Origin of the sequence: Ideonella oryzae, assembly GCF_024055665.1 — a bacterium.
In the GTDB taxonomy this organism is placed as follows: Bacteria; Pseudomonadota; Gammaproteobacteria; order Burkholderiales; family Burkholderiaceae_C; genus Ideonella; species Ideonella oryzae.
In genome coordinates this window covers 221,428-276,990 of record NZ_JAMXMC010000009.1, presented here as the reverse complement: position 1 = coordinate 276,990, position 55,563 = coordinate 221,428, and the positions used below count along the sequence as shown (strand labels likewise).

At 70.2% G+C, this 55,563-nt stretch carries 47 protein-coding genes (2 of these 47 cut by a window edge); 19 read left to right on the top strand and 28 right to left on the bottom strand.

Going from position 1 to position 55,563, the window contains the following annotated elements:
- Positions 1-1,510, bottom strand: the 5' portion of a protein-coding gene (locus tag M0L44_RS16875; protein ID WP_252770967.1) for an FAD-binding oxidoreductase. Its footprint begins 92 nt before the window's first position; 1,510 of the gene's 1,602 nt are visible here — the first part of the coding sequence; it begins with the start codon at positions 1,508-1,510; its stop codon lies off the left edge, out of view.
- Positions 1,511-1,711: 201 nt separating this feature from the next.
- Between M0L44_RS16875 and M0L44_RS16870 the strand changes: the two genes are divergently transcribed.
- Together M0L44_RS16870 and M0L44_RS16865 are read left to right on the top strand one after the other, a co-directional pair.
- Positions 1,712-2,824, top strand: coding sequence for an AraC family transcriptional regulator (locus M0L44_RS16870; protein ID WP_252770966.1), 1,113 nt, complete (start codon positions 1,712-1,714; stop codon positions 2,822-2,824).
- An 87-nt stretch (positions 2,825-2,911) separates the two neighbouring features.
- A complete protein-coding gene (locus M0L44_RS16865) occupies positions 2,912-3,826 on the top strand; it encodes a hypothetical protein (RefSeq protein WP_252770965.1) in 915 nt (304 codons plus the stop codon).
- A 16-nt stretch (positions 3,827-3,842) separates the two neighbouring features.
- On the opposite strand, the gene M0L44_RS16860 is transcribed toward M0L44_RS16865, so the two are convergent.
- Positions 3,843-4,700 (bottom strand): LysR substrate-binding domain-containing protein, encoded by an 858-nt coding sequence (locus tag M0L44_RS16860; RefSeq protein WP_252770964.1) that lies wholly within the window; start codon positions 4,698-4,700, stop codon positions 3,843-3,845.
- Between the two features lie 105 nt (positions 4,701-4,805).
- On the opposite strand from M0L44_RS16860, the gene M0L44_RS16855 reads away from it, so the two are divergent.
- Positions 4,806-6,140, top strand: a complete 1,335-nt coding sequence (locus tag M0L44_RS16855) for an aspartate aminotransferase family protein (protein ID WP_252770963.1) — start codon at positions 4,806-4,808, stop codon at positions 6,138-6,140.
- Here the strand turns inward: M0L44_RS16855 and M0L44_RS16850 are convergent.
- Positions 6,103-7,722 carry a fatty acid--CoA ligase gene (locus M0L44_RS16850; protein WP_252770962.1) on the bottom strand — a complete coding sequence of 540 codons (1,620 nt, stop codon included), beginning with the start codon at positions 7,720-7,722 and terminating at the stop codon, positions 6,103-6,105. The two genes, M0L44_RS16855 and M0L44_RS16850, sit on opposite strands and share 38 nt — an antisense overlap.
- A 209-nt stretch (positions 7,723-7,931) precedes the next feature.
- On the opposite strand from M0L44_RS16850, the gene M0L44_RS16845 reads away from it, so the two are divergent.
- From M0L44_RS16845 to M0L44_RS16830, 4 genes are all read left to right on the top strand, one after another.
- Entirely contained in the window at positions 7,932-9,404 is a 1,473-nt protein-coding gene (locus M0L44_RS16845; RefSeq protein WP_252770961.1) for a methyl-accepting chemotaxis protein, read from the top strand.
- 62 nt (positions 9,405-9,466) lie between these two features.
- Positions 9,467-10,105 (top strand): MBL fold metallo-hydrolase, encoded by a 639-nt coding sequence (locus M0L44_RS16840; RefSeq protein WP_252770986.1) that lies wholly within the window; start codon positions 9,467-9,469, stop codon positions 10,103-10,105.
- Between the two features lie 153 nt (positions 10,106-10,258).
- The gene (locus M0L44_RS16835; RefSeq protein ID WP_252770960.1) at positions 10,259-11,032 is read left to right on the top strand and encodes a helix-turn-helix transcriptional regulator; all 774 of its coding nucleotides are present in this window, start codon (positions 10,259-10,261) and stop codon (positions 11,030-11,032) included.
- Between the two features lie 95 nt (positions 11,033-11,127).
- Positions 11,128-11,790 carry a Crp/Fnr family transcriptional regulator gene (locus tag M0L44_RS16830; protein ID WP_252770959.1) on the top strand — a complete coding sequence of 221 codons (663 nt, stop codon included), beginning with the start codon at positions 11,128-11,130 and terminating at the stop codon, positions 11,788-11,790.
- A gap of 14 nt (positions 11,791-11,804) precedes the next feature.
- Here the strand turns inward: M0L44_RS16830 and M0L44_RS16825 are convergent, their stop codons facing one another.
- The 7 genes from M0L44_RS16825 to M0L44_RS16795 all read right to left on the bottom strand — a co-directional run bounded on the left by M0L44_RS16825 (position 11,805) and on the right by M0L44_RS16795 (position 19,681).
- Positions 11,805-12,923: an adenylate/guanylate cyclase domain-containing protein gene (locus M0L44_RS16825; RefSeq protein WP_252770958.1), complete on the bottom strand. Its 1,119-nt coding sequence runs from the start codon at positions 12,921-12,923 to the stop codon at positions 11,805-11,807.
- Positions 12,920-13,342, bottom strand: a complete 423-nt coding sequence (locus M0L44_RS16820) for a response regulator (RefSeq protein WP_252770957.1) — start codon at positions 13,340-13,342, stop codon at positions 12,920-12,922. Before M0L44_RS16820 ends, M0L44_RS16825 begins: the two co-directional genes overlap by 4 nt.
- Positions 13,343-13,345: 3 nt before the next feature.
- Complete coding sequence (locus M0L44_RS16815; RefSeq protein WP_252770956.1) at positions 13,346-15,286, bottom strand: sensor histidine kinase; 1,941 nt, start codon at positions 15,284-15,286, stop codon at positions 13,346-13,348.
- A gap of 15 nt (positions 15,287-15,301) precedes the next feature.
- On the bottom strand, positions 15,302-16,246 hold the full coding sequence (locus M0L44_RS16810; protein ID WP_252770955.1) for a type 1 periplasmic-binding domain-containing protein: 945 nt from the start codon (positions 16,244-16,246) through the stop codon (positions 15,302-15,304).
- Positions 16,247-16,407: 161 nt separating this feature from the next.
- The gene (locus tag M0L44_RS16805) at positions 16,408-16,971 is read right to left on the bottom strand and encodes a hypothetical protein (RefSeq protein WP_252770954.1); all 564 of its coding nucleotides are present in this window, start codon (positions 16,969-16,971) and stop codon (positions 16,408-16,410) included.
- A gap of 163 nt (positions 16,972-17,134) precedes the next feature.
- Positions 17,135-18,064 (bottom strand): M48 family metallopeptidase, encoded by a 930-nt coding sequence (locus M0L44_RS16800; RefSeq protein WP_252770953.1) that lies wholly within the window; start codon positions 18,062-18,064, stop codon positions 17,135-17,137.
- An 18-nt stretch (positions 18,065-18,082) separates the two neighbouring features.
- The gene (locus tag M0L44_RS16795; RefSeq protein ID WP_252770952.1) at positions 18,083-19,681 is read right to left on the bottom strand and encodes an AmpG family muropeptide MFS transporter; all 1,599 of its coding nucleotides are present in this window, start codon (positions 19,679-19,681) and stop codon (positions 18,083-18,085) included.
- Between the two features lie 117 nt (positions 19,682-19,798).
- On the opposite strand from M0L44_RS16795, the gene M0L44_RS16790 reads away from it, so the two are divergent.
- Together M0L44_RS16790 and trxC are read left to right on the top strand one after the other, a co-directional pair.
- Complete coding sequence (locus M0L44_RS16790) at positions 19,799-20,377, top strand: hypothetical protein (RefSeq protein ID WP_252770951.1); 579 nt, start codon at positions 19,799-19,801, stop codon at positions 20,375-20,377.
- 67 nt (positions 20,378-20,444) lie between these two features.
- Positions 20,445-20,885 carry a thioredoxin TrxC gene (gene trxC, locus M0L44_RS16785; protein WP_252770950.1) on the top strand — a complete coding sequence of 147 codons (441 nt, stop codon included), beginning with the start codon at positions 20,445-20,447 and terminating at the stop codon, positions 20,883-20,885.
- Between the two features lie 7 nt (positions 20,886-20,892).
- Here trxC and M0L44_RS16780 read toward each other — a convergent pair whose 3' ends face one another.
- Genes M0L44_RS16780 through M0L44_RS16770 form a run of 3 tightly spaced genes read right to left on the bottom strand, consistent with a single transcriptional unit; the run spans position 20,893 to position 26,518 of the window.
- Positions 20,893-22,755 carry an ABC transporter substrate-binding protein gene (locus M0L44_RS16780; RefSeq protein WP_252770949.1) on the bottom strand — a complete coding sequence of 621 codons (1,863 nt, stop codon included), beginning with the start codon at positions 22,753-22,755 and terminating at the stop codon, positions 20,893-20,895.
- Between the two features lie 4 nt (positions 22,756-22,759).
- On the bottom strand, positions 22,760-24,646 hold the full coding sequence (locus tag M0L44_RS16775; protein WP_252770948.1) for an ABC transporter substrate-binding protein: 1,887 nt from the start codon (positions 24,644-24,646) through the stop codon (positions 22,760-22,762).
- Positions 24,647-24,691: 45 nt separating this feature from the next.
- Entirely contained in the window at positions 24,692-26,518 is a 1,827-nt protein-coding gene (locus tag M0L44_RS16770) for an ABC transporter substrate-binding protein (RefSeq protein WP_252770947.1), read from the bottom strand.
- A 174-nt stretch (positions 26,519-26,692) separates the two neighbouring features.
- Here M0L44_RS16770 and M0L44_RS16765 point away from each other — a divergent pair, with 174 nt between their 5' ends.
- The 3 genes from M0L44_RS16765 to M0L44_RS16755 are packed head-to-tail and all read left to right on the top strand — an operon-like array spanning position 26,693 to position 30,421.
- Positions 26,693-27,631, top strand: a complete 939-nt coding sequence (locus M0L44_RS16765; protein WP_252770946.1) for an ABC transporter permease — start codon at positions 26,693-26,695, stop codon at positions 27,629-27,631.
- Complete coding sequence (locus tag M0L44_RS16760) at positions 27,628-28,689, top strand: ABC transporter permease (RefSeq protein WP_252770945.1); 1,062 nt, start codon at positions 27,628-27,630, stop codon at positions 28,687-28,689. The genes M0L44_RS16765 and M0L44_RS16760 overlap by 4 nt, the downstream gene beginning before the upstream one ends.
- Before the next feature lie 4 nt (positions 28,690-28,693).
- Complete coding sequence (locus M0L44_RS16755) at positions 28,694-30,421, top strand: ABC transporter ATP-binding protein (RefSeq protein WP_252770944.1); 1,728 nt, start codon at positions 28,694-28,696, stop codon at positions 30,419-30,421.
- 25 nt (positions 30,422-30,446) lie between these two features.
- Here M0L44_RS16755 and M0L44_RS16750 read toward each other — a convergent pair whose 3' ends face one another.
- On the bottom strand, positions 30,447-31,328 hold the full coding sequence (locus M0L44_RS16750; RefSeq protein ID WP_252770943.1) for a LysR family transcriptional regulator: 882 nt from the start codon (positions 31,326-31,328) through the stop codon (positions 30,447-30,449).
- Positions 31,329-31,417: 89 nt separating this feature from the next.
- Between M0L44_RS16750 and M0L44_RS16745 the strand changes: the two genes are divergently transcribed.
- Together M0L44_RS16745 and M0L44_RS16740 are read left to right on the top strand one after the other, a co-directional pair.
- Positions 31,418-31,600 carry a hypothetical protein gene (locus tag M0L44_RS16745; protein ID WP_252770942.1) on the top strand — a complete coding sequence of 61 codons (183 nt, stop codon included), beginning with the start codon at positions 31,418-31,420 and terminating at the stop codon, positions 31,598-31,600.
- A 106-nt stretch (positions 31,601-31,706) separates the two neighbouring features.
- Complete coding sequence (locus M0L44_RS16740; RefSeq protein WP_252770941.1) at positions 31,707-32,990, top strand: solute carrier family 23 protein; 1,284 nt, start codon at positions 31,707-31,709, stop codon at positions 32,988-32,990.
- A gap of 58 nt (positions 32,991-33,048) precedes the next feature.
- Here the strand turns inward: M0L44_RS16740 and M0L44_RS16735 are convergent, their stop codons facing one another.
- Together M0L44_RS16735 and M0L44_RS16730 are read right to left on the bottom strand one after the other, a co-directional pair.
- Complete coding sequence (locus M0L44_RS16735; protein WP_252770940.1) at positions 33,049-33,459, bottom strand: hypothetical protein; 411 nt, start codon at positions 33,457-33,459, stop codon at positions 33,049-33,051.
- Positions 33,460-33,517: 58 nt separating this feature from the next.
- Positions 33,518-33,907: a TraR/DksA family transcriptional regulator gene (locus tag M0L44_RS16730; RefSeq protein ID WP_252770939.1), complete on the bottom strand. Its 390-nt coding sequence runs from the start codon at positions 33,905-33,907 to the stop codon at positions 33,518-33,520.
- A gap of 110 nt (positions 33,908-34,017) precedes the next feature.
- Between M0L44_RS16730 and M0L44_RS16725 the strand changes: the two genes are divergently transcribed.
- Complete coding sequence (locus tag M0L44_RS16725; RefSeq protein WP_252770938.1) at positions 34,018-35,235, top strand: NAD(P)/FAD-dependent oxidoreductase; 1,218 nt, start codon at positions 34,018-34,020, stop codon at positions 35,233-35,235.
- Positions 35,236-35,284: 49 nt separating this feature from the next.
- Here M0L44_RS16725 and M0L44_RS16720 read toward each other — a convergent pair whose 3' ends face one another.
- The gene (locus M0L44_RS16720) at positions 35,285-36,382 is read right to left on the bottom strand and encodes an acyltransferase family protein (protein ID WP_252770937.1); all 1,098 of its coding nucleotides are present in this window, start codon (positions 36,380-36,382) and stop codon (positions 35,285-35,287) included.
- Between the two features lie 145 nt (positions 36,383-36,527).
- Between M0L44_RS16720 and M0L44_RS16715 the strand changes: the two genes are divergently transcribed.
- The gene (locus M0L44_RS16715; protein WP_252770985.1) at positions 36,528-37,289 is read left to right on the top strand and encodes a class II glutamine amidotransferase; all 762 of its coding nucleotides are present in this window, start codon (positions 36,528-36,530) and stop codon (positions 37,287-37,289) included.
- A 12-nt stretch (positions 37,290-37,301) separates the two neighbouring features.
- Here the strand turns inward: M0L44_RS16715 and M0L44_RS16710 are convergent, their stop codons facing one another.
- From M0L44_RS16710 to purB, 3 genes are all read right to left on the bottom strand, one after another.
- Positions 37,302-39,905, bottom strand: coding sequence for a PAS domain-containing sensor histidine kinase (locus M0L44_RS16710; protein WP_252770936.1), 2,604 nt, complete (start codon positions 39,903-39,905; stop codon positions 37,302-37,304).
- 45 nt (positions 39,906-39,950) lie between these two features.
- Complete coding sequence (gene pyrF, locus M0L44_RS16705) at positions 39,951-40,769, bottom strand: orotidine-5'-phosphate decarboxylase (RefSeq protein WP_252770935.1); 819 nt, start codon at positions 40,767-40,769, stop codon at positions 39,951-39,953.
- Between the two features lie 121 nt (positions 40,770-40,890).
- Entirely contained in the window at positions 40,891-42,264 is a 1,374-nt protein-coding gene (purB, locus tag M0L44_RS16700; protein WP_252770934.1) for an adenylosuccinate lyase, read from the bottom strand.
- Between the two features lie 141 nt (positions 42,265-42,405).
- On the opposite strand from purB, the gene M0L44_RS16695 reads away from it, so the two are divergent.
- On the top strand, positions 42,406-43,029 hold the full coding sequence (locus tag M0L44_RS16695; RefSeq protein WP_252770933.1) for a glutathione S-transferase N-terminal domain-containing protein: 624 nt from the start codon (positions 42,406-42,408) through the stop codon (positions 43,027-43,029).
- Positions 43,030-43,044: 15 nt separating this feature from the next.
- Here M0L44_RS16695 and M0L44_RS16690 read toward each other — a convergent pair whose 3' ends face one another.
- From M0L44_RS16690 to M0L44_RS16680, 3 genes are all read right to left on the bottom strand, one after another.
- Positions 43,045-44,778, bottom strand: coding sequence for an ABC transporter ATP-binding protein/permease (locus tag M0L44_RS16690; protein ID WP_252770932.1), 1,734 nt, complete (start codon positions 44,776-44,778; stop codon positions 43,045-43,047).
- A 17-nt stretch (positions 44,779-44,795) separates the two neighbouring features.
- A complete protein-coding gene (locus M0L44_RS16685) occupies positions 44,796-46,448 on the bottom strand; it encodes an FMN-binding glutamate synthase family protein (RefSeq protein ID WP_252770931.1) in 1,653 nt (550 codons plus the stop codon).
- Positions 46,449-46,510: 62 nt separating this feature from the next.
- Complete coding sequence (locus M0L44_RS16680; RefSeq protein ID WP_435526436.1) at positions 46,511-47,404, bottom strand: amino acid ABC transporter substrate-binding protein; 894 nt, start codon at positions 47,402-47,404, stop codon at positions 46,511-46,513.
- A gap of 163 nt (positions 47,405-47,567) precedes the next feature.
- On the opposite strand from M0L44_RS16680, the gene M0L44_RS16675 reads away from it, so the two are divergent.
- Together M0L44_RS16675 and M0L44_RS16670 are read left to right on the top strand one after the other, a co-directional pair.
- Entirely contained in the window at positions 47,568-49,919 is a 2,352-nt protein-coding gene (locus tag M0L44_RS16675; protein WP_252770930.1) for a penicillin-binding protein 1A, read from the top strand.
- Between the two features lie 30 nt (positions 49,920-49,949).
- Positions 49,950-50,477 (top strand): gamma carbonic anhydrase family protein, encoded by a 528-nt coding sequence (locus M0L44_RS16670; RefSeq protein WP_252770929.1) that lies wholly within the window; start codon positions 49,950-49,952, stop codon positions 50,475-50,477.
- Between the two features lie 12 nt (positions 50,478-50,489).
- On the opposite strand, the gene M0L44_RS16665 is transcribed toward M0L44_RS16670, so the two are convergent.
- The 5 genes from M0L44_RS16665 to M0L44_RS16645 all read right to left on the bottom strand — a co-directional run.
- The gene (locus M0L44_RS16665) at positions 50,490-51,326 is read right to left on the bottom strand and encodes a class I SAM-dependent methyltransferase (protein WP_252770928.1); all 837 of its coding nucleotides are present in this window, start codon (positions 51,324-51,326) and stop codon (positions 50,490-50,492) included.
- Positions 51,323-51,979 (bottom strand): nucleotidyltransferase domain-containing protein, encoded by a 657-nt coding sequence (locus M0L44_RS16660; RefSeq protein ID WP_252770927.1) that lies wholly within the window; start codon positions 51,977-51,979, stop codon positions 51,323-51,325. The genes M0L44_RS16665 and M0L44_RS16660 overlap by 4 nt, the downstream gene beginning before the upstream one ends.
- Before the next feature lie 4 nt (positions 51,980-51,983).
- Complete coding sequence (locus M0L44_RS16655) at positions 51,984-52,409, bottom strand: nuclear transport factor 2 family protein (protein WP_252770926.1); 426 nt, start codon at positions 52,407-52,409, stop codon at positions 51,984-51,986.
- 48 nt (positions 52,410-52,457) lie between these two features.
- Entirely contained in the window at positions 52,458-54,440 is a 1,983-nt protein-coding gene (locus M0L44_RS16650) for an NAD(P)-binding protein (RefSeq protein WP_252770925.1), read from the bottom strand.
- A gap of 642 nt (positions 54,441-55,082) precedes the next feature.
- On the bottom strand, positions 55,083-55,563 hold the final stretch of the coding sequence (locus M0L44_RS16645) for an ABC transporter permease (RefSeq protein ID WP_354004139.1). Its footprint extends 656 nt past the window's final position; 481 of the gene's 1,137 nt are visible here — the last part of the coding sequence; its start codon lies off the right edge, out of view — the gene reads right to left on this strand; the stop codon is at positions 55,083-55,085.

The window sequence follows — 55,563 nt, the reverse complement described above, 5'->3', positions numbered from 1 at the left end:
TCTTCTCGGCGGCCAGGGCGTCGCGGTGGTCGCGGCCCACGCCGTGCTGGTGCGAGATGGTGCCGCCCTGGGCGACGATGGCCGCGTTGACGGCGCTCTTGAGCGCGCGCCAGCGTGCCGCGCTCTCGGCCCCGTCGGCCCCCACCCGCAGCACGAAGGTGCTGTAGACGCTGCTGCCCGTGGGGTAGACGTGCGAGAGGTGGGTGTAGGCGTGGCAGCGCTCGCCCAGCGCGGCCAGGGCCTGGGCGCCGGCCTGCTCGATGGCCTGCACCATCGCGCTGGTGCCGGTCCAGGCCAGGGCGGTCTCCATGGTGTCGACCATGTAGCCGGCTTCCCACAGCGCATTGCGCAGGTAGACGCCGGCAAAGCGCTTGGCGGCCCAGGCCCGGCCCAGGCGCTCGCCGGTGCCCACGCCGCCGTGGGCGCGCCACAGCGCGCCGGCCTCGGCCCGCAGCGCGCGCACCTGGGGGACGCTGCCGGTCAGCCCCAGCATCAGCAGGCACTTGCCGGTGCCGCAGCCGCGCCAGGCGAGGTAGCGCTCCAGCCAGGCGATGGTGCCGGCGTGGCCCGCCAGGCGCAGGGTGGTCTCGGTCTCCACCGCGTTGGACAGGCGCAGCATGGACAGCGGCAGGCGGCGCTGCGCCAGCTCGCGCACCGCGGCCAGGCCGGCCTCCCAGCTGGGGAAGAACACGCCCAGGAACTGCTCGCGCTCGGGCAGGCGGCTCACCTGCACCGTCACGTCGCTCAGCACGCCCAGCCGGCCCTCGCTGCCCAGCACCCATTCGCGCAGGTCCGGCCCGGCGGCGCTGGCCGGCAGCGGCGGGATCACCCACTCGCCACCGGGCGTCTGCAGCCGGCCGCCGGCGAACCACTGCTCGCTGCGGCCGTAGCGCAGGCTTTGCTGGCCGCTGGAGCGCGTCACCACCCAGCCGCCCAGGCTGGCGTAGTCGAAGCTTTGCGGAAAGTGGCCCAGCATGAAGCCGCGCGCGCGCAGCTGGGCCTCGAGGTCGGGGCCGGTCACGCCGGCCTCGAAGGTGGCGAGCTGGGCCGTCTCGTCCAGCTCGCTCAGTGCGCGCAGCCGGGCCATCGCCAGGGCCAGCACCGGCCGGGGCTCGTCGGCCTCGGGCCGCAGGTGGCCCACCACGCTGGTGGCCCCGCCCACCGGGATCACCAGCACGCCCTGGGCCTGGGCCCAGTCCAGCAGGGCGCGCACATCCTCGCGGGTCTCGGGGAAGGCCACGCCGTCGCAGACCCGGCCGATGGGGCCCTGGCGCAGCGCGATCCAGTCGCCCAGGCTCTGGCCGTGGCTGGCGCGCAGCCGGGCCTCGGCGTCGGTCTGGACCAGGGGATGGGGCGACAGCCGACTGGCCGGCACCTGGGCCAGTGCCTCGGCCAGGCGCAGGTCGGCCGGTGGCCGGGCCGGGCCCACCCGCTCGCGCAGAAAGTCCAGTGCCCCGGCCGGCAGCGTGGCCTGCACCGTGTCGTCTCCCCATCCATTCCAACGCCGCATCGTGTCCTCGTTCTATGTCGTTCGGGCTGGCGGGCATGCTAGGCAGCGGGCGGGCGACTGGCTTGGCCTGGGCCGCCAGGCCTCACACCGGCATTTGTGAAATCACGCCACGGCCGGGCGCGGCCGGGCATTGCCACAAGCCCCGATGGCCGGCGCCGGGGCCTGTGCTAGAAACGCCGCGCCACTTCTGCAAGTTCCGCCGTGTCCCTCGACCCCGCCACCGACGACCGCAGCCAGGCCGCCGATGCCGCGGCCCGCCTGCACGGCCTGCCGCCCGCCCGGCTGGCGCGCGTGGCGCTGGCCTATGCGCAACCGGCGCTGGACGAACTGGCCGAGGCCGGGCTGGACCCCGCCGCCCTGGGCCTGGATCCACCGCTGTCGACGCCCCTGCCCGACCCGCTGCCCGCCTTGCCCTACATGGCCCTGCTGGAGGCGGCGGCCGCGCAGGGGGCGGGCGAGGACCTCGGCCTGCGGGTGGGCGCGCGCATGCGCACCGCCAGCTTCGTGGCCTATGGCCATGTGGTGCTGAGCAGCCCCGACTTCGGCGCCGCGATGGCCCAGACCCGGCGCTACGAAGGCCTGGCCCACGACCTGGGCCGCAGCGAGCTGCAGGTGGAGGACGGCCAGGCGCACTACCTGTGGCACTGTCCCTGGCTGCTGCGCCAGCCGGGGCGGCAGGTCTGCGAATCGGTGATGGCCGGCATCTTCGCCTTCGTGCGCTGGCTGGCCCAGCGGCCGCTGCCGCTGCAGGCCCTGGCCTTCCCGCACCCGGCGCCCTCGCCCGCGGCGTGCGCCCGGCTGGACGACTTCTTCGGCGTGACGGTGCAGTTCGGCGCGCCGGTCACCCGGGCCTGCTTCGACGCCCGCCTGCTGGCCGAGCCCATCCCCAGTGCCGACGCCAGCCTGCTGCCGCTGCTGCAGCAGCATGCCGAGGCCTTGCTCAGCGCGCGCCAGACGGGCCTGCACGGCCTGTCGCCGACCGGGGTGTCGCTCCCGGCCGAGCCCCTGGGCGAACAAGTGCGCCGCCAGATCGCCGAGCGCCTCGCCCAGGACGGTGCCCGCATCGCCGAGGTGGCGCAGGCCCTGGGCCTGTCGCCGCGCACGCTGCAGCGCCGCCTGGCCGCGCTGGGCACGCCCTTCCAGGCCTTGCTGGACGGCGTGCGGCGCGAGCTGGCGCAGCGCTATGTGGCCGATCCGGCGCTGTCGCTGACCGAGATCGCCTTCCTGCTGGGCTATGCCGAGCAGAGCTCCTTCACCCACGCCTTCAAGGCCTGGTTCGGCCAGCCGCCGCAGGCCGTGCGACGCCGGGGCTGAGGCCCCCTGCCGAGCGCGGCATCCCCTGGGCAGGGGGCGGCGGTGGCGCCCGGGCGTGCCTAAGATCCCGCCAGGGAGGACCGCCCCATGCCCCTGACCGAGGACGAACGCCAGCGCCTGCGCGACGAGGAGCTCTACCGCGCCCAGCTGCGCCGCGAGATCGAGCCGCCCCGGGCGCCCCCCGGCACGCTGGAGCGCCTCTCGGCCTTCTTCGAAGGCAAGGTGGGCTTCTGGTTGTTGACCACCGTGGTGGCCGGGCTGGCGGTCAAGCTGTCCGCGGAGTTCGGCAACTGGATCAACCACAGCGAACTCGAGCAGCGGGCCAAGGTCGAGCAGGTCCGGGCCACCGCCGAGCAGTCGCGGCAGGAGCTGGACACGGTCATGAAGATCATGCCCCTGCTGGTGTCCGACCAGCCGGCCCAGGGCCGGCTGGGGGTGGTGCTGCTCAACAGCGTGGCCGCGGCCAGCGGGGTGCAGAAGGGCACGGTGGATCAGATCACCGCGGCCTTGCAGTCGGTGGTGGCCCTCGGCGCGGCCCCCGACGCCAGCCCCCAGGCCCGGGCCCAGGCCGACCAGGTGGCCCGCCTGCTGGATGCGGGCGGCAGCCCCACGGCGGTCGCCCCAGGCGCCGGCGCCAGCGGGGCCGCGACGGTGGCCACTGCTGCCACGCGGGTGGCGTCCCCGGCCCTGCAGGCCGTGACCCTGCCGGCCCGGGTCTATGTGCAGATCGGCAGCGAGGACCGCCGGCCCCTGGCCCAGCAGGCCCTGGCGGCCTTGCAGCAGGCGGGTGTGCTGACCCCGGGCATCGAGCGGGTGGCCACGCGTTCGGTGCCGGCGCGCCACCAGCTGCGCTACTGTCCTGACAAGGTGTCCGACACGACGCTGCAGGCGGTTCAGCAGGCGCTGTCGCCGCTGCTGAACCCGCTGGACATGACGCCGCTCAAGCCCGCCCAGTGCGGCAATGTGCGGCCCAACCATCTGGAGCTGTGGCTGGCGGATTGAGCCACCGCCTTGCCTGTCAGGCGCTGGGCAGCAGCTCCTGCACCAGGGCCTCGAAGGCCTGGGCCACCGGCGAGGGCCGTGGCCGGTCATGCGCCAGCACGATGCCCAGCGTGGGCAGCGGCGGCAGGCCCGCGCCATCGCCCAGCACCAGCAGGTCCTCGGGCACGGCCGTCTGGGTCAGCACGCTGATGGCCTGGCCCGAGCGCACCACGGCCAGCAGGCCGGCCAGGCTGCTGCTGGCATAGGCCAGGCGGTGGCGCCGGCCGGCCCCGGCCAGCGCGGCCAGCGCCGCCTGGTGGTCCTGGGTCTCGGGGCCGGACAGGGCCAGCGGCAGCGGGTCGGCCCGCAGGGCCTCGCCGCCCGGGGCGCCCACCCACACCAGCGGCTCGGTGCGCAGCAGGCCCCGGGCGGTGGCCGGCTCGGCCACCGAGACCAGGGCCAAGTCCAGCTCGCGCCGGGCCAGGGCCTGGCGCAGCTGCGGCGTGGGGGCGCACACCACCTCCACCAGCACCCGGGGGTGGCGGTGGGCGAAGCCGCGCAGCAGCGGGGGCAGGAAGCGCACCGCGTAGTCGTCCGGGCAGCCGAAGCGCAGCACGCCGCTGAGCGGGTCCTCGGCCAAGTCGGCCAGGGCCTGGTCGTGCAGGGCCAGCAGGCGCTGGGCGTGCTCGCGCAGGCGTTCGCCCGCCGCGGTCAGCCGCACGCCGCGGCCGGTGCGCAGCAGCAGGGGCTGGCCCACCACCGCCTCGAGCCGCTGCATCTGCAGGCTCAGCGCCGACTGGGTGCGGTGCACCTGCTGGGCGGCGCGGCTGAGCGTGCCGCTGTCGGCCACGGCCAGCCAGCTGCGCAGCAGGTCGATGTCCAGGTTGGCGGGCACGGTATGAGCGTTTCTGATGGGTGATCCAAGAAGCTTTCGTTTTACCAGATGGTTGGGGCGCCGCAAGATCGCTTCATTCCCGTTTCACGCCCCTTGAGATCCGCCATGTCCCACAACGACGATCCCCTCTTCTGGCAACGCGCCCGCCAGCACCTGGTGCGCTACGGCGGCAGCTTCGAGCCGCTGATCATCGAGCGGGCCCAGGGCTGCTGGGTCTACGACGCCGACGGCCGCGGCATCCTGGACTTCACCTCCGGCCAGATGAGCGCGCTGCTGGGCCATGCGCACCCGGAGATCGCCGCGGTGGTGACCGAGTCGATCCACACGCTGGACCACCTGTTCAGCGGCATGCTGTCGCGCCCGGTGGTCGAACTGGCCACCCGCCTGGCCGAGGCCACGCCGCCCGGGCTGGACCGCTGCCTGCTGCTGAGCACCGGCGCCGAGTCCAACGAGGCTGCGCTGCGCATGGCCAAGCTGGTGACCGGGGGCTGGGAGGTGGTGGGCTTCGCCCAGTCCTGGCATGGCATGACCGGCGGCGCCGCGGCCGCCACCTACAGCGCCGGGCGCAAGGGCTACGGCCCGGCGGCGGTGGGCTCGCTGGCCATCCCGGCGCCCAACCGCTACCGGCCGCGCTTCACGAAGGACGGCGTGCTGGACTGGCAGACCGAGCTGGACGATGCCTTCGCCCTGGTCGACGCCCAGTCCACCGGCGCGCTGGCGGCCTTCATCGCCGAGCCCATCCTGAGCAGCGGCGGCATCATCGAGCTGCCGACGGGCTACATGGCCGCGCTCAAGCGCAAGTGCGAGGAGCGCGGCATGCTGCTGATCCTGGACGAGGCGCAGACCGGCGTGGGCCGCACGGGGATGATGTTTGCCTGCGAGCGCGACGGCGTGACGCCCGACATCCTGACCCTGTCCAAGACCCTGGGCGCGGGCCTGCCGCTGGCGGCCCTGGTCACCTCGGCGGCGATCGAGGAGGCCGCGCACGCCAAGGGCTTCCTGTTCTACACGACGCACGTCTCCGATCCGCTGCCCGCCGCGGTGGGCCTGAAGGTGCTGGAGGTGGTGCAGCGCGATGGCCTGGTGCAACGCGCCCAGGTGGCGGGCGAGCGCCTGAAGGCCGGCCTGCTGCGCCTGCAACAGAAGTACGAATGCATCGGCGACGTGCGCGGCCGTGGCCTGCTGCTGGGGCTGGAGATGGTGACCGACCGGCGCACCAAGGAGCCGGCCTTCGCCTTGGGCGAGGCCATCGGCCGCGAGGCCATGGCCCTGGGCCTGAGCATGAACATCGTCAAGCTGCCGCAGATGGGCGGCGTGTTCCGCATTGCCCCGCCGCTGACGGTGAGCGATGCCGAGATCGACCAGGGCCTAGACCTGATGGCGCAGGCGATCGAGAAGGCGCTCAGCCGCCGTACTGCTGGCGCAGCGCCCGCTTGTTGAGCTTGCCCACGCTGGTGCGGGTCAGCTGCTCGACGAACAGCACCTGGTCGGGCACGCCGAACTTGCTGATCAGGCCCTCGTCGACGGCGGCCCTCACATGGGCGGTGATGTCCTGCGGCGTGCAGGCCGCGCCCGGCTTGGGCACCACCAGGGCCAGTGGGCGCTCGCTCCACTTCGGGTCCTTCACGCCCACCACCGCCACCTCGCTGACGCCGGGGTGGCGGGCGATGATCTCCTCGATCTCCAGCGAGGACACCCATTCGCCGCCGGTCTTGATGACGTCCTTGATGCGGTCGGTCACCTGCAGGTAGCCGCGCACGTCGATGTGGCCGATGTCCTGGGTGTGCAGATAGCCGCCGTGCCAGAGCTCGGCCGAGGCCTCCGGGTTGTGCAGGTAGCCCTGGGTCAGCCAGGGCGCGCGCACCACCACCTCGCCGGCGGACTGGCCGTCGCGCGGCAGGTCCTGCAGGTCGGGGTCCACGGTGCGCAGGTCCACCAGCGGCACCGGCCGGCCGGTCTTGATGCGGGTGGGCAGGTCGCGCGCGGTGCCCACGTCGGCCGCGTCCACCTGGGCCAGGGTCAGGATGGGGCAGGTCTCGGACATGCCGTAGCCGGTGAAGATGTCGATGCCGCGGTCACGCGCGGCCATGGCCAGGCCGGAGTTCAGTGCCGCGCCGCCGATGATGACCTTCCAGCGCGAGAGGTCCACGTCCTTGGCGGCCGGCGACTGCAGCAGCATGTGCAGGATGGTCGGCACGCAGTGCGAGAAGGTGACCTGCTCGCGCTCGATCAGCTTCAGCAGCAGATCGGGCTGGTAGCGGCCCGGGTAGACCTGCTTGAGCCCGATCATCGTGGCGGCATAGGGCATGCCCCAGGCGTGCACATGGAACATCGGCGTGATGGGCATGTACACGTCGCCGCGGTGCACGCCACCCTGGTCGCGCGCCAGCGCCAGGGCCGAGACCACGCCCAGGGTGTGCAGCACCAGCTGGCGGTGGCTGAAGTACACGCCCTTGGGCAGGCCGGTGGTGCCGGTGGTGTAGAAGGTGGTGGCGCGGGTGTTCTCGTCGAAGTCGGGAAAGTCGCAGTCGGCCGGCGCGCTGGCCAGCAGGGCCTCGTATTCGCCGGCAAAGCCCGCGGGCTGGGCGGCGCCATCGTCGCTCAGCAGGATGAAGGTCTTGACGCTGGTGAGCTCGTGGCGGATCTGGGCCAGCACCGGCAGGAACTCGCTGTTGACCAGCAGCACGTCCACCTGGGCGTGGTTGAGCGTGTAGACGATCTGCTCGGGCGCCAGCCGCACATTCACCGTCATCAGCACGCTGCCCAGCATGGGCACCGCGAAGAAGCACTCCAGGTAGCGGTGCGAATCCCAGTCCATCACACCCACGGTGCGGCCCAGGCCGGCGCCCTGGGCCCGCAGCGCGTTGCCCAGGCGGCCGATGCGCTCAAACAGCTCGCCATAGCTCAGCCGTCGCTTGTCGGCGTAGACGACTTCCTGCTTCAGGGCGGTGGCGCGCGGGGTGTGCAGCAGCTGCTTGATCAGCAGCGGGTAGGCATAGGCTTCGGCGGTGCTTTCGATCATGGTGGGGCAGTTGGGAGCTGAGTACGCACTGTGCGGGCGATCTCTCCGGCCTTGATCGGGGTTTTCTCGGAATGGCCGTCGCCATCCGACCGTCTTGGCAGAAAAGACCGCTTCTCGCCGGATTCTGGCACCAGGGCCCTGGGCCTCACTTCAGCGCCTGCGGGGGGCGCCGAAACACTGTCCTGCATGAGGACGAGTGAGGAGGCATCGTGACACTGCGCAAGAAATTCTGGATCGGTCTGGCCACCCTGGCGTGGGTGGCGTTGGCGCTGATGCTGGGGGTGCGCCTGCTGGGCAAGGCCGCGCACTTCCACTACATGGAGCGGGAGCATCTCTACTACGTCGACATCGTGCAGAGCGCCCTGGACCGGGTCAACGAGGGGGGAAACCGTGCCCATCAGGTGTCCCGGGCCGACGTGGCGGCCGCGCTGGACCATGCGCGGACCATTGCCGGGAGCGTCGATGCCGAGCTCTTCCCCGTGGAGCAGTGGGGGTTCCGGCTGATGGGCTTCGGCCAGGTCCTGGATCTGCCCGCGCAGGCCTATCGCATCCATGAACAGCTGCGGGACAGGGTGGCCTCGGACAGCAGCCCGGTGATCACCCCCGCGCTGGCGCGGAGCATGCAGGCCGATGTGGCTTCGGTGATGGCGCTGTCCAAGGCGTTCGGCCCGCTGGTGCAGCAGGCGGCCGAGTTCACCAAGAACGTCGTGCTGGTGGTGAACCTGCTGGGTGTCATGGCCATCGTCGGTGTCTTCCTGCTGATCCGCAGCGCCACGCTTGAACCCTTGCAGCAGGCACTGGTTACGGCCAGAAGAATTGCCGACGGCGATCTGGCCGGTCCGGCGCTGGCGCATTCGGCTGACGAGGTTGGCCAGCTCAACGCGGCCATCAATGAGATGAAGTCCAGCCTGGCCGCCCTCGTCGGCGAGGTGCGCGACCGCAGCCGGCAGGTGGCGACGAGCATCGCCGAGGTGGCCACGGCCAGCGCAGACCTGTCCGATCGGACCGAGCGGCAATCGGCCACCTTGCAGGAGACCGCCTCCGGCGTCACCGGGATGAGCCAATCCGTTCGGCAGGTGAGCGAGCAGCTGCGCAGCGCCGATGAGCAGGCCTTGCAGGCCAGCCGCCTGGCCAGCGAGGGCGGGGCCGCCGTTGCCCAGGTGGCTTCGCGGATGGATGACATCCTGGCGGTCTCGCACCGGGTGGCCGACATCAATGGCGTGATCAACGGCATCTCCTTCCAGACCAACATCCTGGCGCTCAACGCGGCCGTGGAGGCCGCGCGTGCGGGGGAGCAGGGGCGGGGCTTTGCGGTGGTGGCCGCGGAGGTCCGCAGCCTGGCGCAGCGCAGCGCCCAGGCCGCCAAGGAAATCGAGACGCTCATCGCCGAGACGGTCAGCACCGTCGAGGGCGGGGTGTCGGAGGTGCGGCGGACCGGCCGGATGATCGAGGAGGTCGTGGGGTCGGTCAACGGTGTGTCCGGCCTGGTCTCGGGCGTCGCGGGCCAGTTGTCGGCCCAGGATGGCAGCCTTCTGCGCATCGACCAGGCCATGGGACAGCTGGACGCGAGTACGCAGCAGAACGCCGCGATGGCCGAGCAGTCGGTGACGGCGGCCGCATCCGTGCGTGAACAGGCAGGACAGTTGGTGCAGACCGTGGAGCGCTTCCGCCTGGCTGTGTGATCTCCCAGGGCGGGGGGCGGGATGCAGAATCGGAGCCGTTGCTGTTCAGACCCGCCCCGCCCATGCTGCGCTACCTCACCGTCCCCGTGACCCCCTTTCAGCAGAACTGCTCCATCGTCTGGTGCGACGAGACGATGCAGGCGGCCGTGATCGATCCGGGCGGCGAGGTGGACCGGCTGATCGCCGAGATGCAGCGCCTGGGCGTCACCCCCACCGCGCTGTGGCTCACCCATGCCCACATCGACCATGCCGGCGGCACCGGCGAGATGGCGCGCCGGCTGGATCTGCCCATCATCGGCCCGCACCGCGGCGACCTGTTCTGGATCGAGCAACTGCCCGAGCAGAGCCGCATGTTCCGCTTTCCGGCCGCCGAGCCCTTCCTGCCCACCCGCTGGCTGGAGGACGGCGACACCGTGGCCCTGGGGAGCACCGAGGTGGCCGTGCGCCACTGCCCCGGCCACACGCCGGGCCATGTGGTGTTCCACCACGCGGGGGCACAGCGCTGCTTCGTGGGGGACGTGCTGTTTGCCGGCTCGATCGGGCGAACGGACTTTCCGGGCGGCGACTACGACACCCTGATCGCCAGCATCACCCAGCGCTTGTGGCCCATGGGCGACGAGACGGTGTTCATTCCCGGGCATGGGCCGGAGAGCACTTTTGGCCGGGAACGCCGTTTCAATCCCTATTTGGGGGGGATTTGAGGACCGGCTTGTGAAGAAAGGTGATTCCTTCACATAAGGGACTGCGAAAACTTAACTTAGTCCTAGCAGGGTGGACCTCTAAGCTGAAGGCCATGGAGTCAAGCACATCCTCAGGTGGATGGACACAGTGGCTCCAACACCAGGAGAACAGCCGTGTTTGAACAGATCACCACCCCGTCGAATGCCTCCATCACCCCCCGTGCCCCCTGGCCTGCGCTGACCCGCGCCATGTCCTACCGCGGGCCCGAGCGCCGCTCGGGTGCCGCCCTGATGGCCCGGCTGATGGCCCTGGCCCTGGACGAGATCGACTACGGCATGCTGATGATTGGCGAGGACGGCCATGTCATGCATGCCAACCATGCCGCCCACATGGAACTGGACGGTCAGCATCCCCTGATGCTGGACGGCCGCGTGTTGCGGGCCCGTGATCTGCGCGACCAGACGGCCTTGGTGGATGCCCTGCAGGGGGCCAGCCGCCGTGGCTTGCGCCGCCTGCTGTCGCTGGGCGATGGCGAGCATCGTGCTGGCGTCTCGGTGGTGCCGCTGCCCCTGCTGCCCGGGGAGGCTTCGTCGGCCGCCACCCTGCTGGTGCTGGGCAAGAGCCAGGTCTGCGGCGCGCTGTCGGTGCAAGGCTTTGCCCGCGCCCACAAGCTGTCGCCGGGGGAAGAGCAGGTGCTGATCGCGCTGTGCGACGGTGCCAGCCCCTCGGACATTGCCCAGGCCAATGGCGTGGCCATCTCCACGGTGCGCACCCAGATCGCCAACATCCGCGCCAAGACAGGGTCGGACAGCATCCGCAGCCTGATCCACCAGGTGGCCGTGCTGCCGCCGCTGGTCGGCACGCTGCGTCATTCCTCTGTCGATCACCGCTCGGTCTTTGGCGACATGGGGGCCCTGTTCGGCGTGCTGGCCGGCGTGCACAACTGAGACACTTTCAGGCCCCGCAACGTGATCGGCGGGGTCTTGTTCTGGCGTCCTGGCCGTTTGGCCAGCTAACATGAGGCATGGTTGCAACTGTGCCCATGTCGAATGCACACATCCCCGGTTCGGGGTGGCTGGCCGACTATCCGGCCGCGCGTCGCCTCTCTCCGCTGTTTCAGCGGCTGATTGAGCGAGGCGATCTGCGTCGCTACGCCAAGGGCACGCTGCTGATCCAGGAGGGTGACCATGGCGACACCCTCTACGTGATCCTCCAGGGGCTGCTGCGCGCCTTCGGCGCTGACGACCAGGGGCGAGAGATCACCTATGGCAGCTACGGCCCGGGCGAATGCGTGGGCGAGATGAGTCTGGACGGCGGTGCCCGGTCGGCCAGTGTCGCCACGCTGGAGCCCAGCACCTGCGTGGTGCTCACCCGCGAAACCCTGCTGCGCTTCATCGGCGAGGAGCCGGAGTTCGCCTTTGAACTGCTGGCCATGGTGATCCAGCGGGCCCGCTCCGTCACCCAGAATGCCAAGCGCCTGGCGCTCAACGATGTCTATGGCCGGCTGCGCCTGCTGCTCACCGCCGAGAGCGAGGGCGATCTGGCGGGGGGGGAGATCCTGCTGACCCATCAGGACATCGCTCACCGCATCGGCTGCTCGCGCGAGATGGTCAGCCGCCTGATGAAGGACCTGGAAAAGGGCGGCTACATCGTCCAGCAGCGCGGGCGCATCCGGCTGATGCGGCCCCTGCCCCACCGCTGGTGAGGGGGGGGCGCCGCTCAGGCGCCGATCATCTCCAGCACCGGGTGTGCGGCTTGGCCGGTGCCCAGTCCGCGCAGGTCCAGCCAGCGCGTGGCACCGAACCGAACGTCCGGCGCCACCGCCCGCGCGGTGGTGTCGCAGGCCAGGATTTCCCCCGGCAGCGCCGCGGCGCACAACCTGGAGGCCCGGTTGGTCACGGCGCCGATCGCCGCGTAGTCCAGCCGGCCTTCGAAGCCGATGGGCCCCACGGTGGCCTCCCCCCGGCTCAGGCCGATGCCCAGACCGGCCGGCCCGCCCAGGGCCTGCCAGCGGACCTGCAGGGGGCAGGCGGCCTCGCGCATGGCCAAGGCCAGCTTCACCGCCCGCAGGCTGTGGTCGTCTTGCGGGTCGGGGTCGTTGAAGAAGACCATGAAGCCATCGCCGGTGAAGCGCTCGAGCGTGCCTTCGTACTCGAACACCAGCTTGCCCATGGCGCGGTGGAACTCCCGCAGCATCGACATCAGCGCCTGGGCATCCACCCGTTCGGCATAGGCTGAGAAGCCCCGCAGGTCGGCGAACAGCACCGTGATCTCGCGCCGGTGGCTGCGCAGGATCTCGCCATTGCCGGTGGCGACCAGGCGCTCGGCCAGGGCCGGCGAGAAAAAGCGCTTGAGCAGGGACAGGTGCTCCACCTCCATCACCTTCTCGGCCACCCGGTATTCCAGCGTCTGTGACCAGGCGGCCAGTTCTTCCTTCTGGGCCTGCGCCTTGTCGTACAGCACCTTGACCCGCAGCAGCGACCGCACGCGGGCCCAAAGCTCTTCCTTGACGACGGGCTTGGTGATGAAGTCGTCTGCGCCGGCATCCAGCCCGCGCACCCGGTCTTCCTTGGCATCCAGCGAGGTCACCATGACGATGGGCACGGCCTGCATGCCGGCCTCGCGCCGCAGGCGGGCGCAGACGCTGTAGCCGTCCAGGTCGGGCATCAGCACGTCCAGCAGGATCAGGTCCGGTGCCCGTGTCAGCGCCATCTCCAGGCCCTGCTCGCCGCCCTCGGCCAGCAGCACCTCGTAGCCACGCGAGGCCAGCAGCGCCTCCATCAGTCGGCGGTTCTTTTCCTGGTCGTCCACCACCAGGATGCGCGGCACGGTGTTCATCGCGCGGCGGCCGGCGGGAGGAGGTGGGGCGGCACCTGGGCCTGCAGCGCCTCGGGCAGGTGGCCGCACACCGTCTGGACGAACTGGCGCACCGAGGTCAGGGGCTTGGCGATGTAGCCGGCAAAACCGCATTCCTCGATGCGTCCCCGGTAGGCAGGCATCACCGAGGCGGTCAGGGCCACCACCGGCACGCCGGCCAGGCTGGGCTGGGCGTGGATCCAGGCGATCAGCGCAAAGCCGTCGCTGTCGGGCAGCTGAATGTCGAGCAGCACCAGATCAGCCCCCTGGGCCAGCAGTTGTTCTTGCGCCTGGGCCGCCGTGCCCGAGGCATGCACCGCGAAGCCCTGTGAGGCCAGCACATCGGCGGCCAGTTTGCGGCTGCGGTCGTCGTCGTCGATGACGTGAAGCGTGATGTTCATGGCTCAGCGGCCCTCCTCATCGTCGGGCAGGCGCGGCAAGTTGAAGCGGAAGGTGGTGCCTTCGCCCACCACGCTGCGCAGGGTCACGTCGCCACCGTGCAGCCGCACCAGGCGACGCACCAGGGGCAGCCCTAGGCCAGTGCCCTCGCTCTTGCGCAGAATGTCGTCACCCACCTGACGGAACTCTTCGAACACCATGGCCTGGTGCTCTGGCGCGATGCCCACCCCGGTGTCGCACACCTCCAGCCACAGGCCTTCGCTGTCGTTGGTGCCGGCCCGGATGCTGATGGTGCCACCCTGCGGGGTGAACTTCACGGCATTGCCCAGCAGGTTCAGCAGGATCTGCTTGACCCGGCGGGCGTCGGCCACCCAGGTGTCCGGCGTCTCGTCCAGCATGAGCTTCAGGGTCAGCTCGCCACGGGTGCAGCGTTCGCGCATCATCGCGGCGGTGTGCTGCACCAGGTCCGTTACCTCCAGCGTGGACAGGTTCAGTTCCATGTGGCCGGCCTCGATCTTGGACAGGTCGAGCACGTCGTTGATGAGTGACAGCAGGTGCTCGCCCGAGGCATGGATGTCGTGTGCGTACTCGCGCTGGCGCTCGTTGAGCGGCCCGAACATCTCCTCGCGCAGCACGTCCGAGAAGCCGATGATGGAGTTCAGCGGCGTGCGCAGCTCATGGGACATGTTGGTCAGGAACTCCGACTTGTGGCGGTTGGCCAGTTCCAGGTCGCGGGTACGCTCCGCGATCTTGCCGGACATGTCGCGGTAGAGCTCCTGCAGATTGGCCGCCATCACGTTGAACTGGGCGGCCAGGTCTTCCAGTTCGTCGTTGCTCTGGATGGTGATGCGGGTGCCCAGTCGACCCTCGGCCAGCGCCTGAGACCCCTGGTGCAGTTCACGGATGGGTTGGCTGACCCGGCCGACCACCCACATGGCCGCCACGATGGCCCCGGCCACCGCCAGCAGGATCACGACGCCGGTGCGCACCAGCGTGCTGTACACCGGCGCCAGGGCCACGTTGCGCGGCTGCTCGATCACCAACTGCCAGCCCAGCGCGGGCACGGCAAAGCGGCTGGCCAGCACGGGCTGGCCGTCCAGTCCGGCGCGCGCGCGCGCCGCGTTGCCTGCTGTGCCATCGGCCTGCTGGCTGAGCCCGGCGGCCGGCGCCGTGGCTTCCTCGGTGGACTGGGGCGCGGTGGGCTGGGCCAGCATCAGTGTGGTGTCGGCGTGCACCACCACCACCCCGCGGGCGTCCACCGCGTAGGCCTCCAGCGTGGGGTTGTGCAGCACCGAGGCCAGGTGGCGGGCCACGGTGCGCAGGTTCACCCGCGCCACCGTCACCCCCGCGCCCATGCGCGGGTCGGGGGTCACCAGCAGCAACTGGGGCTCGTAGCCATCGGCGTACTCGATGCTGCCCTGCTCGGGCGGCAGGCCGTTGGGCCAGCGCAGCCGGCTGGCCGGGGTGAACTCTGCGGGCTCGGTGCCCGGCACCTCGGAGAGGGCATTGCGCGACACATGCACCAGCACCCGGCCGTGGGGATCGTAATGGGTCAGTTCCTGCACCGCCGGCTCCAGCTTCAGGATGCGCTGGAACTCGCCGCGGCGGTCGCCATCGTCCAGCCAGCCCGGCAGCTCCCAGGGCAGGCTGGCCGTGGCACGCACATGGCGCTCGATGGAGCCCAGCTCGGCCTGCAGCGCGCCGTTGACCTCGCGCGCCAGCAGGGCCTGGTTCAGGCTCAGGTTGCGGATGGCCTCGCGGTAGCTGAAGAACACTTCCATGCCACCGAACACCAGGATGCTGAGAACCGCCAGCAGCGCGAACGCTCGCACCTGCTTGCGCCACAGGCGCAGGCGCCACAGCGAGCGCGGTGGCGGGCTGGGGGGCGTCGCCGTTGGCGGTGGCTGGGACGCCAGGTCGGATGAGGGTGGGTACTGCCGGGCCATGGAGGGACGGGGCGCTCAGCGCCAGAGCTGGTCGGCCGTGCGCAGGGCCGCCTTGGAGGGCACCAGCCCCATGGCCCGGGCCGCGCGCAGGTTGATGATGAACTCAAAGCCCTCGGGCCGCTGGATGGGGATGTGGGCCGGGTCGGCACCCTCCAGGATGCGCCGGGCCAGCTCGATGCCTCGGGGTAGATCGGGGGGATCGCTGATGGCCTTGACCGCCATCAGCCCGCCGGCCTGTAGGAAATAACGCGCGTCATACACCACAGGCAGACCCTGGCCCTGCAGTGCGGGCACCAGTTGCTCGCGATGGAAGTAGGTGAGGTAAGTCATTGGCACCAACACCCCCTGTCCTGACGGCAGCCAGTCCTTCAGTTGGCCGATGTCCTCCCGTCGGCAGAACCTCACATAGCGCAGCGGCAGTCCGGCCCGCCGGGCTGCCAGCCGCAGGCCCGCGTCATCTTGGGAACTGCCCAGTGCCTGCGGCAGTTCGTCCGGGGGTATTGGACCGGGGCGGCAGGGCGGCATGTCCACGCCAGGGCAGTCTGGGTCGAACTCCTCCCGGGTTCCGTCCACCAGAAGGGTCAGCCCCCGAATGCGCGGAAAGGCGAGGTGGAGCGCCTCGGCCATTTTTGCCCAGCCAGGCAACGCGGATGTGAAGCCGGTGGTGGGCGTGCCTGGCTGACGCAGGCTGCGAACCAGGCAATAGGAACGGGGATCGTCAGCAGAGCGAAAGAGCACCGGGATGTTGTGATCCAGTTTTCGGACCTCTGCCACTGGTGACATGGTGGTGCTGACGACGAGGTCCCAATGGCGACGGGCCAGCCATTGCTCGACCTGGAGCAGGCTGTGGGAGTCGCTGGCTTCGGGGGACAGTCCACCGCGTTCCAGTACGAGGTGGTGCCCCTGGCGCTGTAGGGGAGCCAGCTCTCGCTCCAACGCAGTCATCAAGGGCTGGTCCATGCGCGGGTCCAAGGTGCTCAAAACCAGCACGGAGAGGGTGCGCGCATGGCTCGAACCGGCGCTGAGCCAGGTCAATAGCAGCCCCAGGACCAGCAGACCTGCCAGCCCCCAGCCCGTCCGCGGGCTGGGGGGGCAAGCCCTGCCGGTAGATGCGGGCGAGGTCAGCTGGTCAGGTGCTGGGCGCACAGGGTGTTGGCGAGGTAGGCCTGCCCCGGCGTGCTGCCCACGTAAGTGGCCAGCGCGGTGGCATCGGCAAAGTGCAGCAGCGTGGTCTCCACCGGCGGGCTGGCCGTCAGGCTGTTCATCGGCGCCCCGACGAATGCCGGCAACTGGGTGCCGCCGGACATGTTTGCCGGTGGGCAGCTGCCGCAGCGCATCGAAGGTTGTGTCCCCGTCCAGGCCTTCCAGCGGTGGACGAGCAGGGCCAGGGGCAGGGCCGTGTTGTCGTCGAAGTAGCCGGAGACGAAGCTGGTGGCCAGCACGCTCTGGCCGTCGGGTGAGGCCACCCAGCGTTGGGCGGCATCCTGGGCATCGAACATCACCCACTGCACTGACACCGGCTTGACCAGCAGGTTGGCGTTGGCCAGTTCCGCGGCGGCGGTGTACCAGCAGAAGAGGTCGGTGGGGGCTGTGGGCAACAGGGTGCCGCCGCCCAGGGGGCTGGAAGGCGTCAGGGGATTGCCGCTGAAGCGCAGCACACAGGTGTGGAACATGCTGGTGGACACGTGAACCTCGTCTCAAAGGGGGGAATGGGCTCGACTGCAAGGGCCTGCATTTCGGCAGGCCGCGGCGCAATCTACCGGGCGGCGTCTGTGTCCAGATGTTTGCAACCGTTCACTGTCCCCTCCTATGAGGATGCTGTGTGGTGTCCTCACCAAGCAGCCCCGGTCAGGCTGTGGGGGGCGAGAAGCGCTCGGGCGGTTTGGGGGCCTTCTCAAAGAGCGGCAGCACCTTGGGCAGGGTCTTCTCGATGTCGGCGATGCGGGTGGGCCCGGCCGGGTGGGTGGACATGAACTCCGGCGGCGCCCCTTCGTTGGCCTTGAGCATCTTCTGCCACAGGCTGACACCGGCCCGCGGGTCATAGCCGGCGCGCGCGGCCAGGTCCAGGCCCACCAGGTCGGCCTCGCTCTCGTCCTCGCGGCTGAACTTGAGGGTCAGCAGCTGGGCGCCCATGCCCAGCGCGGCATCGCCCAGCTGGCCCAGGCCCAGCAGCGAGCTGATGAGATTCGCGCCCAGCCGGGTGGCCGAGCTCTTGCCCATGCGCTCGCGGGCGTGCTCGCGCAGGGCGTGGGCCATCTCGTGGCCCATGATCATCGCCACCTCGTCGTCGCTGAGCTGCAGTTGCTTCAGGATGCCCCAGTAGAAGGCAATCTTGCCGCCGGGCATGCAGAAGGCGTTGAGCTCCTTGGAGCCGATCAGGTTGACCTCCCAGCGCCAGTCGCGGGCCCGCGCGTTCCAGGTGTAGGTGTAGGGAATGATGCGCTGGGCGATGGCCCGCAGGCGGATCACCTGGGGGTGGCTGTCGGGCGCCAGGGCCCGCTTGGCCCGGGCGTCCTTCTTCAGCTGCTCGTACTGCTGCAGCGCGGCCTGCTCGACCTGCTCGGCCGGCACCAGCTGGGTGAACTTCGATTCCTTGCCGACCTGGCGGGTGACGCCATCGTCCTGCTGGGCAAACACGCTGGCGGGCAGCAGGCTGGCACCCGCACCCAGGCCGGCCCAGGCAGCCACACGGCGCCGCTGGTGCAGCGGGCAGGTGCAGCCGCGGGCATGGGCCAGAGGCGGCAGGGGCAGATCGGCGTTGGTGTCGAAATCTTGCATGGCAGGACAGGGGGAGCTTCAGTCGTCCGCGGTGGCGGCGCCAGGATCGGGCGCCAGGGCCTGGATGCTCGCACGCAGGCGCCAGAGCATCAACAAGGCCGGGGCGGAAAGTGCGGTGGACAGCAGGAAGAAGGGGGGCCAGCCGATGGATTCGGCCAGCACACCGGCCAGCGGCCCTACCCACACCCGGCCCACCGAGGCGAAGGCGCTCAGCAGCGCGTACTGGGTGGCGGTGAAGCGCTGGCTGGTCAGGCTCATCAGGAAGGCGACGAAGGCGGCGGTGCCCATGCCGCCGGTCAGGTTCTCCAGTGCGATGACCATCAGCAGGCCGCCATCCACCGGCGTGGCCTGGGCCAGGTGCACGAAGCCCCAGTCGAAGGCCGGGATGGTCAGGCCCGGCAGCGCGCCCTGGCCATGCACGGCCAGCCACCAGAAGCCCAGGTTGCTCAGGCCCTGGGCCAGGCCGAACAGCATCAGCGCGCGCCACAGGCCCAGGCGCAGCATCAGCGCGCCGCCCAGCAGGGCGCCCAGCAGGGTCAGCCACAGGCCCAGCACCTTGTTGACCAGCCCGACCTCGGCCGAAGTGAAGGCCATGGTCTTGAGCAGGAAGGGTGTCATCAGCGCGCCGGCAAAGGCGTCGCCCAGCTTGTAGAGCACGATCAGCGCCAGGAAGGCCGCGGCCCCGGGCTGGCTGAAATAGCTGGCCAGGCCCGACAGCAGGGTGTGGAAACGCGCCCGGCGGGCGGCCCAGGCGGCCAGCGGCAGGGTGGTGACCAGGCCCAGCAGCAGGGCGGCCAGGTCGGCCCAGCGTTGCTGCAGCGGGGCCGCCAGCGCGGTGGTCTGCAGCCACGGCGACAGCGCAGCCTGGGCCAGGGGTGACCACAGGTGCTGGGTCAGCAAGTAGCCGACGGCGGCAGCGGCCGTGACGGCCAGAAAGCCGGTCAGGTCCTCGCGCGCCAGGCTGCGGGGGACCTCAGGCCGGGGCAGGCGGGGCAGCAGGGTGGCGCTGGCCGCGGCGGTGACCACCATCAGGCCGGCCATCAGCCGGTAGACCTGCGGCCAGGTCCAGCCACCGCCCTGCTGCGGGTCGGTCCAGATCAGGGCCACGCCGCCGGAGAGGATCATCGCCAGCCGGTAGCCCATCACATTGAGCGAGGACCCCAGCCCGCGCTCGGCGGCGGGCAGCAGGTCGGTGCGGTAAGCGTCGATGGCCACGTCCTGCGAGGCCGACAGAAACGCCACAGCCACGGCCAGAAGTGCAAAAGTCTGTAAGGACTGGCTGGGCGAGGTGGCCGCCAGGGCCAGCAGGGCGCCGGCCAGGGCCAGCTGGGTGAGCACCAGCCAGCCCCGGCGCCGCCCCAGGCCCGGCGGGTCGAAGCGGTCCATCAACGGGGCCCACAGGAACTTGAAGGTGTAGGGCAGCCCCACCAGGCTCAGAAAGCCGATGGTGGCCACGTCCAGGCCCTCGAGGCTCAGCCAGGCCTGCAGGGCCTGGCCGGTGAGGGCCAGCGGCAGCCCCGAAGCAAAGCCCAGCAGGGCGACGACGAGCAGCCGGTGCAGGGCACGCAGGCGGTGGCCGGCCCGGGAGGCGGCGGCCGGCAGGGAGGGCGGGGGCATGGGGCGATTCTAGAAGTGGGGGGCGGCCCCTCGGAGGCGAGGCCAAAATGTGATGGAATCAGTGCTGATCGATTCGATTCTTCGCTGGGTTCGGCAAAAGGTGATGTCGTGGGCTTGATGGCAGATGTTCCCGCGTGGTACTGGCAGGTGTTGGGCGCCGTGGGCGGCCTGGGCCTGGGCCTGTTCATCGGCGCGGTGAACCGCCGCAAGCCCAGCGACCCCCCGCCCACCCAGATTCAACCCCGGGCGGCCCGGCCAACGCAGCCAGCGGCTGCCCCGGTCGCTGCGGGTGCGAACGGTGAACCTCGGCTGGACGCCACGTCCCAGCGCCTGCTGGAACGCCTGCGCGAGGCCAATCTGGACCTGACCGCCCGCCTGCGCGCCGCCACCGACCAGCATGCGCGTGACCTGCTGGAGCGCAGCCAGCAGCAGCAGGCCGAGCAGCAGCGCCACGAGCGCCAGGTCGAGGAACTGCGCCAGACCCATGCCAACGAGCTCTCCCACCTGATGACCGACATGGTCGAGCAGGTGGATGCGATGCAGCGCGAGCACGTGGTCAAGCTGACGGCATTGCAGGACGAGATCGAGCAGCTCAAGCGCATCTCCCAGACCATCGTCGACCCGGTGACCATGCACATGGGTGGGGACATGCGGCCGGCCCCGCCGCCTGCTGCGCCCGTCCGCCCGCGGACCTGAGCTGCCGCCGTGTCGCCCTGAACGGCGAGGGCCTTGAAATACCAGGGCCCGTACCCATGTGCGCGGCATGAGCACCGACACCTCCGCCCGCACCCAGATGGTCTGCCCGCACTGCGGGGCGACCAACCGCATTCCCACCGAGCGCCTGGGTGACGACCCGGTGTGCGGCCGCTGCCAGCAGGCGCTGCTGGATGGACACCCGCTGGCCTTGACCGACGCCAGCTTCGACAAGGTGGTGGCGGGCAGCGGGCTGCCGGTGGTGGTGGATTTCTGGGCGCCCTGGTGCGGCCCCTGCCGAACGATGGCGCCGCAGTTCGAGGCGGCCGCGGACCACCTCAAGGGCCGGGTCCTCTTCGTCAAGGTCAACAGCGATGAGAACCCGCAACTCTCGGCCCGCTACGGCATTCGCAGCATTCCCACGCTGCTGAAGCTGCACGGTGGCCGCGAGGTGGACCGGGTGGCTGGCGCCATGCCGGCGGCCCAGGTGGCGGCCTGGGCGCAGCGCTGAGGCGGCCTCAGGCCCGGGCTGGCGCGGGCCCGATGTCCACGAAGTGCCACCACTCGTTCCAGAACGGCGGCCGGCGGTAGCCCTGCACCTCGGCGGCGGCCATGTCCGTCACATAGCGGTGCACATGGCATTTGTAGGGCGCGTACACGATGCCGATGCGCTGCGCCTGGCGGAACAGGGCCCAGCGCTCGGGTCCGTCGGGCAGGGCCTGCATCTTCAGGTAGAGGGCGTCGAACTCGGCGCTCTTGAAACGGGCCAGGTTGTCGCCGCCGATCTTGGGGCCGAACATCTGGCCCAGGCCGCTCTGACCGTCAAACTGGCTGGCCGAGGAGTTCACGAACCAGCTCATCAGCGAGCCGGCCTGGGCGGCCTTGAGGTTCTCGGGCCATTTGGCGGGTTCGATCACCCCGCGGATGCCGATGGCCTTCATGTTGCGCTGCCACAGCTCGTCGAGCGAACGGTAGAACTGGTCGGGCTGGGAGGCGCGGCGGATCAGCAGCGGTGAGCCATCGGGTTGTTCGCGCCAGCCATCGCCGTCGCGGTCCACATAGCCGTAGATGTCCAGCAGGGCCATGGCGCGCGCCGGGTCGTACTGCCCCATTTCGGAGCGGAAGTTCGGGTCGTAGCCGCTGGTGTTGGGCACCACGAGCGACTGGGCCGGCACGCCCTGGCCCTGGCGCACCAGGGCGATCTCGCGCGGGATGTCCATGGCCAGGTTCATGGCCCGGCGCAGGGCGATCTTCTCCGGCGTGTAGCCCCCCACCACCGGGTCTTCCATGTTGTACAGCGTCACGCCGATGTCCGGCGCCAGGCTGCGGTAGCCCTGGATGTGCTGATGGGCCAGGTTGGGCGCGACCCGACCGTTGGGCATGGCCAGGGTGGCGAACTCCTCGGGCACCCGCTCGATGAAGTTCTGCTGGCCGTTCAGGAAAGAGAGCCAGCGCGGTTGGCTCTCCTCGATGATGGACACCTCCACCCGGTCCACCATGGGCAGGCGCCGGCCCTTGAAGCGTGCCAGCAGGGCCTGGCCCTCGGCATCGTCGGGGGCGGGCTCGGCGTCGTAATGGCGCTCCCGGTACTCGGGGTTGCGCTCCAGCGTGATCAGCGAGCTGCGGCGCCACTGCACCAGCTTGAACGGACCGGTGCCCACCGGATGGCCCACGATGTCCTCGGGCCCGTAGAACTCCACCACCTCGCGGGCCACGGCACCGAACAGGTCGCTGCCGGTCAGCAGCTCGATCAGCCGCGGGCGGGCAGCGGCCACCTCCAGGCGCAGGGTGTGGCGGTCCAGCGCGCGCAGGCCGGGCACGATGCGGTCATAGTCGAAGGGCTGGCGCTTCTGCAGGGCTTCTTCGCGCGCTGCGGCCAGGCCGACGAAGCCGGCCTCCTCCAGGTCGCCCCAGGCCGGACTCTTGTTGGCCGGGTCGGCGAAGCGCTTGATGGCGTAGACGTAGTCCTCGGCCACCAGCTCGCGCCGTTGGCCCTTGAAGGCCGGGTCCGACATGAAGAAGATGCCCGGCTGCACGCGGATCACGAACACCCGGAAGTCGGGCGACACCTCGGGCAGCGCTGCGGCGGTCAGCGGCTTGATCTTGGGCGGACGCGCCAGGTGGTCGTAGGCGTACAGGCCCTCGAAGAGGTGTCCCGTGAGGATGCGCGAGTAGAGGTCCTGGATCTTGGCCGGGTCGAAGCCGGTCTCGGCTGCCTTGAAGGCATAGCGCAGGACCTTCGGGCCACTCACCGTCGCAGCGGTGGCGGTGGGTGTGGTGCCGGCCACCGCCGGCACGCAACTCAACAGGGGCGCGGCGCCGGTCAGGCCGGCGGCCTGCAGCCACTGGCGGCGGGTGGGCATGGGGCGTGTGTCGGACATGGGGTCAGGCCTTGCGGGTCAGCGAGGTGTCGATGTCGATGTACTGCCACCAGTTCTGCCAGAACACCCCGCGACGGTAGCCCAGCACCTCCGGGCGGGTGACGTCGGTCACGTAGCGGTGCAGGTGGAACTTGTAGGGTGCGTAGGTGACGGCGATGCGTTTGGCCTGGCGGAACAGGGCTTCACGTTCGGCACCGTCCGGGATCACCTGCATCCTGCGGTAGATCTCGTCGAAGGCTTCGTTCTTGAAGCGTGCATAGTCAGCGCTGCCCACCAAGGGGCTGTACAGGGAGGCCAGGGCCCCCTGACCATCGGGCGCGGTGGCCGACAGGCCCAAGCCCCAGAGCTGGTAGTTGCCAGCCTTGCAGGCCTTCAGGTTTTCCGGCCACTTGGCGCTCAGGAACTCGATCTGGATGCCGATCGCGTTCATGTTGCGTTGCCACAGTTCGTCGAGCTGGCGCGATTGACCGTCGGGCTGGGTGCGCTTGACCAGCTTGAGCGGTGAGCCATCGGGCCGCTCGCGCCAGCCGTCGCCGTTCTGGTCGGTGTAGCCGTGGATGTCCAGCAGGGCCTTCGCCCGGGCTGGGTCGTACTGGCCCATCTCGGAGCGGAAGTGAGGGTCGTAGCCCGTGGTGTTGGGCACCGTCATGCTCTGGGCCGGGATGCCCTGCCCGCGGCGCACCAGATCGATTTCGCGCGGGATGTCCAGTGCCAGATTGATGGCACGGCGCAGGGCGATCTTCTCGGGCGTGTAGCCGCCGATCACCGGGTCTTCCATGTTGTAGCTGGTCAGCACAATGTCCGACACCAGGGAGCGGTAGGCGCGCAGGCCCTGTTTGGACAGGTTGGGCGCCAGGTGTCCGCCCGGGATGACGATGCTCGCGAAATCCTCCGGCAGGCGCTCCAGGAAGTTGTGCTCGCCATTCAGGAAGGACAGCCAGCGCGGCTGGTTCTCCTCGATGATCGACACCTCCACCCCGTCCAGCATGGGCAAGCGTCGCCCCTTGAAGCGGGCCAGCAGGGCCTGGCCCTCGGCATCGTCCGCCGCAGGCTCTGCGTCGTAATAGCGTTCCCGGTAGTCGGGGTTGCGCTCCAGGGCGATCAGCGAGCTGCGCCGCCAGCGGGCCAGCCGGAAGGGGCCGGTGCCCACCGGGTGGCCCATGATCTCCTCGGGCCCATAGAACTCCACCACCTCGCGGGCCACGGCGCCCAAGGCATCTCCCACGGCCAGGGTCTCCACCAGCCGGGGCCGGCTCTGGCTCAGCTCGAAGCGCAGGGTGTAGCGGTCCAGGGCGCGCGCGCCCGGCACCACGCGGTCGTAGTCGAAGGGCTTGCGCGACTTCAAGGCCTCTTCGCGCAGGGCGTTCAGGCCGATGAAGTCCAGCTCCTCATAGTCGCCCCAGATGGGGCTCTTGTTGGCCGGGTCGGCGTGGCGCTTGAGGGCGTAGATGTAGTCCTCGGCCACCAGTTCGCGCTTCTTGCCCTTGAAGGCCGGGTCAGAAGAAAAGTAGATGCCCGGGCGCAGCCGGACCACGAAGACGCGGTAGTCGTTCGAGATCTCCGGCATGGCGGCGGCCGTGCAGGGCCTGATCTTGGCCGGCCTGGCCAGGTGGTCGTACTCGTACAGGCCTTCCAGGATGTTGGCGATGATCAGGTGCGAATACAGGTCGCTCACCTTGGCCGGGTCGAAGCCGGTTTCGGCCACCCGCAGGGCGTAGCGCAGGACCTTGGATGGGCGGCCGGCGCTGTCGCCGGGCCCGGCGACAGCCTCGGTGGATGTGCCGCCCAGCAGGGCACCGGCGCCGCCCAGGCTGGCGGCCTGCAGCCACTGCCGGCGTTCGCGGGAGGGAAGGGTGTCGGACGTGCGCGGGGACTGGGAAGGCTCGGACATGGACTCGGTCAGTTCAGGCAACGGTGTCAGGGTGGCACCAGGCCGTCAGTGCAGGGCGGCGGACTTCTTCTGGAGGTCCACGTCCACAAAGCGGCCGAAATCGAGGGCGAAGGGGTGGGTGCGGTAACCCAGCAGCCAGGGCTGGGACAGGTACAGACGGACGCGGTGCACATGCGGCTTGATCGGCATGTACACCGCCAGCAAGCTCTGGGCCTGGGTGATCAGCGCGTCGCGCTCGGGGCCGGGCGGCATCTGGTCGATTCGGCGCACCAGATCGTCGTAGGCCGGCAGCTTGAAGAAGGACAGGTTGTTGGCGCCAGCCTCGGGGCCAAAGGCCTCGTGCAGGTAGTCCGAGCCGTCGGGGGAGGTGGCGGTCTGACCCAGCATCCACATTTGCACGTTCCCGGCCTGGGCCAGCTTGAAGTTGTCGGGCCATTGCCCGGGCAGGAACTCCACGTGCAGACCCACGGCCTTCATGTACTTGCCCCAGAGCTCGTTGAACTGGCGGCTGCTCTCGTCGCTCTCGGTCGTGAAACGGATCACCAGCGGCTTGCCGTCCGGCTGGTCGCGCCAGCCGTCGCCGTCCTTGTCCACGTAGCCGTAGAGGTCCAGCAGGGCGCGGGCCTTGGCCGGGTCGTACTCGCTGAAGCCGAAGTTCTGCTTCGGGTCGTAGCCGTAGGTGTTGGGCACCAGCATGGTTTTGGCCGGGATGCCCAGGCCACGGCGCACCCGGTTGATCTCGGCCATGTTGTCGTAGGCCAGCGAGATGGCCCGTCGCAGCGCGATCTTCTCGGCGGTGTAGCCCCCCACCACCGGGTCGTTCATGTTGAAGTAGGTGTAAGTCTGGTCCGAACGCAGCACCCGCTCCAGCTGGATGCCCTGTTTGGTCAGGTTGGGCGCCAGATGGCCCCCCGGCACGGCGATGGGGGCGTAGTCCAGCGGGGTCATCACCAGGTCGAAATCCTTGGCCAGGAAGGACAGCCAGGTGGGCTGGGGCTGCTCGATGATGGCGAATTCCAGCCGGTCGATCATCGGCAGCTTGCGGCCCTTGAAGCGCGCCAGCAGGGCTTGCCCCGCGGCGTCGTCGGCGGCCGGGTGGGCGTCGTAGAAGTCGTCGCGATAGCCCGGGTTGCGCTCCAGCACGATCAGCGAGGAGCGGCGCCACTGGGCCAGGCGGAAGGGGCCGGTGCCCACCGGGTGGGCGTCCACGTCCTGGCCGTAGGCCTCCACCACCTCGTGCGCCATGGCACCGAAGCTGTTCGTGTTGGCCATGACCAGATCGAACAGCGGGTTGGGTCGCCCCAGCGTGACGCGCAGGGTGTAGCGGTCGGGCGTCTGCAGGCCGGCCACCGGGGTGTCGTAGTTGAAGGGGTGGCGGCTGTCCAGGGCCTTCTGGCGCAACTCCTCCAGGCCCAGCACGTGGTACTCGCGGTACTGGCTGTAGACAGGGCTCTTCCAACGCGGGTCGTAGTAGCGCTTGATCGCGTAGGCGTAGTCGGCCGCGGTCAGCTCGCGCTTCTGGCCCTTGAAGGCCGGATCGTCGGCGAAGTAGATGCCCGGGCGGATGCGCACTGTCCACACCGTGAAGTCGGCCGAGTGCTCGGGCGGCGCGGCCGCCGTGAGCGTTCGCAGCTCCGTCGGGCGGGCCAGGTAGTCGTAGGTCAGCGGCGCTTCGAGAATGTGCGCGACCACCTGGTTGGAATAGGTGTCGGAGATGCGTGCCGGATCGAAGCCGGTTTCGGCCGCCGGGAAGGCAAAACGCACCACCTTCGCGTCCGGGGGCACGGACGCGGGGGCTTCGGCGGACTGGGCCGCGGGCATCAGCGAGAGGGCCAGGCTTGTGGCCCGCACCAGGGTTCGAATCCAGCCCATGTGCCGCTGTTCCGAGTTGCAAAGCGCTCGAGTCTATCCGCCCCAAGAGGAGGGATGACGCTGGCACAGGGTTTGCGTTAGGGAGGCCCCAGATCGCGCCCCGCCTACACTCGCGCATTCTTCAGCCTGGCTCGGTGGCCACAAGCCGCCCCGCCTCAACCCTGTCGTCTCTCTATGCTTGCCTACCTGATACGGCGCCTGTGGCAGATGGTGCCGACCCTCCTCGGGGTGGTCCTGCTGGTGTTCGTCCTCTTCAAGTTCTTCGGCAGCGACCCTGCCGTCATCCTGGCGGGGCAGAACGCCACCCAGGCGCAGATCGCCGCGATCCGGCAGGAACTGGGACTGGATCAGCCCTGGTGGTTCCAGCTGTGGATCTTCGTCAAGCAGATCGCGACCTTCGACTGGGGCAAGAGCTGGGCGACCAGCGAGCCGGTGGCCCACCTGTTCGCCAGCCGCCTGCCGGCCACGCTGACGGTGATGGTGCCCATCCTGATCCTGGACTCGCTGCTGGCCATTCCGGTGGCCCTGGGCGTGGCCTATGTGCGGGGCTCGCTGACCGACCGCACCATCATGGTGGTGACCACGGTGGCGCTGTCGATCTCCTTCCTGGTCTATGTGATCGTCGGGCAGTACGTGTTTGGCTTCCAGCTCGGCTGGTTCCCGGTGCAAGGCTGGAGCGACTCGACCTGGACCAACCTGGTGCAGTACGTGCCGCTGCCGCTACTGCTGGCGGTGGCCGTGGGCCTGGCCCCGCAAACGCGGCTTTACCGCACCTTCTTCCTGGATGAGCTGGGGCAGGACTACGTGCGCACCGCGCGGGCCAAGGGCCTGGGCGAGGGCGCGGTGCTGTTCAAGCATGTGCTGCGCAACGCGATGATCCCCATCCTGACCAACGTGGGCCTGGCGCTGCCGGGCATCTTCGTCGGCTCCTTCCTGATCGAGGTCTTCTTCTCCATCCCCGGCCTGGGCCGCGAGGTGCTGCTGGCGGTCAACCGCAGCGACTACCCCGTCATCCAGGCGGCCACCGTCTACCTGGCGGTGCTGACGATGCTGATCAATCTGGGCACGGACCTGCTGTACAAGCTGGTTGACCCGCGGGTGGTGCTGAAATGAGTGCAGTGATCCAACAAGTGGCCGGCGCGGCGCCGGCAGGTGCGCCTCTGCGTTCCGAAGGCGTCTGGCAGGCGGCCTGGCGGCGGTTCCGCAAGGACCGGGTGGGCGTGGTGTCGCTGGTGGTGGTGGCGGCTTTCCTGCTGCTGATCCTGCTGTCGGCCACCGGGTTGGTGGCTGGCGGCTGGCAGAACGAGGTGGCCGTGCCCAATGCCCCGCCCACGGTGATGGGTGCCCGTGCGGCGGACCCATCCCAGCCCAAGGCCGAGGACCTGGCCCCCAATGTGGACCTGGCGGACATCGACCCGCTGGCGCCGCGCTATGCCGAGTGGGCCGAGCGCGCCAAGCAGTACCACGCCGTCGAGACCCCCAAGGCCGACACCCTGCCGCTGGGCGCCGACCGCCTGGGCCGCAACGTGCTGGACAAGGCGATCAAGGGCACGCAGGTCTCGGTCTTCGTCGGTGTGCTGGCCGCGTTGGTGGCCACGCTGGTGGGCACCGCGCTGGGCGCCTTCGCCGGCTTCTTCGGCGGCAAGGTGGGCGACTTCCTGGAGTGGCTCTACAACGTCTTCACCGCCATTCCCTACATCCTGCTGATCTTCGCCTTCGCGGCGGTGCTGGGCCGGGGCATCGGCACCGTGGTGCTGATCCTGGGCCTGACCGGCTGGACCGACCTGTACCGCCAGGTGCGCGCCGAGTTCATGAAGCACCGGGCGCGCGAGTACGTGCGGGCGGCCGAGGCCATCGGTGCCTCGTCGATGTCGCGCATCTTCCGCCACATCCTGCCCAACGTCAGCCACGTGATCCTGGTGCGCATGTCGCTGCTGGTGGTGGGCTTCATCAAGAGCGAGGTGATTCTGTCCTACCTGGGCCTGGGGGTGCCGGTGGACCAGGTCAGCTGGGGCACCATGCTGGCCGAGGCCCAGGCCGAGCTGATCCTGGGCTACTGGTGGCAGCTGGCCACCGCCACCGTCTTCATGGCGGTGTTCGTGACGGCCTTCTCGCTGATGGCCGATGCCTGGCGCGATGCGCTGGACCCGAAGCTGCGCGGCCTGGAGTGATGCGATGAGCGCGAACAACGAGACGAACATGCTGCTGTCCATCCAGGACCTCAAGGTGGCCTTCCGCATGGGCCAGGTCAACGGCCAGGAACAGCTGGCCGAGGCGGTGGGGCGGGGGGCTCAGACGGTGAGCTTCGACGTGCCGGCCAACAGCACGGTGGCCCTGGTGGGCGAGTCGGGCTCGGGCAAGAGCGTGACCGCCATGTCCATCCTGAACCTGCTGCCGGACAACGCCCGGCGCAGCGGCCGCATCCTCTGGCAGGGCCAGGACCTGCTGCAGGCCAGCACGGCGCGGCTGCGGGCCCTGCGCGGGCGCGAGATCGCCTGCGTCTTCCAGGACCCGATGAGCTCGCTCAACCCGGTGTTCACCATCGGCCAGCAGCTGATGGAGCCGCTGCAGCTGCACCTGGGCATGGGTGCCAAGGCGGCGCTGGAGAAGGCCGAGGCCCTGTTGGCCGAGGTGGGCATTCCCGAGCCCAAGCGGCGCCTGAAAGCCTATCCGCACGAGTTGTCCGGTGGGCAGCAGCAGCGGGTGATGATCGCGATGGCCCTGGCCTGCGAGCCCAAGCTGCTGATCGCCGACGAGCCCACCACCGCGCTGGACGTGACCATCCAGCGCCAGGTGATCGAGCTGCTGGCGAGCTTGAAGGCCAAGCACGGCCTGTCGGTGCTGTTCATCAGCCACGACCTGGGCCTGGTGGGTGAGATTGCCGACCAGGTGGTGGTGATGCGCCACGGCACCATCCGCGAAACCGGCCCTTCGGCGCAGATCTTCAGTGCCCCGAAGGACGCCTACACCGAGGCCCTGCTTGCCTGCCGGCCCAGCCTGGAGCACAACCCGGCCCGGTTGATGGTGATCGACGACCACATCGCCGGCCGTGACGCCGACACCTCGCGCGTGCGGGCCAAGGATCCGGACGCGCCGGTGGTGCTGGAGGTCAAGTCCCTGGCCAAGAGCTTCCACTTCAAGACCGGGCTGTTCGGCCAGCGCGAGTTCCGCGCGGTGCGTGACGTCAACTTCAAGTTGAAGCGCGGCCACACCCTGGGCGTGGTGGGCGAATCGGGCTCGGGAAAGACGACCATGGGCCTGACCCTGCTGCGCCTGCACGAGCCGACGAGCGGCGAGGTGATCTTCGACGGCCAGGACCTGCTCAAGCTCAAGCCGGCCGAATGGCAGCAGATGCGTCGGCGCATCCAGATCGTCTTCCAGAACCCCTATGCCTCGCTGAACCCGCGTTTCACCGTGGGCCAGGCCCTGATCGAGCCGATGACCATCCACGGCATCGGGGTGGACGCGGCCGAGCGCGAGCAGCGCGCCCGCGAACTGCTGGTCAAGGTGGGGCTGGATGCCAGCGCCTTCGGCAAGTACCCGCACGAGTTCTCGGGCGGCCAGCGCCAGCGGGTGGCCATTGCCCGCTGCCTGACGCTCAACCCCGAGGTGCTGGTGCTCGACGAGTCCGTCAGCGCGCTGGACGTGTCGGTGCAGGCCCAGGTGCTCAACCTGCTCAAGGACCTGCAGGACGAGCTGGGCCTGTCCTACATCTTCATCAGCCACGACCTGGCGGTGGTGCGCTTCATCTCCGACGAGGTGCTGGTGATGAAGGACGGCGAGGTGGTCGAGCAGGCCAGCGCCGAGGACATCCTGCACCACCCGAAGCAGGACTACACCCGCCGCCTGATCGGCGCGGTGCCCAAGGGCTGGCAGGCGGCCGAGACGGCGCCCGCGGCCTGAGCGCAGCCCTGGCCCGAGCCCCCGCTCAGTCGGGGGTGAGCAGCTGCAGCACCGCCCGGGTGGGGGCGTCCAGCAGGGCCGGCGGCCGGTGCGCCAGACCCAGGCGCCGCACCAGTGGCGGCGCCAGCGGCCGCACCACCACGCCATCCGGCAGCGGCGTGTTTTCGCCGCGCTCGAGCGGCAGCACGGCCGCGCCGTAGCCGGCGGCCACCAGGCTCTTCATCGCCTCGGTGTAGTTCAGCTCGATGCGCGCGCGCGGGTGGTGGCCGGCCTGGGCGAACCAGGCCGCGGTCAGCCGGTGCATCTGGGTGCTGCCGTCGTTGGCCACCAGCGGCCGCTCGGCCAGCCAGGCGGGCGTCACTGTCTCCGGCACCGTCCAACCGGCGGGCAGCCAGGCCATCATCGCGTCCTCGCGCCAGGGCTGGACCACCAGCTCGCCCTGGGGCGGCAGCGGCAGGGCGACGATGCCCAGCTCCAGCTGCCCGGCCAGCAGCCGCTCCAGCGTCTGCTGCGAGCCCAGGATGCTCAGCTCCACCTCCACCTCCGGTCTGTGCTGGGCCAGCCGGGCCAGCACCGCGGGCAGCTGGTGCACCACCACGCCGCTGGAGGTGCCCAGGCGCACCTTGCCGGCCCGGCCTTCGGCCACCCGGCGGGCCCGGGCCACCGCCTCGTCCAGCTCGCGCAGCAGGCGCCGGGCGTCTTCCACCAGGGCCAGCCCCGCGGGCGTGGGCCGCGCACCTTTGCGGTCGCGCAGCAGCAGGGCCATGCCCAGGCGGGTCTCCAGCTCGTGGATGTGCAGGCTCACCGTGGGCGGGGCCAGGTGCAGGGCCTGGGCGGCCGCGGCCAGGGTGCCCAGGTCGGCAATGGCCACCAGGGTCTGCAGCTGGTCCAGGCTGAGGTTTCTCATCAGGTTTCCTGAATGAATTCGTCAGAACATTCAACTTTCCAGATGTTAAACGCCGGCGGAGCATGGCGCCTTCCTCACGGGAGCCCGCCATGTCCACGCTTCTTCGCACTTTCCTCCATGCCCTGCGCCGCTGGCTGCCGGTCGCCAGGCCCGGGCTGCCCACGCAGGCCCGCGAGCTGCGGGACCTGGGCCTGGGCGATGGCGAGCTGGGCTACTGGCTGCGCCAGGGCGGCACCCCGCGCCGTCTGGTCGACGAGCCCGGCCAGGACTGAGCCTGCTGGCCGCGAGGGGGCGGCCTCTCCTACACTGGTCGGTGGTCCGCGGCGTGGCCGCGCACTCTTTTCTCACCCGACCCCCGAACAACAGCGAGGAGATCGCATGTCCCTGATTCCCCAATGGCGCGAGGTGCCGGCCGAACCCGGCCGCGTCGTCGCCCCCGATGAACGCCTGTCCTGGCCGCAGACCGCGGTGATGGGCATGCAGCACGTGATCGCCATGTTCGGCGCCACGGTGCTGGCCCCGATCCTGATGGGCTTCGATCCCAATGTGGCGATCCTGATGTCGGGCATCGGCACCCTGATCTTCTTCCTGATCGTCGGCGGCAAGGTGCCCAGCTACCTGGGCTCGTCCTTCGCCTTCATCGGCGTGGTGATCGCCGCCACCGGCTTTGCCGGCGGCGGGGCCAATGCCAACATCGGCGTGGCGCTGGGCGGCATCATCGTCTGCGGGGCGGTCTACGCGCTGATCGGCGCGGTGGTGATGGGCGTGGGCACGGCCTGGGTCGAGCGCCTGATGCCACCGGTGGTCACCGGCGCGGTGGTGGCGGTCATCGGCCTGAACCTGGCGGGCGTGCCGATCAAGAACATGGCGCCCACCGAGTTCGACAAGTGGATGCAGGGCATCACCGTGCTGTGCGTGGGCCTGGTGGCCGTGCGCACCTCGGGCCTGCTGCAGCGTCTGCTGATTCTGGCCGGCCTGATCCTGGCCAGCGTGGTCTATGCCGTGCTGACCAACGGCCTGGGTCTGGGCAAGCCGCTGGACTTCAGCGGCGTGGCGAACGCCGCCTGGATCGGCCTTCCGCATTTCGCCAGCCCGGTGTTCACCGGCTCGGCGGCACTGCTGATCGCGCCGGTGGCGCTGATCCTGGTGGCCGAGAACCTGGGCCATATCAAGGCGGTCAGCGCGATGACCGGCCGCAACCTGGATGGCTCCATGGGCCGCGCCTTCATCGGCGACGGTGTGGCCACCATGGTGTCCGGCGCGGTGGGTGGCACCGGCGTGACGACCTATGCCGAGAACATCGGCGTGATGGCGGCGACCAAGATCTACTCGACCGCCAACTTCGTGTTCGCGGCCCTGCTGGCCATCGTGCTGGGCTTCTCGCCCAAGTTCGGCGCGCTGATCCAGACCATCCCGCTGGCGGTGATGGGCGGCGTGTCCATCGTGGTGTTCGGCCTGATCGCCGTCTCGGGCGCCAAGATCTGGGTCGACAACAAGGTCGACTTCACCGACAACCGCAACCTGATGGTGGCGGCGGTGACGCTGGTGCTGGGCACCGGTGACTACACGCTGCACTTCGGGGGCTTTGCGCTGGGCGGCATCGGCACCGCCACCTTCGGCGCCATCCTGTTGCACGCCCTGCTGGGCGGCAAGAAGGGTTGATGGCGTCAACCGGTCGGCCCCGGCCCCTCCCGGGGCGGCCGACCGGTGCCGGCAGGGCTCAGCGCCCGCCGGCCTTGCCTGCCATGTTGTCGAACTTGTGGAAGTAGCGGCGGGCCAGGGCCACCACCTGGCCATCGGTCGGGTGGTCGGCCTTCTCGCTGCCGACGACGGTCTTGGCCACGGCCGGCAGGTGTTTGGCCAGCCACTCCTTGAACTCTTCGTGCATGCGGGCCGGGCCGAGCACCAGCACCTCGTGCGAGCCTTCCAGGGCTTGCGCGATGGCACCGAAGTATTCGGCGGCTTCCTTTTCGGTCATGCCGGCGTGGTGGCTGTCCTTCTGCAACTGGCCGGCCGGGCGCTGGTGGTGGCTGCGCGACTTGACGCGCTCGGCCTGCATCGACTCCGTGTCGAAGTGCATCACGTGGGCTTCCTTCTGGTCCATCCAGACGACGGCGTGGTAAGTACTCATGGGGTTCTCTCCTCGTTGATTGAAACAGTCGGTTCGGTCGACTCGTTCGGGGCCTGATTCACAGGCGGGGCGGGGTGGATTGGCCCTGTTCCATCTCGCGCTCGCAGGCGACGCAATGGCGGGTCCAGGGCTTGGCCTGCAGGCGCGGCATGCCGATGGCTTCACCACAGGCGCTGCACAGGCCGAAGCCCGGGTTTTCCAACCGCTGCAGTGCATCGCGCACGCGCTCCAGTTCGCCATGGGCCTGGCTGGTGCGCTGCAGGGCCACCGCGCGGTCGGCTTCGCGCTGAACGCCGCCTTCACGGCTTTCGTCCAGCAACTCGGCTGCGGCGGCCACACGGCCGCCCTCGCCCTCCTGGGCGGCGATTTCCTCCTCCAGCGTGGCCATGCGGGCAATCAGCAAGGCGGCCAGTTCTGCCCGTTGGGCGGTGGTCAGTGCGGTGCTCATGTCAGTCTCCTTCTGTCCTCATGGTGCGTGCTCCCAAGGGTATTCATCTTGATGCCCGTCAAGCTGGCGGCGGGTCGTCCCGGCGGTGGGGGCCTCCCTACAATGGCGCCATGACCCTGCCTGCGAGTTGTGATGTGCTGGTGGTCGGCGCCGGTCCTGCCGGCTCGGCCTGTGCCCAGGTGCTGGCGCGTGCCGGCCAGCGGGTGTGCCTGGTGGACCAGCAGTCCTTTCCGCGCGAGAAGGTGTGTGGCGATGGCCTGATCCCGGATGCCCATGCGGCGCTGGTCCGTCTGGGCGTGGCCGAGGCCGTGGCCGCCCGGGCCCATCCGGTGGAGCGGGTGGCCTGCATCGGCCCGCGCGGCGGCCGGGTGGAGGTGCCGGGGCGGCTGGCGGTGCTGCCGCGGCGCGAGCTCGACCAGATCCTGCTGGAGGCCGCCATGGCGGCCGGCGCGGATTTCCAGGCCCCCTGGCGCTTTGAAGGCCTGCTGGCGGACACCCAGGGACGCACCCAGGGCGCCACGCTGCGCCAGGGCGATGCGGTGCACGAGGCGGCGGCCCGCTGGGTGGTGCTGGCCACGGGGGCCGTGCCCCAGGCTTTGCTGGCCGCCGGTCTGTGCCGGCGGCGTGTGCCCAGCGGTGTGGCGCTGCGGGGCTATATCCGACACCCGGCCATGGCGGCACGTCTGCAGGCCATGGAGGTGGTCTGGCACCGCAGCCTGCGGCCGGGTTATGGCTGGATCTTTCCCGGGCCGGACGGGGTCTTCAACATCGGTGTGGGCATTGCCCACAGCCACAGCACCCTGGTGGACGGGCGCAGTGCCAAGCAGGACGTGAACCTGCGTGCGGTGTTCGACGCCTTCTGCCGCCACCACCCGTCTGCGCGCGAGCTGGTGCAGGGCGGCGAGTGGGTGGGCGAGCTCAAGGGCGCGCCGCTGCGCTGTACGCTGGAAGGCGCGCACTGGAGCGCGCCCGGTGTGCTGGTGGCCGGTGAGGCCGCGGGCAGCACCTACTCCTTCACTGGCGAGGGCATCGGCAAGGCGCTGGAGACCGGCATCCTGGCTGCGGAGGCCCTGGTGACAGGGGGCGACGAGGCCGTTGTGCGTCAGCGCTACGAGGCGGCGCTGTCCGCGCTCAAGCCGCGCTTTGACCTGTACGAGAAGGCCAACCGGATCAATGCCCACCCCTGGCTGGCCGATCTGGTGATCTGGCGCGCCCGCCACAGCGCCGGCCTGCGTCGGCGCATGGCCGGCGTGCTCGACGAAACCTCCAACCCGGCCAAGCTGGTCAGCGCGGCTGGGCTGCTGCGCTTGCTGCTGCCGATGCGCTGACCCAGGCAGGAGGCCGCCGAGCCCCTTTGCGCATCGGGCTCGTGCTGCCTCAGCGGGGTGAGCGCCGAAGGGGATGGGCCAGGGCGCGGGCACGTGCGACGACCGTGTTTTTCAGGCGCAAGGCCGGCTGTTCGATCCCATGCCACGAAAGCGCTGCAAGCGACAGGGTGACGATCGTCGAAACCGCCATCATGGCCGGAACAGAGACATGGGGGATCAGCGCGGCCACCGACTGCTGGACGGGAAAGGCATAGATGTAGATGCCGTAGGAATAGTCGCCCACGCGGTTGTATTTCCGGATCCAGCCCGATGGCACGTAGGCCAGATAAAACAAGATGTACGGCAGGCAAAGAAGATAGGTCGGGAAGAAGAACCGCCCGTGCAGGGCTGTCGCGACCACCAGGGCCAGTGCGGCAAGAAAGACGGGGCGGGAGAGCTGAATTCGCGCGCGAAGCACGAAGAAGGCAGCGCCGCTGAAAAACATGAAGAACAGCTGCGGGAAGGGCGTCGTCTCATTCAGCAGCCCGTAGTGGCCGGCCAGGACCTGGGCTCCCGAGAACAGCGCGGACAGGACCAGAAGAAGTCGGAGTGCGCCTGCGCGATGGCGCTGTATCACGGACAGGGCAATCCAGGTGGACACCAGGATGAGGTACATCGCCACCTCATTGGGAAGGGTCCAGAGAGAGCCGTTGACCGAGTTGTCGTAGGGGTTGCCGGTGAAGACGCCGGGCAATTCGAAGGCCACGCCGCGAACGAGCGTCAGGCACTTGGCGAAGTACTTGTAGGTTCGCAGATCGGTGAGGTAGTCCCGCCAGGACAGGGTGGTGAAACTCAGGCCGATGACGAACACCGAAAACAGCAGCATCACCAAGAGGCCGGGAAATATCCGGAGAACCCGCGCCACGATGAATTCGAGGCTGTCCTGCTTGGTCAGGAGGCTGGCGGTGACGAGGAATCCGCTGGTCAGGAAGAAGATGTCGACCGCGATCGAGCCCAGCGTCATGCCCAGGGTCTGCCGCAGCGGCTCCGCGTCACCTGTCCCCAGGGCCAGCGCGAAGCTGTGCGTGACCAGAACGGCATACGCGGCCGCGATGCGGATCAGGTTGAAGTTGTTGTCGCGCCCCTGGGACAGATCGGTGAGCTTCATGGCAGCGTTGGGCAAGGACCTGGGCTCCCAGGATGGACGGCTGGGCCAGTGTGGCTGATGTTGTGCGAATTCAGCCCGGGGTGCCTGTTCAAAGCGCAGGCTGCAGGCATAAAGTCCACATCCTTGACTAGACGGGAGTTTCCAAATCTGCCAACTGCTGGGCATGAACGCCAACACCCCCACCGATGTCATGTTCAGCTTCACCGGCCTGGCCTGCCGCGCCGAGGAGCACAAGGACGGCTTTGGCATCGGCTTCTTCGAGGACAAGGGCGTGCGCCTGTTCGTGGATCACCACAGCGCCCGCCAGTCACCGGTGGCCGAGCTGGTCAAGGGCTACCCGATCCACAGCGAGAACGTCATCGCCCACATCCGCAAGGCCACGCAGGGCCGGGTGGCGCTGGAGAACACCCACCCCTTCCAGCGCGAGCTCTGGGGGCGCTACTGGGTGTTCGCCCACAACGGCAACCTGGTGGATTTCCACCCGCGTCTGCATGGCGCTTTCCGCCCCGTGGGGGACACCGACAGCGAGCGTGCCTTCTGCTGGCTGATGCAGGAACTGGCCAAGGCCCATGCGGGCGTGCCGGCCATCGACGAGCTGTCCTGCACCCTGGCCGAGCTGATGCCGCAGCTGCACCGCCACGGCACCTTCAACATGCTGCTGTCCAACGGCCAGGCGCTGTGGGCGCACTGCTCCACCCACCTGCACTGGGTCGAGCGCCGCCATCCCTTCGGCGCCGCCCGCCTGCGCGACGAGGACCTGAGCGTGGACTTCGCCCACCTGACGACGCCACAGGACCGGGTGGCGGTGATCGCCACCGAACCGCTGACCCAGGACGAGACCTGGACCCCGTTCGCCAGCGGTGAACTGCGGGTCTTCGCGCAGGGGCGCAGCCAGCCGGTGTGCTGAGCCGGGGGGGCTTCAGGGGCCGTTCGCGGCGGGGGTGGTCCGCAGCAGGCGCACCAGGGCCGTCCTCAGCCGGTGAGGGTCGATCGGCTTGGTGAGGAAGTCGTTCATGCCCTCGCCCAGGGCCTCCTCGCGCTCGGAGATCAGGGCTGCGGCGGTGAGGGCGACGATGGGCAGCACCTGGGGCGGGTAGCGCTTGCGCAGCTCGCGGGTGGCTTCGTGCCCACCCATGCCGGGCATCTGCACGTCCATCAGCACCAGGTCGAAGGGCTGGCCGCGCGCACTGGCCCGGTCCACCGCGTGGATGGCTTCCAGGCCGTCCTGGGCCTGCTCCACCACCGCGCCCCACTGCTCCAGCAGGGCCACCGAGATCATCATGTTGACCGGGTTGTCCTCGACCATCAGGATGCGTGCGCCCTGGATCGGGTCCAGCCCGTCGCTGCCGGTGGAGCTGTCGATCTCGACATCCGAGGCCTCGGGCAGCGGCAGCTCGGCCCAGAAGCAGCTGCCGTGGCCGGGCTCGCTCATCACGCCGACCTCGCCGCCCATCAGCCGGGCCAGCTCGCGGCAGATCGACAGGCCCAGGCCGGTGCCGCCGTTGCGCCGGTTGACGGGACTGTCCACCTGGGTGAAGGGGGTGAACAGGCGGGACTGGGCCTGGGCGTCGATGCCGGTGCCGGTGTCGATCACCTCGAAGCGCAGCACCGGGCCGTGCAGCACATGCACCGCCAGCACCAGGCCCCCCGTGCGGGTGTACTTCAGCGCATTGTTCAGGTAGTTGCTGAGGATCTGGCGCACCCGCACCGGGTCGCCGACGACGACGTCGGGCACCGCGGGGTCGCGCTGCAGGCGCATGGTCAGGCCCTTGGTGTCGGCCAGGGCGCCGTAGGCTTCGTGCAGGTTCTGCAGCAGGCCGTCGAGCCGGAAGGGCAGACGGTCCAGGTGCATCTTGCCGGCCTCGATCTTGGACAGGTCCAGGATGTCCGAGATGATGGCCGACAGGGTCTCGGCGCTGTCGCTGATCTTCTCGATGTACTGGCGCCGGCGCAGCTCGTCCACGCCCGGGTCACGGGCCAGCCGGGCCAGGCCCAGCAGGGCGTTGAGCGGGGTGCGCAGTTCGTGGCTGGTGTTGGCCAGGAAGGTGCTCTTGGCCCGGTTGGCGGCCTCCGCCTGGTCGCGCGCACGCGCCAGGTCCTGGTCCATCTGGCGCCGCTCGGTGATGTCCTCGGCCATCCAGATGATGCCGTCGCGCTCGCCGTACAGGGGGTGCACCGCCTGGGCCAGCAGGCGGCAGCTGATCAGGCTGCCGTCGCGGCGCTTGAGGCGCACCTCCTCGTCCACATGCTCGCCGGCTTCCAGCCGGGGCAGCAGGCGGGCCCGGGCCTCGGCGTGCTCGGTCGGGGTGGGCCAGACCTGGCTGGCGTGCATGCCCTGCAGCCGGCCCGCGGGCCAGCCCAGCATCGCCTCGAAGCGGGGGTTGACCATCTGGAAGTGGGCGTCGCGGGTGACGGCGATGCCGAACAGGGCCGTGTCCAGCACGGCCTCGTACTCGCGGCGCAGCTGCTCCGAGCGGGTGATGTCGCGGGCGTTGATGACCAGGTACTCGCTGCCCTCGTGGGTGAAGCGGGAGGCCGAGAGCTGCATGTGCAGCAGCTGGCCGTCGCGCACGCGGAAGGTGGCCGGCAGGTCCTGGGCCGTGTCCCGCTCGCGCAGGGCCTCCACCAGGCGCTGGCGCTCGGAGCTGTCGTGCCAGATGCCCAGATCGCCGGAGGTCCGCCCCAGCACGTCCGCGGCCCGCAGGCCGGTGACGCGCTCGAAGGTCGGGTTGACCATCACGTAGCGGCCGGTCTGCAGGTCGGTGAGGGTGATCACGTCCGGGCTGGTGGCCACCAGGTGGGACAGCAGGGCCTGGGAGGAGGTGAGCGACTGCCCCAGCAGGCTCTCGGCCGGGATCAGCCAGGACAGCATGCCCTGGGGGCCCAGCAGCGGCACCCGCATGGAGCGCATCTGCACCACCCGCTGGGCGGTGTCGCCGGCCAGTTGCACCGAGCACAGGGCCGGCCCGTCCTCTGCCCCGGGGCTGCCGGCGGGGGCGGACAGCTGCGCCAGCACGGCCTGCACGCGCGCACGTGCGTCGCCGGCCTGGAACAGGGCGGGCAGAGGTTGCTGCAGCAGCGGGGCTTCGTCCTGCACGCCCCACAGGGCGCGTGCGGCCGGGTTGATGGCCAGGATGCGCGGTCCGGCGTGGGCGATCAGGGGCAGGGACAGCGACGCGAACATGGCGTCACTGGAGAGGGCGGCCAGACCACGGGCGGCGGCCCGCGAGCCTGGTTCGAGCGCCGTGTCCTCCGGCGTCGCCAGCAGGGTGGGCGGCCACTCGGATTCCGTCGGCGCGGCGGATGGGGCCGCGAGCTGCTGCAGCACCTGCCGGGTCCACCAGGTGCCCAGCAGGCCACCGGTGAGACAGGCAGCCCCCAGGGTGCCCAGCAGCTGCCAGCCGGCCCAGCCGCCGGACGGCCAGAGTTGCCAGACGGCGGCCGTCACCGCGCCGGTGGCCAGACCCAGGCCGGTACCGGCACCCCGGATGCGGGCGGAAAGCGGTGCAGCGGGCTTGTCCATCGTGCCGGGCTGGCTCGGGGACCGTGCCGGGCCGCGGGCCATGGCTCAGGCCGGGCGCGCGGCGTTGAGCGCGTCACGCGTGGCCTGGGCCACCTGACGCGCCTTCTGCGCAAAGTCCTCCCCGTCCCCGGCATACAGCACGGCGCGCGAGGAGTTGACGATGATTGGGCCGTCAGGCCGCCAGGCAGCCTTGACGGTGGCCGCGGCGTCGCCCCCCTGGGCGCCGACACCGGGGATCAGCAGCGGCAGGGTGGGGGCCAGCTCGCGCACCCGGGCCAGTTCGGCCGGGAAGGTGGCGCCCACGACCAGGCCCAGGCGCTGGTCGCGGTTCCAGCGGCCGGCGGCCAGCTTGGCCACCTGCTCGAACAGGCGGTCGCCGTTGGCCAGCGTCTCGAACTGCAGGTCGCTGCCGCCGGGGTTGGAGGTGCGGCAGAGCAGGATCAGGCCCTTGCCCTCGTACTTCAGATAGGGTTCGATCGAATCGAAGCCCATGTAGGGCGACAGGGTGACGGCGTCGGCCTGGTAGCGCTCGAAGGCCTCGCGGGCGTACTGCTCGGCGGTGGAGCCGATGTCGCCGCGCTTGGCGTCCAGGATGACGGGCACGCCCGGCGCCACCCGCTTCATGTAGGCCATCAGCTGTTCGAGCTGATCCTCGGCGCGGTGGGCGGCGAAATAGGCGATCTGGGGCTTGAAGGCATTCACCAGATCCTTGGTGGCATCGACGATGCGGGCGCAGAAGTCGAAGATGCGCCGGCTGTCGCCCTTCATCCCCGCCGGAAACCGGGCCGGGTCCGGGTCCAATCCCACGCACAGCAGGGACTGGTGGCCGCGGCTGGCCTGGGAAAGCAGGGCGTTGAAATGCATGTCCGTGATTCTAATGAGGCCCCCCTGCCGGTGGCGGGGGGATTCTTCACGTTTCACACACCCTGTCACAAGGTGTTGGGACGCCCATGCCGGGGCGTCCCTCGGACGTCTGCCGGCCGGGTCAGTCGCCGATGCGGGCCGCCAGCGCGGCGGCGCGGCCGGTGTAATCGGCCGGTGTCATGGCCAGCAGCCGGTCCTTCTCGGCCTGGGGCAGGGCCAGGTCGGCGATGAAGCCCTGGATCAGCTCGCGGGTCATCGGCTTGCCGCGGGTGAAGGCCTTGAGCTGCTCGTAGGGCTTGGGCAGGCTGTGGCGGCGCATCACGGTCTGGATCGCCTCGGCCAGCACTTCCCAGGCCTGGTCCAGGTCGGTGGCCAGCGCGGCCTCGTTGAGTTCGAGCTTGCCCAGGCCTCGGGCCAGACTGTCGTAGCCCAGCAGCGCGTAGCCCAGGGCCACGCCCATGTTGCGCAGCACCGTGGAGTCGGTCAGGTCACGCTGCCAGCGGCTGATCGGCAGCTTCTGGCTGAGGTGGGTCAGCACCGCGTTGGACAGGCCGAAGTTGCCCTCGGCGTTCTCGAAGTCGATCGGGTTGACCTTGTGCGGCATGGCCGAGGAGCCGACCTCGCCCTCCTTGAGCTTCTGCTTGAAGTAGCCCAGCGAGATGTAGCCCCAGACGTCGCGCGAGAAGTCGATCAGGATGGTGTTCGTGCGGGTCACCGCGTCGAACAACTCGGCCATGTAGTCGTGCGGCTCGATCTGGATGGTGTACGGGTTGAAGCTCAGACCCAGGCTGCCCTCGACCACGCTGCGCGAGAAGGCTTCCCAGTCCTTGTCCGGGTAGGCCACGGAGTGGGCGTTGTAGTTGCCCACTGCGCCGTTCATCTTGGCCAGCAGCTTCACGTCGGCGATGCGGCCGCGGGCATGCGCCAGACGGGCCACCACGTTGGCGATCTCCTTGCCCACGGTGGTCGGGCTGGCGGTCTGGCCGTGGGTGCGGCTGAGCATCGGGATGGCCGCGAAGCGCTGGGCCAGGCCGGTCAGCGTGGCCAGCAGGCCGTCCAGGGCCGGCAAGATGACCTCGCCGCGGGCCGCCTTGAGCATCAGCGCATGGCTGGTGTTGTTGATGTCTTCGCTGGTGCAGGCGAAGTGGATGAACTCGCACACGGCCTTCAGCTCCGTGTCGTGCTCGACGCGGGACTTGAGCCAGTATTCGACCGCCTTCACATCGTGGTTGGTCGTCTTCTCGATGTCCTTGATGGCGCGGGCATCGGCTTCGGAGAAGCGGGCGATCAGGCCGCGCAGCAGCCCGCGGGCGGCCTCCGTCAGGGGGGTGAAGCCATCCAGGCCGGCATCGGACAGGGCGATCAGCCATTCGATCTCGACCTGCACGCGGCGGTGCATCAGTCCGTACTCGGACAACAGCGGGCGCAGGGCGGTGACCTTGGCGGCGTAGCGGCCGTCCAGGGGGGACAGGGCCATCAGGGTGGAGATCGTCATGGCAAAGAGCTCGGGCTGAACGCGGCGCCGGGATGCGCGCGAAACTCCATATTTTAAGGGGGACGCCTCTTTTTCGGGCCGTCCACCGGGGGCAGGGGGCTTCGCTAGAATCGCGGACCAACCATCCCCTTGACCGCACGCATGAAACTGATCGGCTCCCTCACCAGTCCCTACGTCCGCAAGGTGCGTGTCGTGCTGGCGGAAAAGAAGCTGGACTGCCAGTTTGTGCTGGAGGACGTCTGGGCGCGCGACGACATCCTGGCCTCCAACCCGCTGGGCAAGGTGCCTTGCCTGGTGATGGAGGGCGGCGAGGCGGTGTTCGACTCGCGGGTGATCGTCGAGTACGTGGACATGCTCTCCCCGGTGGGCAAGCTGATCCCGACCACCGGGCGCGAGCGCGCCGAGGTGCGCACCTGGGAAGCGCTGGCCGATGGCCTGCTGGACGCCAGCATCGCGGCCCGTCTGGAACAGACCTGGGCCGGACGCGCCGAGGGCGAGCGCTGCCAGGCCTGGGTCGACCGCCAGATGGTCCGGGTGAACTCTGCTCTGCAGGCCATGAGCCGGGGCCTGGCCGAGAAGGCTTTCTGCGCCGGAGCGGGGACTCACTTCACGCTGGCCGACATCGCGGTGGGCGTGGCGCTGAGTTACCTGGATTTCCGCTTTCCCGCCATCGACTGGCGGGGTGCGCACCCCAATCTGCAGCGCCTGCACGACAAGCTGGCCGCACGGCAGAGCTTCATCGACACCGCGCCGCCCCAGGCCTGAGGTCTTCCTCGGTCCTCAGGAAGGGAAGATGTAGTCCTCCGAGGACCACAGGCGCCAGCTCCCCAGGCCGTCGCCCTGCAGCTCCAGCACCCAGCGGTGGTAGGGGCGCAGCCCGGGGTGGTGGCTGATGCTGACGGGCGTGATCGCCAGGCCCTCCAACTGCCGGTACAGCGCGCTCTCGTGCACCGCGTCCAGCGCGCTGGTGGCCTCGTCCAGCACCGCGTAGCGCGGGCGGGCGATCAAGACCCGGGCAAAGGCCAGGCGCTGCTGCTCGCCGGTGGACAGCAGCTTGGCCCAGTCGCATTGCGCCGCCAGCCCCCCCACCCGGTCGGCCAGTTCCGGCAGCGCCACGCGCTGCAGCATGTCCAGCAACTCGGCATCGGAGATGTCGCGGTCCAGATCCGGGTAGAGCAGCTGGCTGCGCAGGTCGCCCAGTGGCAGGTAGGGGTGCTGCGGCAGGAAGCGCAACTCGTCGCCGCCGGGGCGCAGCACCTGGCCGCTGCCCTGGCGCCACAGGCCGGCGATGGCCCGCAGCAGCGAACTCTTGCCCACCCCGCTGGGTCCGACGACCATCAGCCCCTCGCCCTCGGGGACCTGCAGGCCCAGGTCCCGCACGATCAGGTGCTCGCCTCCCGGCGTGCGCACGGTCAGGTCCTGCAGCGCCAGCACGGTGGCCGGCAGGCAGTCGATCTCTTCTCCGCTCTGGCGTTCGTGCTGGGTGTCCAGCGTCTGCGAGAACTCGTGCAGGCGGTTCACCCCGGCGGAGAAGCGGCTCAGGCTTTCGAAGTGCTCGACGATCACCGCCATGGCGCTCAGCACCGCGGTGAAGGCGCCCGCCGCCTGCACCGCGCGGCCGACCTCCATCTCGCCGGAGAGGACCTGGTCGGCGATGATGACGCTGGGCAGGGCCAGGGTCAGGAAGCTGTGCCCGTACTGGAACAGGTTCAGGCCCAGCTGCCAGCGCAGCACGCGGCGCCAGTTGTCCACCACGGCCTCGAAAACCTGGCCCAGGCGGGACAGCTCCTGGGCCTCGCCGCGGTGGAAGGCGATCGGCTCGGCCTGTTCGCGCAGCCGCACCAGGCCGAAGCGGAAATCCGCCTCCCGGCGCAGCTGGCGGAAGTTCAGGCCGATCAGCCGCCGGCCGAAGACCGAGGTGGTGACGAAGGTGACCAGGGCGGCGTAGGCGATCAGGAACAGCACCAGCGGGCGCGAGATCGACCACAGCACGCCGGCGAAGGCCACCAGGTCGATCAGCGAGCCCAGCCCCACCATCAGGAAGTAGAGCGACTGCTGGGTGAAGCTGTTGATGTCCTCGGAGATCCGTTGGTCGGGGTTGTCCAGCGCGGTCACCGCGTTGAGCCGGTAGAAGGCGTGCTGGCCCAGGTAGCGCGCCAGGAAGCGCCGGGTCAGCCAGTGCCGCCAGCGCAGGCCCAGCGTGTCGCGCACGAAGTAGTACAGGCCCCAGACCGGGACCGCCAGGCACAGCAGCAGCGCAAAGCGCGCGATGGCACTCCAGAAGCGGGGGGCATCGTGCGCCGCCAGGGCCGAGGTGAATTCCCCCGTCTCCTGGTTGAACATCACGTTGAAGAAGGTCTGGCCCAGCAGCAGCAGGGCCAGCAGCATCAACAGGCCGCGGGCGCGCCAGCGCTCGTCCGAGCGCCAGTAGGGCGCGGCGATGGTGGCAAAGCGTCGCCACAGGCGCCAGTCGAAGCCGGCTGGCGGGCCGGTGTGTTCCGGGGCAGTCTGCATGGCCGGATCGGCCGGGCTCAGGCCGGCATCGGCTCCCGGGGCGAGAAGCTGTCCGCACGCGCCATGGGCCAATAGAGCTCATAGACCGGCTGCGGCCAGGGGCGCTCGCCCCGCTCGGCCGCCAGGAGCTCGCCCGGCTGCACCGTGGGCAGGCAGTTGGCCAGCAGGGTCACGCGGTCGCCCGGGGTGCGGCGCACGATGTGGCGGGTGGTGATCTCCCGCGGGTGCCGCAGGCCAGCGGCCTGCACCAGTTCTTGCAGCGCATGCAACGTGTTCTGGTGGAAGTTGAAGACCCGTTCGGCCTTGTCGGACACCACCAGGGCCTGCTGGCGCACCGGGTCCTGGCTGGTGACGCCGGTGGGGCACTGGCCGGTGTGGCAGGCCTGGGCCTGGATGCAGCCCAGCGCGAACATGAAGCCGCGGGCCGAGTTGCACCAGTCGGCGCCCAGGGCCATGGCGCGGGCGATGTCAAAGGCGCTGACGATGCGGCCGGCCGCGCCGATGCGGACCTTGTCGCGCAGGTTCAGGCCCACCAGGGTGTTGTGCACCAGCAGCAGGCCCTCCTGCAGCGGGGCGCCCACATGGTCCGTGAACTCCAGCGGCGCGGCGCCGGTGCCGCCCTCGCCGCCGTCCACCACGATGAAGTCCGGCGTGATGCCGCTGGCCAGCATGGCCTTGCAGATCGCGAACCACTCCCAGGGGTGGCCGATGCAGAGCTTGAAGCCGGTGGGCTTGCCGCCGGAGAGCTCGCGCAGCCGGGCCACGAACTGCAGCAGTTCCTCGGGCGTGCCAAAGGCGCTGTGGGCGGCGGGCGAGACGCAGTCCACGCCCACCGGCACCCCACGCGCCGCGGCAATCTCCGGCGTCACCTTGGGGCCGGGCAGCACGCCGCCGTGGCCGGGCTTGGCGCCTTGCGAGAGCTTCACCTCGATCAGCTTGATCTGCGGGTCGGTCGCCAGGGCGGCGAACTTGTCCGGGTCGAAGTGGCCGGCCTCGTCCCGGCAACCGAAGTAGCCCGAGGCGACTTCCCAGACCAGATCACCGCCGTGTACGCGGTGGTAGCGGCTGACCGAGCCTTCGCCGGTGTCGTGCATGAAGCCGCCGCGCCGGGCGCCGGCGTTCAGCGCCAGGATGGCGTTGGCCGACAGGGCGCCGAAGCTCATCGCCGAGATGTTGAACACGCTGGCGCTGTAGGGCTGGGCCCGCCCCTCGCCGATGGTGATGCGGAAGTCGTGCGTGGCCAGCACCGTGGGCTGCAGCGAGTGATTGAGCCACTCGTAGCCCTGGCGGTGCAGGTCCAACTGGGTGCCCAGCGGGCGCTTGTCGGGCTCGCCCTTGGCCCGCTGGTAGACCAGCGAGCGCTGCTGGCGCGAGAAGGGCGCGGCCTCGTTGTCGCTCTCGATGAAGTACTGGCGGATCTCCGGCCGGATGAACTCCAGCAGGAAGCGCAGGTGGCCGATGACCGGGTAGTTGCGCAGCACCGCATGGCGGCGCTGGCGCAGGTCGTGGCCGCCGGTGATGACGCCCGCCCAGCCCAGCAGGGCCCACCATCCCCCCACGCCAAAGCCGATCCAGGCAAAGGAGCCCAGCAGGGCGGCCAGGGCACAGCCCAGCAGGACCAGGTAGCGGATGGGCAGGTGGCGGTCGAGCGCGATCAGCCAGGCGGGCATGGTCTCCTCCGGGTGCGGCGCGGGCGGCCGCGTGTGTTGATGTGCGGCGCCTCAGCCGGGACTCAGTTGGGCACCATGTCTGAAGGGTACTTCCAGAAGTCGCGCAACAGGTGGTTCATCGGCATGTTCAGCGACACATGGCGTGGCGGAATCGGCTTGGTGAACCAGCGGTCGTAGATGGCGTAGGCCTCGCGGCTGGTGATCAGTCGCTTCATCTCGGCGTCTACCACGGCCTTGAACTCCGGGTCGTCCTTGCTGAGCATGATGGCCAGCGGCTCGATGGTCAGGAAGCCGCCGATGACCTTGTACTTCTCCGGATCGGGCCGTTCCGAACGCAGGCCGTAGAGCAGCACATCGTCCATCGCGAAACCGTCCACCTGGCCCTTGTCCAGCATCTCCACCGCCGCGGCGTGGCTGGGCGCCTCGACGATGTCGATGTAGAGCAGGCGCTCCTCGTTGGCGTGCTGCAAGACCTTGAGCACCGTGGTGCCCTTGGTGATGGCCAACTTCTTGTGCTCGAAGTCGTTGATCTTGTCGAGCTTGGTGTTGGCATGCACCAGGATGCGCGCGCCGGTGATGTAGTGCGGGATCGTGAAGGCCACCTGCTGGCGGCGCTCGGCGTTGTTGGTGGTGGAACCGCACTCCAGGTCGGCCTTGCCCTCCATGATGGCCTGCATCCGGTTGGCCGAGGTCACCGGCAGGTAGGCCACCTCCAGCTTGGGCAGGTTGAGCTGGCGCTTGACCGCCTCGGCCACCTTCAGGCACAGGTCCAGCGCATAGCCCACCGGCTTGCCGCTGCCGCTGTCAATGTAGGACAGGGGGACCGAGGAATCGCGGTGGGCCAGGACGATCTTGCCGCTCTGGCGGATGCGTTCGAGCACCGGGCCGGCAATGGCGCAGGTGCCCTGGGCGGCCAGCAGCATGGCCAGCGTCAACAGGGTGAATGGCTTCTTCATGGACTTCGGGATGTCAGGCTTGTGGCCGGGGTCGCGGCAGGCCGCAGGGTGTCGGCGGCGGAACCCAGGGCGGACCCGGCGAGTCTATGCCCTTCCCGTGACGCCAGCCGCCGGCGCACAAGTGCCGATAATCCACGGGCTGTTCCGAATGGATCCCGACCCGATGCGCAAGCCTGATGTCTCCGCCCTGCTGGGCCTGATGCACCGCCGCCCCTGGCTGTTTGCCGGCGTGTCCCTGGGGGGGCTGGTCCTCGCGGGGGTGTTGCTGTTGTGCATCTGGGCCGCGCTGCTCTACCCGATGCTGCCGGACCTGGACAAGGTCACCGACTACCAGCCCCGCCAGCCGCTGCAGGTCTTCACCCGCGACGGGGTGGAGATCGCCCAGTTCGGCTCCGAGCGCCGCGTTTTCCTGCCCATCGACCGCATCCCGAAGATGATGCAGGACGCGGTGGTGTCGGTCGAGGATGCGCGCTTTCGCGAGCACGGCGGGGTCGACCCGATCGGCATCGCCCGCGCCTTCCTGGCCAACATCACGCCCGGCGGCATGCGCCAGGGTGCCTCGACCATCACCCAGCAGGTGGCGCGCAACTTCTTCCTGTCGTCCAAGCGCACGCTGGACCGCAAGATCCGCGAGGCCATGCTGGCGGTCAAGATCGAGCACCAGCTCGACAAGGACCAGATCCTTGAGCTCTACATGAACCAGATCTACCTGGGGCACCGTGCCTATGGCTTCGGTGCGGCGGCCCAGGTGTACTTTGGCAAACCGCTGGACCAGCTCACCGTCGCCGAGGACGCGATGCTGGCCGGCCTGCCCCAGAACCCCGGCTACGCCAACCCCATCACCAACCTGGACCGCGCTGTGACCCGCCAGCACGTGGTGCTGGGCCGCATGCTGGCCACCGGCGTCATCACCCAGACCCAGTACGACGAGGCCAAAGCCCAGAAGCTGGTGATCCGCTCTGAGAACCAGGTGGCGGTGCATGCCGAGCACGTGGCCGAGATGGCCCGCCAGATCGTCTACCAGCGCTTTGGCGAACAGGCCTACAGCGAAGGCTACAAGGTCACCACCTCGCTGCTGGCCACCGACCAGCAGGCGGCCTGGGCCGCGCTGCGACGCGGTGTGCTGGACCACGAGCGCCGCCAGGCCTGGCGCGGGCCGGAGGACCAGGAGGACCTGGGGGACGACACCGGTGACGACGAGGACCAGGCCGCCCAGATCCTGAAGGACCAGCGCGACGACGACGATCTTCGCGTGGCCCTGGTGCTGCAGGCCAGCCCGAGCAAGGTGGAGGCCGTGCTCGCCACCGGCGAGAAGGTCACCCTCGAAGGCGAGGGCCTGCGCTGGGCCAAGAGCGGCCTGTCGCCCAAGGCGCCGGACACCCTGGCCGTGCGCCGCGGCTCGGTGATCCGCGTGAGCAAGGCCGACAAGGGCGGCTGGGCCATCGCCCAGTGGCCGCAGGCCCAGTCGGCCTTCGTCTCGCTGGACCCGGCCACCGGCCGCGTGCGGGCCCTGGTGGGCGGCTTCGACTTCACCCGCCAGCAGTTCAACCACGCCACCCAGGCCTGGCGCCAGCCGGGCTCCAGTTTCAAGCCCTTCCTGTACTCGGCCGCGCTGGAGCACGGCGTGCAGCCGGCCACCGTGGTCAACGACGCGCCCTGGCCCGTGGGGGCCGATGGCTGGAACCCGCAGAACTCCGATGGCCAGTTCGACGGCCCGCTGTCCCTACGCCGCGCCCTGGCCAAGTCCAAGAACCTGGTCAGCATCCGGCTGGTGCAGTACATCGGTGTCGACACCGCCCGCCAGTGGGCCGGCCACTTCGGCTTTGATGTGGACCGCCAGCCCAGCAACCTGACCCTGGCGCTGGGCGCCGGCAGCACCACGCCGATGCAGCTGGCCACCGCCTACGCCGCGCTGGCCAACGGCGGCTACAAGGTGGACCCGGTGGTGATCGAGCGCATCACCGACGCCCAGGGCAAGGTGGTCTACCAGGCCCCGCCGCCGGTGCCGCTGACCGAGGCCCAGCGCATCATCCCGGCGCGCAATGCCTTCGTGATCGACAGCCTGCTCAACGAGGTGGCGCGCAGTGGCACCGCCGCCCGGGCCCAGGCGGCGCTCAAGCGGCCGGACATCTACGGCAAGACCGGCACCACCAACGACGCGGTGGACGCCTGGTTCGCCGGCTTCCAGCCTTCGGTGGTGGCGGTGGTGTGGATGGGCTACGACGACCCGCGCAGCCTGGGCAGCCGCGAAAGCGGCGGCGGCGCCTCGCTGCCGATCTGGATCAGCTACATGGACCGGGTGCTGCGCAACGTGCCGGTGCACAGCTACGAGCCCCCCGAGGGCGTGCAGCAGGTCAACGGCGAGTGGTACTACAGCGAATACGCCGAGGGCGGCTACGTGACGCAGATCGGGCTGGACGATGCGGCGGGTGCGGCCTCAGGCGCGTCCGGGGCCGAAGCGGCCTCGGCACCGGCCGAGCCCCCCCCGGCGGCCTCGGCCGCCAGCCATCCCTGACCCCAGGGCCGCAACACAGGAGACAAGCACATGGCCGTGTACGCATTGGGCGAGCAGCAGCCGCAGATCGACGACAGCGCCTGGGTGGCCGATTCGGCCCAGGTCATCGGCAACGTGGAGCTGGCCGAGGAGGTCAGCGTCTGGTTCGGCGCCATCCTGCGCGGCGACCAGCTGGAGCCCATCCGCGTGGGCCCGCGCAGCAACCTGCAGGACGCCTGCGTGCTGCATTCGGACCCGGGCAAGCCGCTGACCCTGGGCGCGGGCGTGACGGTGGGCCACCAGGCCATGCTGCACGGCTGCACCGTGGGGGACAACACGCTGATCGGCATCGGCGCGGTGGTGCTCAATGGCGCGAAGATCGGGGCCAACTGCCTGGTCGGCGCCGGGGCGCTGGTGACCGAGGGCAAGGAGTTTCCGGACGGCTCGCTGATCGTCGGCAGCCCGGCGGTGGTCAAGCGGGCGCTGACGCCCGAGCAGATCGCCAGCCTGGCCCGCAGCGCCACCCACTACGTGGCCAATGCCCGGCGCTTCCGCGAGGGGCTGCGGCGCATCGACTGAGCGGGCGCTGGCTCAGCGCCGCCGGGCAGAGAAGGCCAGCAGCGCCTGGCGGTGAAAGACCGTGCCCTCGGCATCGGTCAGCGGCTGGCAGCGTCGCAGGAAGTCGGCCCGCAGCCCGGGCAGGGTCTCGGGCGGCAGCAGGTGCAGGTCGTACATGCCCAGGCACCATTGCCACAGGGCGTCGGGACGCAGGCGCTCCTCCCGCGTGAGCCGCGTGCAGACCAGGTCCCCGAAGTGCGGCGCCAGCAGGGCCTGCAGGCCGGCCTCGTCGTGCCAGCGCCGGTCGCCAAAGCGCAGGGCCTGCCAGTGCGCGCTGCGTGGCTGCTGGCCCAGCAGCTCAAGATAGGCCGCGAAGGCCGGGCTGGGCTCGGCCCGCGCCCCCACCACGCCCGCCAGCAGGCCGCCCGGGCGCAGCACGCGGGCCAGCTCGGCCACGACCGCGTCGGCGTCGTCCATCAGCATCAGCGCCAGATGGCTCACCACGGCGGCCAGGCTCGCGTCCGCCAGCGGCAGGGCCTGGGCGCGGGCCCGCAGCAACGGGGTGTCCGTTCCCAGCCGCTGCCGGGCGGCGCACAGCTCGTCGGGGCTCAGGTCCACGCCCATCCAGGGCCGGGCCACGCGCGCCGGATCGGCCAGCAGCCGCGCCAGCAGCAACCCGTCGCCACAGGCCAAGTCCAGGCCGGGACCGGTGGGCAGCGCCGTGTCGCGGCAGGCGTCCACCAGCCAGTCGTAGGACGAGGACCATGACCGGCCAGTGCCGTCCTGCCAGGGCAGGGCGTCGAACACCTGAGCCGTGAGGCCCGCGTGGTTCCGGTGGAAGGTGGCGAGGAAGGACTCGGACAGGCTCATGCGGCACCGTCCGGGTGGGTGGGGGACGGGAGGTCCTCTTCGATGACGGCCGCCATCCAGGCGGCGATGTCCTCGTCGCTGGCGCCGGGGCGCAGCGCGGCGGCGCACAGCGCGTGGTGGTGCGGCATCTCGCGGGCCAGCCAGGCCAGGGCCTTCTTCGGGCCGGGGTACCAGCGGGTGCGCAGCGCGAAGTAATCCTCCAGCGCCATCATCAGCAGCCAGTGGCGGCGGTAGTTGCCTTCGGCATCGCCGCGGCGCAGGCGCTGCAGCATCTTGGCCACCCAGACTCGCCGGGCCTGGGCTTCGTCCGGCGCCAGGGGCTGGGGACCGGCGGCGTGCAGGGCCTCCAACTGGGCCAGAAAGCGCGTGGCTTCGTCGCTGCGCTGGGCCAGCACCTGCGCGCCGCGCAGGTAAAGCTGCTCGGCGGTCGGTTCGGCCAGCACCGTCTCCGGGTGGACGAAGACATCCAAAGCCCGGCCCTGGTGCCAGCGGGCGTCCCGCTGGACCTGCGCGATGGGGGCGAACAGGGCCAGGTCGATGTCGCTCTCGGGCCCGGCGCTGCCATCGGCCAGGGAGCCATACAACAGGGCGGTGTGTGCGCCGTGGGCTTGTCGCAGCGCCTCGACCAGACTGTGCAGTTCGCTCGTGTCCATGGGCTCAGGCACCGTTCGCGCCGGCATCCAGCGCCTCGACGGGGATCGGTTCGACCAGGTGCGCCCGGTTCGCAGGCGCTGCATAGGGCTCGGGCCAGAACTCGACCATGCGAGCGATGCGCCCGCCATGCACGGTGAAGAAGCTGAGGGCCCGGGCCCGCTGCACGCCGTCGGTGATGCTGACGTCGGTCACCACCTCCTCGGCCGAGGCGCCGCCGCCGGCCACCAGCCGGTTCAGCGTGAAGCGCCAGGGGCCGTGGGCCGGGTATTCGGCATTCATGCGCACGAAGTTGGCCGCGCCACGGATGCGCTCCTGGGACTGCGGCCAGTCCAGCACGAAATCCTCGGCCAGCAGCGGCGCCAGGCTGGCGAAGTCGTTGCGGGCCATGCGTTGCCAGAAGTCGCGGACGCGTTGTTCGGCGGGGCTCATCTCGGGTGGCGGCGGAGGGGGATGTGCCATCTTGGCATGCCCTCGGGCTCAGGGCGTCCGGCCGCCAGGGGATGGCCAGGCCGGCCCGGGGGCCACATGGGCCGCGGGCAGCCGGGCGCGCGGCAGCAGCTCCTGCACCGCGCGGGTGGCCTGGTCGATGGCGCTGTGGGCGTAGGCGTAGGCGCCCGCATCCGCATTGGCAATGGCCACCCGGCCCCAGCCGCGGCGGGCCGTCTCGCAGGGCAGCGGGCCGTCGGGCCAGAAGCGGTCCCAGGGCCGCATGTACTCGTAGGCATAGCCGTGGGCCCAGCGGTTGACGGTGATGGCCTCGATGTCCCGGGCATGGTCGAAGCCGAAGCCGCCCAGTGCGCTCTGCAGCGTCTGGCGGATCTGCGTCTCCAGGTGTTCGAAGGACCAGCCCATCAGCTGGGCCCGCCCTTCGGCCGCTTGCGTTCGCGCGGGCCGGCCATCGCCCGGCACCACCACCTTGGCCAGGTGCAGCAGGACGGGCTCGTCCGGGTACTCCGGCGGGGCGAGGCTCCCCATGCGCACCGCGAAGTCCAGCGAGGCCTCGTCCCAGAAGCCGCCGACCGGCGTGAAGCCGTGCAGGCCGGCGCGGGCGAAGGCCCGCCAGTTCGACAGCAGCACGTTGGCGTACAGCAGCGGCACCTTGACCTGGTCGTCCAGCGCGCGCCGCTGGGCCGCGGGCAGCTCGTCGCTCAGCCGGGCGATGACGCGGTGCCAGCAGGCCAGCAGCACCTGGCGGGCCCGCACCTCGCGCAGCCGGCCCTGGCCGTCCACATAGCGCACGGCCACCTGCTCGGCCTGGTCCGGCGGGCCCAGGTGGCGCAGGCCCACGGCCGTGGCCCGCAGGCGCAGTCGCACCGCTTGCTCGGGCCGGTCCAGCGCCGCCATGTCCAGCACGCCGTCGGCCAGGCTGTCCATGGTCTGCCCGGGCAGGCAGCCGGGGATCAGGCCGCGCACCAGGGCCCGGGCCACGCCGGCGTTGCCGTCGGGGAAGTGGAAGATGTACGGGTCCTGGCTGAGCATCAGCTGGCGGCCGCTGGGGGACTGGCAGCGGTCGGGCCCTGTGCCCAGGTCCAGGCCGGCAAAGCCGGGCAGGCCGCCGGCCCAGGCGTCCAGCGCGGTGGTGGCTTCGGTGCCCACGCCGAAGTAGGCGCGGGTCTCTCCGCGCAGCAGGCGCAGCACCTCCTCGTCGGCGCCCCAGTGCCGGCGCAGGAACTGGTCGTACGTCATGCCGGCCAGGGCGGCGCGGCGGGCGCTCGGGGTGCGCAGATGGGGCAGCGGGTTGCGCGGCGTGTCGCTGGCATAGAGGGCGGTCAGCGTGGCCTGGGCTGCGGGGGACAGCGGCGTGCGGGCCAGCCAGGCGGCGGCGGGCTCGTCCGGCTCGGGGCAGACCAGGCGGTCGGCGCCCTGCAGGCCCGGCCACTGGTCGGCGGTGAAGAGGCGGCCGTGGCGCAGCAGGCCGTGGCGATGGGACCAGTCGGGGTCGAAAAACTCGTGCTGGAAGCGGGAGAGGTCGATGCCGACATCGCGCAGCAGCTGGTGCACGGCGGGGGAGAACAGGCTGGGCGAATCGAGCGACTGCGAGCCGCCGTAGCCCACCAGGCGCCAGCCCGAGCGGGAGACGAATTCGTTGCGCCGGGCGTGGCCGCCCAGGTCGTCCAGGGCGTCCAGCAGCAGGATGCGCACCGGCCGTCCGGCGTGCTGGCGGTAGAGCCAGGCGCCGGCCAGGCCGCTGATGCCGGCACCCACCACCACCAGGTCCTCCACCTCGGGGTCGCGCTCGACGACGGCGTCGCGCAGGGCCTCGGGGTGGTCGCGCCAGGCGTGGGCGTGGGCCCGGGCGCTGTCCGTCTGGCCCTGCAGGCCGGTGCGGCGGCTGGGGTGGTCGGCGGGTGGACCTTCCGGGGGCGCGGTCTGGGCGCGCGAGGGCAGGGAGCGGCCGGCCAGGGCCAGGGCGGCGGCACCGTGCAGCAGGTCGCGGCGCTGGATGTCGGGGAAGGGCATGAGGCGCGAGGTTAGCGTCTGTCCTCTTGTGATGGGTGGTTTGGGCTGGGGGGGCTGCTTGGCGGTGGTGGCGGGCCCTGGGGTGACGGGGCACCGGGGTGGGCTTCGGCGGGTCGGCCCAGGCCCCCAGGGCCTGGGCTGCCCTCGGGTGCTCGCGGGGCGGGACGGGCGTGGAACTCGCTGCGCGCTGACGCGCTTCGCTCAGACACCCACGCCCAGTCAGTTCAGGAGGCGCGCTGGCGCGCGCGTCCCGCCCCGCTGTGCGCCCTCGGCGACCCTCAGGCGCCCACCCCGGTGCCCCGGCACCCGAGGGCGGGCAGCGACGGCGCGCCTCGAAGGGGAGCGGAAGGGGAAGGCTGTGGAAGGGAGCGTGGTTCAGTCACCCACGGTGACCGCGGTGGGCGGTGGGCCGGGTGGCCGGGCGTGGAGGGTGCCGAGGGGCGGCGGGCGCTGGCCGGGTGCGCAGTTTTCTGCGCACCTTGTCCTCTGACTCACCGTGGGTGTCTGAGCGGAGCGCGTCAGCGCGCAGCGAGTTCCACGGTGCCGGCCTGCGCCTGTTGCCCCGAGGAGCGTCCTCGCCCAAGGCGAGGACCACCCGATCGCCCGGCCATCTGGCCCGCCGTCCGCCGCCGCGCGTCCACCTCAATCCAAAGTCTGCCGATACCTCGCCAGCGCCACCGCCCCCGCCACCGCCAGAAAGGCCAGCAGCGGCCACAGCTCGGGCAGCACCTGCAGGAAGCCATTGCCCTTGAGCAGGATGCCCCGCACGATGCGCAGGAAGTGGGTCAGGGGCAGCAGCTCGCCCAGGTGCTGGGCCCAGCCCGGCATGCCACGGAAGGGGAACATGAAGCCCGACAGCAGCATCGAGGGCAGGAAGAAGAAGAAGGTGGCCTGCAGCGCCTGCATCTGGTTGCGCGCCAGCGTGGAGAAGGTGAAGCCCACCGCCAGGTTGGCCAGCATGAACACCCCGATCATGCCCATCAGCAGCAGGAAGCTGCCCTCCATCGGCACCTCGAACAGGAAAGCCCCGGCCGCCAGGATCACGCTGAGCTGGATGTAGCCCACCAGCACATAGGGCAGGATCTTGCCCAGCATCACCTCCACCGGCCGCACCGGCGTGGCC

What these genes read in the sequence shown, in the direction of transcription:
- M0L44_RS16755 (WP_252770944.1), top strand. Translation starts at nt 28,694, where the DNA reads ATGAGCGCGAACAACGAGACGAACATGCTGCTGTCCATCCAGGACCTC.
- M0L44_RS16710 (WP_252770936.1), bottom strand. Translation starts at nt 39,905, where the DNA reads ATGGACAAGCCCGCTGCACCGCTTTCCGCCCGCATCCGGGGTGCCGGT.
- M0L44_RS16725 (WP_252770938.1), top strand. Translation starts at nt 34,018, where the DNA reads ATGACCCTGCCTGCGAGTTGTGATGTGCTGGTGGTCGGCGCCGGTCCT.
- M0L44_RS16730 (WP_252770939.1), bottom strand. Translation starts at nt 33,907, where the DNA reads ATGAGCACCGCACTGACCACCGCCCAACGGGCAGAACTGGCCGCCTTG.
- M0L44_RS16740 (WP_252770941.1), top strand. Translation starts at nt 31,707, where the DNA reads ATGTCCCTGATTCCCCAATGGCGCGAGGTGCCGGCCGAACCCGGCCGC.
- M0L44_RS16695 (WP_252770933.1), top strand. Translation starts at nt 42,406, where the DNA reads ATGAAACTGATCGGCTCCCTCACCAGTCCCTACGTCCGCAAGGTGCGT.
- M0L44_RS16735 (WP_252770940.1), bottom strand. Translation starts at nt 33,459, where the DNA reads ATGAGTACTTACCACGCCGTCGTCTGGATGGACCAGAAGGAAGCCCAC.
- trxC (WP_252770950.1), top strand. Translation starts at nt 20,445, where the DNA reads ATGAGCACCGACACCTCCGCCCGCACCCAGATGGTCTGCCCGCACTGC.
- M0L44_RS16720 (WP_252770937.1), bottom strand. Translation starts at nt 36,382, where the DNA reads ATGAAGCTCACCGATCTGTCCCAGGGGCGCGACAACAACTTCAACCTG.
- M0L44_RS16865 (WP_252770965.1), top strand. Translation starts at nt 2,912, where the DNA reads ATGCCCCTGACCGAGGACGAACGCCAGCGCCTGCGCGACGAGGAGCTC.
- M0L44_RS16770 (WP_252770947.1), bottom strand. Translation starts at nt 26,518, where the DNA reads ATGGGCTGGATTCGAACCCTGGTGCGGGCCACAAGCCTGGCCCTCTCG.
- M0L44_RS16760 (WP_252770945.1), top strand. Translation starts at nt 27,628, where the DNA reads ATGAGTGCAGTGATCCAACAAGTGGCCGGCGCGGCGCCGGCAGGTGCG.
- M0L44_RS16815 (WP_252770956.1), bottom strand. Translation starts at nt 15,286, where the DNA reads ATGGCCCGGCAGTACCCACCCTCATCCGACCTGGCGTCCCAGCCACCG.
- M0L44_RS16660 (WP_252770927.1), bottom strand. Translation starts at nt 51,979, where the DNA reads ATGGACACGAGCGAACTGCACAGTCTGGTCGAGGCGCTGCGACAAGCC.
- M0L44_RS16795 (WP_252770952.1), bottom strand. Translation starts at nt 19,681, where the DNA reads ATGCCCCCGCCCTCCCTGCCGGCCGCCGCCTCCCGGGCCGGCCACCGC.
- pyrF (WP_252770935.1), bottom strand. Translation starts at nt 40,769, where the DNA reads ATGCATTTCAACGCCCTGCTTTCCCAGGCCAGCCGCGGCCACCAGTCC.
- M0L44_RS16750 (WP_252770943.1), bottom strand. Translation starts at nt 31,328, where the DNA reads ATGAGAAACCTCAGCCTGGACCAGCTGCAGACCCTGGTGGCCATTGCC.
- M0L44_RS16650 (WP_252770925.1), bottom strand. Translation starts at nt 54,440, where the DNA reads ATGCCCTTCCCCGACATCCAGCGCCGCGACCTGCTGCACGGTGCCGCC.
- M0L44_RS16830 (WP_252770959.1), top strand. Translation starts at nt 11,128, where the DNA reads ATGTCGAATGCACACATCCCCGGTTCGGGGTGGCTGGCCGACTATCCG.
- M0L44_RS16765 (WP_252770946.1), top strand. Translation starts at nt 26,693, where the DNA reads ATGCTTGCCTACCTGATACGGCGCCTGTGGCAGATGGTGCCGACCCTC.
- M0L44_RS16745 (WP_252770942.1), top strand. Translation starts at nt 31,418, where the DNA reads ATGTCCACGCTTCTTCGCACTTTCCTCCATGCCCTGCGCCGCTGGCTG.
- M0L44_RS16680 (WP_435526436.1), bottom strand. Translation starts at nt 47,404, where the DNA reads ATGAAGAAGCCATTCACCCTGTTGACGCTGGCCATGCTGCTGGCCGCC.
- M0L44_RS16840 (WP_252770986.1), top strand. Translation starts at nt 9,467, where the DNA reads ATGCTGCGCTACCTCACCGTCCCCGTGACCCCCTTTCAGCAGAACTGC.
- M0L44_RS16685 (WP_252770931.1), bottom strand. Translation starts at nt 46,448, where the DNA reads ATGCCCGCCTGGCTGATCGCGCTCGACCGCCACCTGCCCATCCGCTAC.
- M0L44_RS16810 (WP_252770955.1), bottom strand. Translation starts at nt 16,246, where the DNA reads ATGGACCAGCCCTTGATGACTGCGTTGGAGCGAGAGCTGGCTCCCCTA.
- M0L44_RS16670 (WP_252770929.1), top strand. Translation starts at nt 49,950, where the DNA reads ATGGCCGTGTACGCATTGGGCGAGCAGCAGCCGCAGATCGACGACAGC.
- purB (WP_252770934.1), bottom strand. Translation starts at nt 42,264, where the DNA reads ATGACGATCTCCACCCTGATGGCCCTGTCCCCCCTGGACGGCCGCTAC.
- M0L44_RS16855 (WP_252770963.1), top strand. Translation starts at nt 4,806, where the DNA reads ATGTCCCACAACGACGATCCCCTCTTCTGGCAACGCGCCCGCCAGCAC.
- M0L44_RS16665 (WP_252770928.1), bottom strand. Translation starts at nt 51,326, where the DNA reads ATGAGCCTGTCCGAGTCCTTCCTCGCCACCTTCCACCGGAACCACGCG.
- M0L44_RS16655 (WP_252770926.1), bottom strand. Translation starts at nt 52,409, where the DNA reads ATGAGCCCCGCCGAACAACGCGTCCGCGACTTCTGGCAACGCATGGCC.
- M0L44_RS16825 (WP_252770958.1), bottom strand. Translation starts at nt 12,923, where the DNA reads ATGAACACCGTGCCGCGCATCCTGGTGGTGGACGACCAGGAAAAGAAC.
- M0L44_RS16850 (WP_252770962.1), bottom strand. Translation starts at nt 7,722, where the DNA reads ATGATCGAAAGCACCGCCGAAGCCTATGCCTACCCGCTGCTGATCAAG.
- M0L44_RS16690 (WP_252770932.1), bottom strand. Translation starts at nt 44,778, where the DNA reads ATGCAGACTGCCCCGGAACACACCGGCCCGCCAGCCGGCTTCGACTGG.
- M0L44_RS16800 (WP_252770953.1), bottom strand. Translation starts at nt 18,064, where the DNA reads ATGCAAGATTTCGACACCAACGCCGATCTGCCCCTGCCGCCTCTGGCC.
- M0L44_RS16790 (WP_252770951.1), top strand. Translation starts at nt 19,799, where the DNA reads ATGGCAGATGTTCCCGCGTGGTACTGGCAGGTGTTGGGCGCCGTGGGC.
- M0L44_RS16675 (WP_252770930.1), top strand. Translation starts at nt 47,568, where the DNA reads ATGCGCAAGCCTGATGTCTCCGCCCTGCTGGGCCTGATGCACCGCCGC.
- M0L44_RS16775 (WP_252770948.1), bottom strand. Translation starts at nt 24,646, where the DNA reads ATGTCCGAGCCTTCCCAGTCCCCGCGCACGTCCGACACCCTTCCCTCC.
- M0L44_RS16780 (WP_252770949.1), bottom strand. Translation starts at nt 22,755, where the DNA reads ATGTCCGACACACGCCCCATGCCCACCCGCCGCCAGTGGCTGCAGGCC.
- M0L44_RS16820 (WP_252770957.1), bottom strand. Translation starts at nt 13,342, where the DNA reads ATGAACATCACGCTTCACGTCATCGACGACGACGACCGCAGCCGCAAA.